The sequence below is a fragment of the Streptomyces sp. NPDC097129 genome (genome assembly GCF_055668065.1).
Window position 1 is genome coordinate 1 of sequence record NZ_JBVOQE010000012.1, and the last position, 55,601, is coordinate 55,601.

At 71.7% G+C, this 55,601-nt stretch carries 51 protein-coding genes, 2 pseudogenes and 2 riboswitches; of the genes and pseudogenes, 32 read left to right on the plus strand and 21 right to left on the minus strand.

What is annotated here, in order from left to right:
- The coding region (locus AC0B9F_RS29695) for a DNRLRE domain-containing protein (RefSeq protein WP_472007750.1) at positions 1–2,130 on the plus strand (2,130 nt) is incomplete at its 5' end.
- A 99-nt stretch (positions 2,131–2,229) separates the two neighbouring features.
- Here AC0B9F_RS29695 and glgX read toward each other — a convergent pair.
- Positions 2,230–4,461, minus strand: a complete 2,232-nt coding sequence (gene glgX / locus AC0B9F_RS29700; protein ID WP_472007752.1) for a glycogen debranching protein GlgX — start codon at positions 4,459–4,461, stop codon at positions 2,230–2,232.
- Between the two features lie 154 nt (positions 4,462–4,615).
- On the opposite strand from glgX, the gene AC0B9F_RS29705 reads away from it, so the two are divergent.
- From AC0B9F_RS29705 to AC0B9F_RS29720, 4 genes are all read left to right on the plus strand, one after another.
- Positions 4,616–5,860 (plus strand): L,D-transpeptidase, encoded by a 1,245-nt coding sequence (locus tag AC0B9F_RS29705; protein WP_472007753.1) that lies wholly within the window; start codon positions 4,616–4,618, stop codon positions 5,858–5,860.
- A 141-nt stretch (positions 5,861–6,001) separates the two neighbouring features.
- The gene (locus AC0B9F_RS29710) at positions 6,002–7,234 is read left to right on the plus strand and encodes a L,D-transpeptidase (RefSeq protein WP_472007754.1); all 1,233 of its coding nucleotides are present in this window, start codon (positions 6,002–6,004) and stop codon (positions 7,232–7,234) included.
- 220 nt (positions 7,235–7,454) lie between these two features.
- Entirely contained in the window at positions 7,455–8,222 is a 768-nt protein-coding gene (locus AC0B9F_RS29715) for an enoyl-CoA hydratase/isomerase family protein (protein WP_472007756.1), read from the plus strand.
- A gap of 274 nt (positions 8,223–8,496) precedes the next feature.
- A complete protein-coding gene (locus AC0B9F_RS29720) occupies positions 8,497–9,000 on the plus strand; it encodes an ATP-binding protein (protein WP_472007757.1) in 504 nt (167 codons plus the stop codon).
- Positions 9,001–9,033: 33 nt separating this feature from the next.
- Here AC0B9F_RS29720 and AC0B9F_RS29725 read toward each other — a convergent pair whose 3' ends face one another.
- The 4 genes and pseudogenes from AC0B9F_RS29725 to AC0B9F_RS29740 form a co-directional block, all read right to left on the minus strand.
- A complete protein-coding gene (locus AC0B9F_RS29725; RefSeq protein WP_472007758.1) occupies positions 9,034–9,495 on the minus strand; it encodes a hypothetical protein in 462 nt (153 codons plus the stop codon).
- A gap of 747 nt (positions 9,496–10,242) precedes the next feature.
- Positions 10,243–10,439, minus strand: a pseudogene (locus tag AC0B9F_RS29730) (RHS repeat domain-containing protein); the annotation flags it as partial.
- On the minus strand, positions 10,382–10,615 hold the full coding sequence (locus AC0B9F_RS29735) for a hypothetical protein (RefSeq protein ID WP_472007759.1): 234 nt from the start codon (positions 10,613–10,615) through the stop codon (positions 10,382–10,384). The pseudogene AC0B9F_RS29730 and the gene AC0B9F_RS29735, both read right to left, overlap by 58 nt.
- Positions 10,616–10,623: 8 nt before the next feature.
- Positions 10,624–10,947: a hypothetical protein gene (locus AC0B9F_RS29740; RefSeq protein WP_472007760.1), complete on the minus strand. Its 324-nt coding sequence runs from the start codon at positions 10,945–10,947 to the stop codon at positions 10,624–10,626.
- A 240-nt stretch (positions 10,948–11,187) separates the two neighbouring features.
- Here AC0B9F_RS29740 and AC0B9F_RS29745 point away from each other — a divergent pair, with 240 nt between their 5' ends.
- Positions 11,188–11,976 (plus strand): polysaccharide deacetylase family protein, encoded by a 789-nt coding sequence (locus AC0B9F_RS29745; protein ID WP_472007761.1) that lies wholly within the window; start codon positions 11,188–11,190, stop codon positions 11,974–11,976.
- Positions 11,976–13,154, plus strand: a complete 1,179-nt coding sequence (locus AC0B9F_RS29750; RefSeq protein WP_472007762.1) for a YncE family protein — start codon at positions 11,976–11,978, stop codon at positions 13,152–13,154. The genes AC0B9F_RS29745 and AC0B9F_RS29750 overlap by 1 nt, the downstream gene beginning before the upstream one ends.
- Positions 13,155–13,161: 7 nt before the next feature.
- Here AC0B9F_RS29750 and AC0B9F_RS29755 read toward each other — a convergent pair whose 3' ends face one another.
- Positions 13,162–13,791 carry a GNAT family N-acetyltransferase gene (locus AC0B9F_RS29755; RefSeq protein ID WP_472007763.1) on the minus strand — a complete coding sequence of 210 codons (630 nt, stop codon included), beginning with the start codon at positions 13,789–13,791 and terminating at the stop codon, positions 13,162–13,164.
- Positions 13,792–13,839: 48 nt separating this feature from the next.
- Between AC0B9F_RS29755 and AC0B9F_RS29760 the strand changes: the two genes are divergently transcribed.
- Both AC0B9F_RS29760 and AC0B9F_RS29765 read left to right on the plus strand, forming a co-directional pair.
- Entirely contained in the window at positions 13,840–14,754 is a 915-nt protein-coding gene (locus AC0B9F_RS29760; RefSeq protein WP_472007764.1) for a MerR family transcriptional regulator, read from the plus strand.
- A gap of 57 nt (positions 14,755–14,811) precedes the next feature.
- Positions 14,812–15,024: an EF-hand domain-containing protein gene (locus AC0B9F_RS29765; protein WP_363262370.1), complete on the plus strand. Its 213-nt coding sequence runs from the start codon at positions 14,812–14,814 to the stop codon at positions 15,022–15,024.
- Between the two features lie 47 nt (positions 15,025–15,071).
- Here the strand turns inward: AC0B9F_RS29765 and AC0B9F_RS29770 are convergent, their stop codons facing one another.
- Complete coding sequence (locus AC0B9F_RS29770; RefSeq protein WP_472007766.1) at positions 15,072–15,860, minus strand: ABC transporter ATP-binding protein; 789 nt, start codon at positions 15,858–15,860, stop codon at positions 15,072–15,074.
- Positions 15,857–17,587, minus strand: a complete 1,731-nt coding sequence (locus AC0B9F_RS29775) for a 2-isopropylmalate synthase (RefSeq protein WP_472007768.1) — start codon at positions 17,585–17,587, stop codon at positions 15,857–15,859. Before AC0B9F_RS29775 ends, AC0B9F_RS29770 begins: the two co-directional genes overlap by 4 nt.
- Before the next feature lie 225 nt (positions 17,588–17,812).
- Between AC0B9F_RS29775 and AC0B9F_RS29780 the strand changes: the two genes are divergently transcribed.
- Positions 17,813–18,514 (plus strand): FadR/GntR family transcriptional regulator, encoded by a 702-nt coding sequence (locus tag AC0B9F_RS29780; protein WP_472007769.1) that lies wholly within the window; start codon positions 17,813–17,815, stop codon positions 18,512–18,514.
- On the opposite strand, the gene AC0B9F_RS29785 is transcribed toward AC0B9F_RS29780, so the two are convergent.
- A complete protein-coding gene (locus AC0B9F_RS29785) occupies positions 18,459–19,436 on the minus strand; it encodes an AraC family transcriptional regulator (protein WP_472007771.1) in 978 nt (325 codons plus the stop codon). The genes AC0B9F_RS29780 and AC0B9F_RS29785 overlap by 56 nt on opposite strands.
- Before the next feature lie 103 nt (positions 19,437–19,539).
- Between AC0B9F_RS29785 and AC0B9F_RS29790 the strand changes: the two genes are divergently transcribed.
- Both AC0B9F_RS29790 and AC0B9F_RS29795 read left to right on the plus strand, forming a co-directional pair.
- Positions 19,540–20,532, plus strand: a complete 993-nt coding sequence (locus AC0B9F_RS29790; protein ID WP_472007772.1) for a zinc-dependent alcohol dehydrogenase family protein — start codon at positions 19,540–19,542, stop codon at positions 20,530–20,532.
- A 114-nt stretch (positions 20,533–20,646) separates the two neighbouring features.
- Positions 20,647–21,309 carry an NADPH-dependent F420 reductase gene (locus AC0B9F_RS29795; protein ID WP_472007773.1) on the plus strand — a complete coding sequence of 221 codons (663 nt, stop codon included), beginning with the start codon at positions 20,647–20,649 and terminating at the stop codon, positions 21,307–21,309.
- An 11-nt stretch (positions 21,310–21,320) separates the two neighbouring features.
- Here the strand turns inward: AC0B9F_RS29795 and AC0B9F_RS29800 are convergent, their stop codons facing one another.
- From AC0B9F_RS29800 to gcvT, 6 genes are all read right to left on the minus strand, one after another.
- A complete protein-coding gene (locus AC0B9F_RS29800; protein ID WP_472007775.1) occupies positions 21,321–21,863 on the minus strand; it encodes an MOSC domain-containing protein in 543 nt (180 codons plus the stop codon).
- A gap of 10 nt (positions 21,864–21,873) precedes the next feature.
- Entirely contained in the window at positions 21,874–22,428 is a 555-nt protein-coding gene (locus AC0B9F_RS29805; RefSeq protein ID WP_472007776.1) for a glycoside hydrolase family 25 protein, read from the minus strand.
- An 86-nt stretch (positions 22,429–22,514) separates the two neighbouring features.
- Complete coding sequence (locus AC0B9F_RS29810; RefSeq protein WP_472007777.1) at positions 22,515–23,882, minus strand: L-serine ammonia-lyase; 1,368 nt, start codon at positions 23,880–23,882, stop codon at positions 22,515–22,517.
- 91 nt (positions 23,883–23,973) lie between these two features.
- A complete protein-coding gene (locus AC0B9F_RS29815; RefSeq protein WP_472007778.1) occupies positions 23,974–25,236 on the minus strand; it encodes a serine hydroxymethyltransferase in 1,263 nt (420 codons plus the stop codon).
- A gap of 17 nt (positions 25,237–25,253) precedes the next feature.
- Complete coding sequence (gene gcvH / locus AC0B9F_RS29820; RefSeq protein ID WP_472007779.1) at positions 25,254–25,631, minus strand: glycine cleavage system protein GcvH; 378 nt, start codon at positions 25,629–25,631, stop codon at positions 25,254–25,256.
- A gap of 109 nt (positions 25,632–25,740) precedes the next feature.
- A complete protein-coding gene (gene gcvT / locus AC0B9F_RS29825; protein ID WP_472007780.1) occupies positions 25,741–26,859 on the minus strand; it encodes a glycine cleavage system aminomethyltransferase GcvT in 1,119 nt (372 codons plus the stop codon).
- A gap of 39 nt (positions 26,860–26,898) precedes the next feature.
- Positions 26,899–27,007, minus strand: a riboswitch (glycine riboswitch).
- A riboswitch (glycine riboswitch) is annotated at positions 27,008–27,102 on the minus strand. It abuts the riboswitch before it with no gap.
- A 169-nt stretch (positions 27,103–27,271) separates the two neighbouring features.
- Here gcvT and AC0B9F_RS29830 point away from each other — a divergent pair.
- The 9 genes from AC0B9F_RS29830 (at position 27,272) to AC0B9F_RS29870 (ending at position 37,386) form a co-directional block, all read left to right on the plus strand.
- A complete protein-coding gene (locus tag AC0B9F_RS29830; protein ID WP_472007782.1) occupies positions 27,272–27,937 on the plus strand; it encodes an AAA family ATPase in 666 nt (221 codons plus the stop codon).
- 183 nt (positions 27,938–28,120) lie between these two features.
- Complete coding sequence (locus tag AC0B9F_RS29835; RefSeq protein ID WP_472007784.1) at positions 28,121–28,915, plus strand: enhanced serine sensitivity protein SseB; 795 nt, start codon at positions 28,121–28,123, stop codon at positions 28,913–28,915.
- A 109-nt stretch (positions 28,916–29,024) separates the two neighbouring features.
- Positions 29,025–29,825: an enhanced serine sensitivity protein SseB C-terminal domain-containing protein gene (locus tag AC0B9F_RS29840; protein WP_472007785.1), complete on the plus strand. Its 801-nt coding sequence runs from the start codon at positions 29,025–29,027 to the stop codon at positions 29,823–29,825.
- A gap of 308 nt (positions 29,826–30,133) precedes the next feature.
- Positions 30,134–31,141 carry an ABC transporter permease gene (locus AC0B9F_RS29845; protein ID WP_472007786.1) on the plus strand — a complete coding sequence of 336 codons (1,008 nt, stop codon included), beginning with the start codon at positions 30,134–30,136 and terminating at the stop codon, positions 31,139–31,141.
- Between the two features lie 73 nt (positions 31,142–31,214).
- The gene (locus AC0B9F_RS29850) at positions 31,215–33,005 is read left to right on the plus strand and encodes an ABC transporter substrate-binding protein (RefSeq protein WP_472007787.1); all 1,791 of its coding nucleotides are present in this window, start codon (positions 31,215–31,217) and stop codon (positions 33,003–33,005) included.
- 110 nt (positions 33,006–33,115) lie between these two features.
- Positions 33,116–34,114, plus strand: coding sequence for an ABC transporter permease (locus tag AC0B9F_RS29855; protein ID WP_472007789.1), 999 nt, complete (start codon positions 33,116–33,118; stop codon positions 34,112–34,114).
- Entirely contained in the window at positions 34,111–35,208 is a 1,098-nt protein-coding gene (locus AC0B9F_RS29860; RefSeq protein ID WP_472007790.1) for an ABC transporter ATP-binding protein, read from the plus strand. Before AC0B9F_RS29855 ends, AC0B9F_RS29860 begins: the two co-directional genes overlap by 4 nt.
- A complete protein-coding gene (locus AC0B9F_RS29865) occupies positions 35,205–36,665 on the plus strand; it encodes an ABC transporter ATP-binding protein (RefSeq protein ID WP_472007792.1) in 1,461 nt (486 codons plus the stop codon). Before AC0B9F_RS29860 ends, AC0B9F_RS29865 begins: the two co-directional genes overlap by 4 nt.
- Before the next feature lie 64 nt (positions 36,666–36,729).
- Complete coding sequence (locus AC0B9F_RS29870; RefSeq protein ID WP_472007794.1) at positions 36,730–37,386, plus strand: trimeric intracellular cation channel family protein; 657 nt, start codon at positions 36,730–36,732, stop codon at positions 37,384–37,386.
- A gap of 794 nt (positions 37,387–38,180) precedes the next feature.
- Here the strand turns inward: AC0B9F_RS29870 and AC0B9F_RS29875 are convergent.
- Positions 38,181–39,415 (minus strand): annotated as a pseudogene (locus tag AC0B9F_RS29875) (alpha/beta hydrolase).
- A gap of 152 nt (positions 39,416–39,567) precedes the next feature.
- On the opposite strand from AC0B9F_RS29875, the gene AC0B9F_RS29880 reads away from it, so the two are divergent.
- Positions 39,568–40,428, plus strand: a complete 861-nt coding sequence (locus tag AC0B9F_RS29880; RefSeq protein WP_472007795.1) for a thioesterase family protein — start codon at positions 39,568–39,570, stop codon at positions 40,426–40,428.
- Here the strand turns inward: AC0B9F_RS29880 and AC0B9F_RS29885 are convergent.
- Positions 40,415–41,008, minus strand: a complete 594-nt coding sequence (locus AC0B9F_RS29885) for a TIGR03086 family metal-binding protein (RefSeq protein WP_472007796.1) — start codon at positions 41,006–41,008, stop codon at positions 40,415–40,417. The two genes, AC0B9F_RS29880 and AC0B9F_RS29885, sit on opposite strands and share 14 nt — an antisense overlap.
- A 105-nt stretch (positions 41,009–41,113) precedes the next feature.
- Between AC0B9F_RS29885 and AC0B9F_RS29890 the strand changes: the two genes are divergently transcribed.
- Positions 41,114–42,118, plus strand: a complete 1,005-nt coding sequence (locus AC0B9F_RS29890) for a helix-turn-helix transcriptional regulator (protein WP_472007798.1) — start codon at positions 41,114–41,116, stop codon at positions 42,116–42,118.
- A gap of 7 nt (positions 42,119–42,125) precedes the next feature.
- Here the strand turns inward: AC0B9F_RS29890 and AC0B9F_RS29895 are convergent, their stop codons facing one another.
- Positions 42,126–42,752: a TetR family transcriptional regulator gene (locus tag AC0B9F_RS29895; RefSeq protein WP_472007799.1), complete on the minus strand. Its 627-nt coding sequence runs from the start codon at positions 42,750–42,752 to the stop codon at positions 42,126–42,128.
- Between the two features lie 133 nt (positions 42,753–42,885).
- Between AC0B9F_RS29895 and AC0B9F_RS29900 the strand changes: the two genes are divergently transcribed.
- The 3 genes from AC0B9F_RS29900 (at position 42,886) to AC0B9F_RS29910 (ending at position 44,710) form a co-directional block, all read left to right on the plus strand.
- Complete coding sequence (locus AC0B9F_RS29900; protein ID WP_472007800.1) at positions 42,886–43,053, plus strand: hypothetical protein; 168 nt, start codon at positions 42,886–42,888, stop codon at positions 43,051–43,053.
- Between the two features lie 47 nt (positions 43,054–43,100).
- Positions 43,101–43,391 carry a DUF4190 domain-containing protein gene (locus AC0B9F_RS29905; protein WP_472007802.1) on the plus strand — a complete coding sequence of 97 codons (291 nt, stop codon included), beginning with the start codon at positions 43,101–43,103 and terminating at the stop codon, positions 43,389–43,391.
- 149 nt (positions 43,392–43,540) lie between these two features.
- Positions 43,541–44,710, plus strand: coding sequence for a cysteine desulfurase family protein (locus tag AC0B9F_RS29910; protein ID WP_472007803.1), 1,170 nt, complete (start codon positions 43,541–43,543; stop codon positions 44,708–44,710).
- 272 nt (positions 44,711–44,982) lie between these two features.
- Here the strand turns inward: AC0B9F_RS29910 and AC0B9F_RS29915 are convergent, their stop codons facing one another.
- Positions 44,983–45,642 (minus strand): N-acetylmuramoyl-L-alanine amidase, encoded by a 660-nt coding sequence (locus tag AC0B9F_RS29915; RefSeq protein WP_472007805.1) that lies wholly within the window; start codon positions 45,640–45,642, stop codon positions 44,983–44,985.
- A 60-nt stretch (positions 45,643–45,702) separates the two neighbouring features.
- Here AC0B9F_RS29915 and mnmA point away from each other — a divergent pair, with 60 nt between their 5' ends.
- Positions 45,703–46,833 (plus strand): tRNA 2-thiouridine(34) synthase MnmA, encoded by a 1,131-nt coding sequence (mnmA, locus tag AC0B9F_RS29920; RefSeq protein ID WP_472007806.1) that lies wholly within the window; start codon positions 45,703–45,705, stop codon positions 46,831–46,833.
- Positions 46,834–46,845: 12 nt separating this feature from the next.
- On the opposite strand, the gene AC0B9F_RS29925 is transcribed toward mnmA, so the two are convergent.
- On the minus strand, positions 46,846–47,658 hold the full coding sequence (locus tag AC0B9F_RS29925) for an alpha/beta fold hydrolase (protein WP_472007808.1): 813 nt from the start codon (positions 47,656–47,658) through the stop codon (positions 46,846–46,848).
- A 37-nt stretch (positions 47,659–47,695) separates the two neighbouring features.
- The gene (locus tag AC0B9F_RS29930) at positions 47,696–48,019 is read right to left on the minus strand and encodes a DUF427 domain-containing protein (protein ID WP_472008112.1); all 324 of its coding nucleotides are present in this window, start codon (positions 48,017–48,019) and stop codon (positions 47,696–47,698) included.
- Positions 48,020–48,071: 52 nt separating this feature from the next.
- Between AC0B9F_RS29930 and AC0B9F_RS29935 the strand changes: the two genes are divergently transcribed.
- From AC0B9F_RS29935 to AC0B9F_RS29955, 5 genes are all read left to right on the plus strand, one after another.
- Entirely contained in the window at positions 48,072–48,611 is a 540-nt protein-coding gene (locus AC0B9F_RS29935; RefSeq protein WP_472007809.1) for an LOG family protein, read from the plus strand.
- An 18-nt stretch (positions 48,612–48,629) separates the two neighbouring features.
- On the plus strand, positions 48,630–49,328 hold the full coding sequence (locus AC0B9F_RS29940) for an SDR family oxidoreductase (protein WP_472007811.1): 699 nt from the start codon (positions 48,630–48,632) through the stop codon (positions 49,326–49,328).
- Between the two features lie 82 nt (positions 49,329–49,410).
- Positions 49,411–50,418 (plus strand): methionine synthase, encoded by a 1,008-nt coding sequence (locus tag AC0B9F_RS29945; RefSeq protein ID WP_472007813.1) that lies wholly within the window; start codon positions 49,411–49,413, stop codon positions 50,416–50,418.
- Between the two features lie 15 nt (positions 50,419–50,433).
- Positions 50,434–52,629 carry an NAD-dependent DNA ligase LigA gene (gene ligA / locus AC0B9F_RS29950; protein ID WP_472007815.1) on the plus strand — a complete coding sequence of 732 codons (2,196 nt, stop codon included), beginning with the start codon at positions 50,434–50,436 and terminating at the stop codon, positions 52,627–52,629.
- Between the two features lie 259 nt (positions 52,630–52,888).
- On the plus strand, positions 52,889–55,273 hold the full coding sequence (locus AC0B9F_RS29955; protein WP_472007817.1) for a putative bifunctional diguanylate cyclase/phosphodiesterase: 2,385 nt from the start codon (positions 52,889–52,891) through the stop codon (positions 55,271–55,273).
- Positions 55,274–55,601: the final 328 nt, after the last annotated feature.

Consider the following 55,601-nt stretch of genomic DNA (forward strand, 5'->3'; position numbering starts at 1 on the left):
GGCCTGTTCACGAAGGCGGACACGCACTACCCGGTCTTCGTCGACCCCACCCTGAACAGCGGCTGGCTGGCCTGGACCGTCGCCTACAAGCCGTACCCGAACTCCAGCTTCTGGAACGGCACCAACTTCTCCTCCGGCACCTCCGACGCCCGCGTCGGACACGAGAGCGACACCGGCGGTACCGCCCGCTCCTTCTGGCGCATGAACTACAGCACCAGCCTCAAGGGCGCGGACATCACCTCCGCCACCTTCAAGGTGCTCAACAACCACTCCTGGTCGTGTACGACGCGTGAGTTCCAGTTCTGGCTGACCGGGGCGATCTCTTCCGGCACCACCTGGAACGCGCAGCCGAGCTGGTCCACGGAGATCCAGCGCAAGTCGTTCGCGCACGGCTGGTCCTCCAGCTCCTGCCCGGACGCCTATGAAGCGTTCAACGTGAAGTCCGCGGCGCAGAAGGCGGCGGACGGCGGCTGGTCGAACATCACCTTCGGTATGCGCGCCACCAGCGAGACCGACACGCAGACCTGGCGTAAGTTCCAGGCCACCGGCGCCACCATGGAGGTCGTCTACAACCGGCCGCCCGCCACGCCGTCCAGCGTCTCCAGCACGCCCGGCGGCACCTGCAACCAGACCACGGCCGGCACGACCGTCGGCAAGACCAACCTGGTCCTGTCGGCCAAGTCCTCCGACCCCGACGGCAACCTCAAGTCGTTGCGGTTCCGCTTCTGGAAGTCCGGTGCCACCACCCCGGCCGGCACGACGGTCACGACGGACAGCACCGGCAAGGCCACTCTGACGATCGCCTCGTCCACCCTGGTCGACAAGGGTGTCTACTACTGGGACGTGCGCGCGGAGGACAGCAACTCGACGCCCGCTGTCTCCGCGTACTACCCGACCAGCGGCAACCGCTGCACCGTCACCGTCGACGGCTCCGCTCCGCCGCCGCCCACCGTGGACAGCACCGTCTTCCCCGAGGCCACCCCGGACGGGCAGACCTGGTCCACGGTCAAGTTCGGGGGCAAGGGCGCCGTCACCTTCACCTCCGAGGGTGCGGCGAAGTTCCGCTGGTCGATCGAGGGCAACAACCCCGTCGACGTGACCGCGACGAACAACACCGTCACCGTCAGCACCCTGGCGCCGGCGCACGCGGGCCCCAACACCATCCAGGTGTACGCCTATGACTCGCTCGGCAACGCCAGCAAGCGCACCGACTACTCGTTCTTCGTGCCGCCCCGGGACAAGGCCGACGGCCCGATGGACGCCACCGGTGACGCCCTGCCCGACCTGATCATCGTCAACGCCGACGGCAACCTGCGCAACTGCGTCGGCGGCCCGGACGGCGACCTCTACAACTGCCTCATCGCCTCCTACGACGCCGACAAGAAGCCCGACTCGGCCGGGCACTGGTTCGACCCCGCCACCGGCAAGGCCGCCCTGATCACCCACTACCAGGACACCTACCCCGGCGACGGCTCCACCGACCTGTTCTCCGTCTCCCCCGACGGCCACTTCTGGCTCTACCCCGGCGACGGCTACGGCAGCTTCGACGTCACCCAGCGCCTCGAAGTCCGCCTCCCCGCCAACGCCCCGGCGCCCTCGACGTGGACGCAGATCAAGGCCGTCGGCGACATCACCGGCGACAAGCTGCCCGACCTCGTCCTGCGCGCCGGAGCCGAATTCTGGACACTGTCCGGCTACACCGGCGCCACCTTCCAGACCGCCACCCAGATGAACGCCGACGCCTGGGCCCGCCGCGAGATCGTCAACGTCGCCGACATCAACGGCGACAACACCCCCGACCTGCTGTGGCGCAACCTCGACACCGGCAGCATGTACGACCGCCAGGGCAAACCCGGCACGGTCGCCGGCAGCGTCGACCTGGAATCCCTCAAACTGGCCGCCAACTCCCTCACCGGCAAGGACGAGACCTACGGCGCCAACTGGAGCGACACCAACGTACCCACCGCCATCGGCATCCCCGACGTCAACAACGACGGCATCCCCGACATCTGGGCCCGCTTCGCCTCCGACGGCTACACCCGGATCTACCACCCCTCCCGCACCGACACGGGCGCAGCCGTACGCATAGTGCTGACCGTCAACTGGAACACGGTCAAGGCCTTCGGCTGACCCAGGCCTGACGCAGGCCCCGCACCACCCGGCCCCGGTCACCCCCCGTCAGGGGGCGGCCGGGGCCCGGTCGTCCAGGGGCGCGAGACGCAGCGCCGCTCAGTGCACCCGCAGCAGCAGCACCGACCGCCCCGGCACCGTGATCGCCGTGCCCGCCGGGTGCGTCACCTCCGGCGCCCGCGTCTGCTCCTCCCGCGCGGTGTCCACGACCACCTCGTACCGCTCCGCCCACGGTGGCCCCGGCAGCACGAACCGCACCGGGTCCTCCCCGGCGTGCAGCACCGCGAGGAAGCTGTCGTCGAGGATCGGCGCGCCCCGCTCGTCGCGGCCGGGGATGTCCCGCCCCGAGAGGTACATGCCGAGGGTCGCGGCGGGCGCGTACCAGTCCCGTTCCGTCATCTCGGAGCCGCGCGCGGTGAACCAGGCCAGGTCGCGCAGCCCGTCCGCCGCCTGCGGCCGGCCGGAGAAGAAGGCCCGGCGGCGCAGCACCGGATGCCGGTGGCGCAGGGCGATCAGCCGGGAGGTCAGGTCGAGCAGCGCCTTCCAGCCGGGCTCGTCCAGCAGCCGCCAGTCCACCCAGCCCAGCTCGTTGTCCTGGCAGTAGGCGTTGTTGTTGCCGCGCTGGGTGCGGCCCATCTCGTCGCCCGCGACCAGCATGGGCACGCCGGTGGACAGCAGCAGGGTGGTGAGCAGGTTGCGCAGCTGCCGTCTGCGCAGGGCGAGAATGCGGGTGTCGTCGCTCTCGCCCTCCGCCCCGCAGTTCCAGGAACGGTTGTCGTCGCTGCCGTCCCGGTTGCCCTCGCCGTTGGCCTCGTTGTGCTTGCGCTCGTAACTGACCAGGTCGCGCAGGGTGAAACCGTCATGCGCGGTGATGTAGTTGACCGAGGCGTACGGCCGTCGCCCGCCCCAGGCGTACAGGTCGCTGGAGCCGGACAGCCGGTAGCCCATCTCGCGCACGTCGGGCAGGGCGTGCCGCCAGAAATCCCGCACGGCGTTGCGGTAGCGGTCGTTCCACTCCGTCCACAGCGGCGGGAATGCGCCCACCTGGTAGCCGCCGGAGCCCACGTCCCACGGCTCGGCGATCAGCTTGACCCGGCGCAGCACCGGGTCCTGGGCGATCACCGCGAGGAACGGGGACAGCATGTCGACGTCGTGCATCGAGCGGGCGAGGGCCGCCGCGAGGTCGAAGCGGAAGCCGTCGACGCCCATCTCGGTGACCCAGTAGCGCAGTGAGTCGGTGATCAGACGCAGCACGTGCGGCTGCACGACGTGCAGGGTGTTGCCGCAGCCCGTGTAGTCGGCGTACCGGCGCGCGTCGGACTGGAGGCGGTAGTAGCCGCGGTTGTCGATGCCCTTCAGTGACAGCGTCGGGCCGTACTCCCCGGCCTCGGCGGTGTGGTTGTAGACGACGTCGAGGATGACCTCGATCCCGGCCTCGTGCAGCGCGCGCACCATCCGTTTGAACTCGCCGACCTGCTGGCCGGCGGTGCCGGAGGCGGCGTAGCCGGCGTGCGGGGCGAAGTAGCCGATGGAGTTGTAGCCCCAGTAGTTGCGCAGGCCCCGCCTGAGCAGATGGTCCTCGTGGGCGAACTGGTGCACCGGCAGCAGTTCCACCGCCGTCACCCCGAGCCGCGTCAGATGCTCGATCGCCGCCGGGTGGGCGAGCCCGGCGTAGGTGCCGCGCAGCTCCTCCGGGATGCCCGGGTGCAGCTTGGTGAAGCCGCGCACGTGCAGCTCGTAGATCACCGAGTCGGCCCACGGCGTCTTCGGGCGCCGGTCGTCCGACCAGTCGTCGTCATCGTGGACGACGACCCCCTTCGGGACGTACGGCGCCGAGTCCCGGTCGTCGCGGACGGTGTCGGCGACGTGCTGGTCCGGCCAGTCGCGGACGTGCCCGTACACCTCGGGCGGCAGCGGGAACTCCCCGTCCACCGCGCGGGCGTACGGGTCGAGCAGCAGCTTCGCCGGGTTCCAGCGGCCACCGGTCCACGGATCCCAGCGGCCGTGCACCCGGAAGCCGTAACGCTGCCCGGGCAGCACGCCCGGCACGAAGCCGTGCCAGATCTCGTGCGTCAGCTCGGTCAGCTTCAGCCGCGTCTCCACGCCGTCCTCGTCGAAGAGACACAGTTCGACGCCCTCCGCGCCGCCCGCCCACAGGGCGAAGTTCGTCCCGGCGACACCGTCCGGGCCGACCCGGAAACGGGCGCCCAGCGGCGTGGGCGCACCCGGCCACACGGGCAGGCGCTGCACCCCGTTCACAGCGGCGGCCGGGCGCCCCTGCTCAGCGGCGCGCCCTGCCGTCACCGCCTCCTGCTCGGCTGCGCTGGACACCGTTCAGCCTCCCGCGGCTCATGGCGAGACCCGTTCAGGGCGTACGGCGTCCCACACCGTGCTCCCCGTCGTGTCGTCGTCCTCCCCACAGTTCTGCCCAGACCGTGGCTCGCACTCACGTTTCCCCGGGGCGGCCCCGCTCGTTGGGCTGCTCGTGAGGCACGTACACGGGCGCGCGCGGCGCGCGGGGGCCGCGCTGGCCGCCGTATTGACATGGGCAGGACTGCTGGCGGGAGTCGCCGGCTGCACGTCGGACGGCTCCGGCGGTCCCGGCGGGATCTTCGGTAAACCCGGCGCGTCGGAGGACGCCATCCGCATCACGCCGGACGACGGCAGCAAGGGCGTACGGCCCGAGCGGAAGCTGCGCGTCACGGTGCCCGACGGCCGGCTGGAGTCGGTCAAGGTGGTCGCCTCCCAGGACGCCCAGGACATCCCGGTGCCCGGCCGCGTCTCCGCCGACGGCCTGACCTGGCGCCCCGACGACGACCGGCTCGCCCTCGCCGCCCGCTACACCGTCGACGCGGTGGCCGTCGACGGCGACGGGGACCGCTCCGCCCGCCACGCCACGTTCACCACCTACGTCCCCGGCGAGCGCTTCATCGGCTACGTCACCCCGGAGAACCGCTCGGTCGTCGGCACCGGGATGATCGTGTCGATCCAGTTCAGCCGGGAGCTGGAGAACCGGGCCGCCGTGGAGCGGGCCATCCGGGTGCGCGCCGAACCGGCCGTCGAGATCCGCCCGCACTGGTTCGGCAAGGACCGTGTCGACTTCCGCCCCGAGCGCTACTGGCGGCCCGGCACCAAGGTCACCGTCGACCTGGGGCTGCGGGACGTGCAGGGCGCGCGCGGGGTGTACGGGCTGCAGTCCAAGTCGTTCTCCTTCACCATCGGCCGCAGCCAGGTGTCCCTGGTGGACGCCGCCGAGCACACCATGGAGGTGCGCCGGGACGGCGAGCTGCTGGCCACCGTGCCGATCACCGCGGGATCGCCGAAGAACACCACCTACAACGGGAAGATGGTGGTGATGGAGATGCTCGAGGTCACCCGGATGAACGGGGCGACGGTCGGCTTCAAGAAGACCGACGGCAAGGGCGAGTACGACATCCCCGACGTGCCGCACGCCATGCGGCTGACCGACTCGGGCACCTTCCTGCACGGCAACTACTGGGCCGACGAGGACGTCTTCGGCCGGACCAACGTCAGTCACGGCTGCGTGGGCCTGCGCGACGCCAAGGGCGGCGGCTCCGACACCCCGGCGGGCTGGTTCTTCGACCGCAGCCTGATCGGGGACGTCGTCGAGGTGGTCAACAGCAAGGACAAGACGGTGGCGCCCGACAACGGCCTCGGCGGCTGGAACCTGGGCTGGACCGAGTGGAAGGCGGGGGGCGCCGTGCGCTGAGGCGAGCCCGGCCGGGAGTTGGGACGGAACGGTGACATTCCGAGGCCGCCGACGCTCCTGACCGGGCAGTTAATATGCGCCGTGTGCGCGCGACGCGCGGGGCGTGTGGGCCTGACAGGGCCCGGGGGAGGGAGAAACAACTTGAACATCGGGCCGATATCGGGGGCATCGGTTGCGGGGCGCGGACGGGGCCGCGCGGGGCTGGCGCTGACCGCCGGCGCGCTGCTGTTCGCCGTCACGGCGTGCGGCGGGGGCGGCGGCTCGGACGCGGAGGACGGCAAGGGGGGTGACGCCTCCGCGGCGACGAGCAAGCAGTCGGAGGCGGTCGTCACCGTCGCGCCGAAGGACGGCGCCACGGCCGTCGACACCAGCGGGGCGCTCAAGGTCAGCGCGGCCAAGGGCAAGCTGACCGAGGTCGTGGTCAAGGACGCCAAGGGGACGGCGGTCGGCGGGGCGATATCCGCCGACGGCTCCTCCTGGGCGCCCGCCGCGCACCTGGCCGCCGCCACCCGCTACCAGGTGCACGCGGTCGCCAAGGACGCCGAGGGCCGTACGGCGGCCGAGGACTCCGCGTTCACCACGCTGACCCCGAAGAACACCTTCACCGGCACCTTCACCCCGGAGGACGGCTCCACCGTGGGTGTCGGCATGCCGTTCTCGCTGCGCTTCTCGCGGGGCATCACGCACCCGCAGGACGTGGAGAAGGCCATCAAGATCAAGACCGTGCCGGCGGTCGACGTGCAGGGCCACTGGTTCGGCAACGACCGCCTGGACTTCCGCCCCGAGCGGTACTGGAAGTCCGGCACCAAGGTCACCGTCACGCTGAACCTGGACGGCGTCGAGGGCCGCCCCGGCGTCTACGGCAAGCAGAAGAAGACGGTGTCCTTCACCATCGGGCGCAACCAGGTGTCCTACGTGGACGCCAAGAAGCACACCATGCAGGTCACCCAGGACGGCAAGGTCGTCAAGACCTTGCCCGTCACCACCGGCAAGCCCGGCTACGACACCTGGAACGGCCAGATGGTCATCAGCGAGAAGCTCGCCGTGACCCGGATGAACGGCGAGACGGTCGGCTACGGCGGCGAGTACGACATCAAGGACGTCCCGCACGCCCTGCGCCTGACCACCTCCGGCACCTTCCTGCACGGCAACTACTGGGGCCGCGACGCCTTCGGCAACTACAACGCCAGCCACGGCTGCGTCGGCCTGCGCGATGTGCGCGGCGGCTACGACAGCTCGGTGCCGGCGGCCTGGTTCTTCAACCACTCGCTGATCGGCGACGTGGTGGTCGTGAAGAACTCCCACGACGCGACGGTCGCCCCGGACAACGGCCTCAACGGCTGGAACATGCCGTGGGCGGAGTGGACGAAGTAGTTCCCCCGCTGTGACGGGCCCGGCGCTGTGCTTTACGGCGCCGGGCCCGCGTGCGTCAGCGCCGCGCTGTACTCTGCCCGGCCGGGTGTGAGCGAGCGCACCCCGTCCGATCCCGTTAGTCCCCGTGCTGTGCTTGCCCGGGGGACAACCCCCGGACCCCCGGCCGGGTGTGAGCGAGCGCACCCCGTCCGATCCCGTTAGTCCCCGTTAACCTGCTGGCATGACCGTACATCTCGAAGTCGCCGAAGGCGTCGGCACGCTGCGCCTCGACCGCCCGCCGATGAACGCCCTGGACGTCGCCACGCAGGACAGGCTCAAGGAACTCGCCGAGGAGGCCGGCCGCCGCGACGACGTGCGCGCGGTCGTCGTGTACGGCGGCGAGAAGGTGTTCGCGGCGGGCGCGGACATCAAGGAGATGCAGGCCATGGACCACGCGGCGATGGTCCTGCGCGCCCGCGCCCTGCAGGACGCCTTCACCGCCGTCGCCCGCATCCCCAAGCCGGTCGTCGCCGCCGTCACCGGCTACGCGCTCGGCGGCGGCTGCGAGCTGGCGCTGTGCGCCGACTACCGGATCGCCGGCGAGAACGCCAAGCTCGGCCAGCCGGAGATCCTGCTCGGCCTGATCCCCGGCGCCGGCGGCACCCAGCGCCTGTCCCGGCTGATCGGCCCGTCCAAGGCCAAGGACCTCATCTTCACCGGCCGGATGGTCAAGGCCGACGAGGCGCTGGCGCTCGGCCTGGTCGACCGGGTGGTGCCGGCCGCCGACGTGTACGCCGAGGCGCACGCGTGGGCGGCGAAGCTGGCGCAGGGCCCGGCGATCGCGCTGCGCGCGGCGAAGGAGTCCATCGACACCGGTCTGGAGACGGACATCGACACCGGACTCGCGGTGGAACGCAACTGGTTCGCGGGCCTGTTCGCCACCGAGGACCGTGAGCGCGGCATGAAGAGCTTCGTGGAGGAGGGGCCGGGCAAGGCGAAGTTCCTCTGAACACACCTCAAGACACTTGCAATTGACGCTGTGTCTGATTCGGGGTCCCTCGATGGGGCGGTTTATGGGAACCTTTGGGCAACCTTAAGCCTGCCTTGTCGAGGGAGCCTGTCTGTTGCCTCCGGTCGAGCCGTCGTCGCAGGTCAGTAGGGTCACGGCGGACCCCGAACTGCCTGACGCATATGCCGGGCGCAAGAGGTGGAACGGGGGCGCCCGGGGGGCGTATTCCAGCAGAACGGCCCCCGGCGCCCCTTCGGGCGGCCATGATGGGGGCATGGCGGGGCTGGAGGGCATCGAACAGCCGCGGGGACACGGCCGTGCTGTGGCGGCGCGCTGGTCGCCTGCGGTGGAGGACGAACGAGCGCTCAAGGCACTGGAGTTGTTCGGCAACCCGGCGGAACAGGATGTGCCGCTGCCGTCCCGCCCCGAGTCCGCGGCCACCGCGCGCCGGCTGACGCAGGTGGTGATCCTGCGTCACTGGGGCCTGAGCCCCAAGCTCGCCGAGGACGCCGTCCTGCTCGTCTCCGAACTCGTCGGCAACGCCGTCCGGCACACCGGCGCCCGCGTCTTCGGTCTGCGCATGCGCCGGCTGCGCGGCCGTATCCGCGTCGAGGTCCGCGACCCCTCCCGCGGCCTGCCCTGCCTGATGCCCGTCCGCGAGACCGACATCAGCGGCCGCGGCCTTTTCCTGGTCGACAAGATCGCCGACCGCTGGGGCGTGGACCTGCTGCCCCGCGGCAAGACGACCTGGTTCGAAATGCGCACCGGGGACCGCTGACCCAGGACGCGACCCGCCGGTGCGCTTGGCCGTTCAGGGAGCGACGGCGGCCTGCCGGTCGGAGGACCGCACCACTGTGGGGCCACGGACGTCCGCGGCGCCCGAGACATAGGCGAGCCAGCGCAGTTCGTCGCATGCGAAGAAGCTCTCGCCCCACGTGTCCACCCAGATCCTGACGTCGTGATCACCGGTTCGCGTCAGATCCCACCAGGCCCAGCCGCGGAATTCGGACTCGGGATCGAACTGGTAGAGCCACTCCTGGAGCTCCCAGGAGCCGCCGCCGACGTGGGCCTCGTAGCGCTCCACGTCCCGTTCGGCGAAGCCGGGGAACGGCAGGGACGAGTCGTGTCCGCAAGCGGTCGCGAACCATTGAGGGATGTCCTCGACGGGCAGGCCCTCTCCGTCGAAATGCCCCGAGACGGCCAGCCGGAGAGCCGGGGCCAGCACGGAGCGCAGCCTGCCGCCGAACTCCGCGGCCGGGCACTCCGTCCGCACGTCGAAGGCGCACAGCTCAGGCGGCGCCTCCCCCGGCTCCGGACTCTTCGAGCATGCCGCTCGGAATTCCGTAGAGATCGTCACCCGTGCGTTCGGAGAATGTCACCGTTCCAGGAGTCAAGCAGCAGTCCGTACAAGCCAGCGCTCCACCGCTTCAAGTGTGGACGGCGTGATGGACCTGTTTTCGAGCAGGCTGGCACCCATCGCTCTGAACGAAGAAATACGGTGGGGGTCCCGTAGTGCGACGACGTCTGTCCATTCCTGCCCTTGTGTGCCCTGAATCACGACATCGCCCGTTCGCGACAGCATCAGGAACTCGGGGTGCCCCCACCCATGCCCCGTCACGTGTGCTGCCGCCCCCGATCCAGCCAGGTCCCATTCGGTGCCCAAGGCCACGCGCGCCCACCAAGAGTCGCCGTGTCGGTCGAGGTCGGGAACCGCCAGAAGGAACTCGGGGCGCCCCGTCTCGAACAGGCCTTGGTGCGCACTCAGCATGTACCACTCGTGGTTCACCCGTTGCTGGAAGTCCTGCGCATTGTTCTCCACACTGACGGCCCACTCGTTTCCATCCGCCGCCGTCGAATTGGCATAGGCTGCAAGGCGGGGCGGCAAAAGGCAAGCATCGCGGTCCGCCGTTCCCAGGTACTCCAGTCCCGCGTTTGCCAATGCCCGGGTCAACTCTGCTTCAGTCATGTCGTGTCCTGTTTCCCTGGTGGAGCGGCGGGTCAACTCACGTCCACCCCATAGAAGCGTGGCGTTGTCCCAGGCGAAGTCCACCCGCTCGACGACCGTTGTTCCGTCATCGGCCAACCGTTCCTTGGCGATCGCCGTCCCAGCGGGTCGTACCGGTAATGCCATTCCGTTCCATCCGGAGTGACGACGGAAGTCAGACGGTCCTCAGCGTCCCAGTTGTAACGCCAGGTCTCGGGCTTACGGGACAAGCGCCCGCCGCCCCGTCCAGGCCGGTCGCCAGGTGCCGCCACTTCTTGGCTATCTCGCGTACGCCGTCCGGGTCCACCGCCGGATCCGTGGTGCCGAGGAACTCCAGGCCGCTGGCGATCGTGTCGCCGAACATGTGGTTGAACTTGTTGATGTAGTGCAGCGGGTTGAGGTCGACCACGGCCCGCCTCAGCCCTTCTTGCCGGACTTGCCGGACTTGCCGGCCGCGGCCAGCAGCACATCCAGCAGATCGAAGGCGTCGGAGACCTCACCCATGAACTTGGCCTCCGCCTCCCACTCCTCCCCGAGCTCCTTCGTCAGCTTCGCGAGAGTGGTCATGCCCTTCTCGATCTCACCCTTCGCCCCGAGGAGCGAACCCAGCGCCCCCAACGCGCTCAGGTCGTGCGCCGCCGCCTCGAACTCCTGCAACGGCTTCGCCGTGTGATGCCCCGTCCCCCGCAGCCCCGACGCCGCCGTGTGCAGCGACGTCGCTTCCTTCTTCAGGTCCGACATGTCCCCCGGCCCCCGACTTTCGCTCTGTGCACATGCCAACCGGGAGACACTAGTCAGGGCAGTTCTGGTGCGGGCAATGCGTGGCCCATCAGTACGTAAAGGGGCTCCTTCGACTGAGGCCAAGGGGGAGCCGCTGCACGGCGCTGGTTCTCGTCTCGCCCTGTCGAGCGCGACCCGCGCCCCGCAAGGCGACCGGGTGAATTGCCTGATTTTCGGTACTTTGCCCCTTTAAATGGTCAGGTGACCGCACCCGACCGCCGTACTGCCCTGCGCGCCGGTACCGGCTTTCTCGCCGGCGCCGCACTCACCTCCGCCTGCGCCGCGCCCGGCGGTGCGGGCGACTCCGTCGCGGCCCGACCGGCGCCGCACTCTCCGCAGTCCCGCTCCTCGCCGCCCGCCACGGCACCGGCGCCCCGCGCCTACCCGGGGCAGCCCGCCCAGATCGACCACGGCCCCCGCACCCGCCCACGCGTCGCCCTCACCTTCCACGGCCAGGGCGATCCCGCGATCGCCCGCGCCCTGCTGACCGAGGCCGAGCGGCACGGGGCCCACCTCACCGTCCTTGCCGTCGGCACCTGGCTCGACGAGCACCCGGAGATGGCCCGCCGCGTCCTCGACGGCGGCCACGACCTCGGCAACCACACCCAGCGCCACCTGGGCATCAACACGATGCCCGAAGCCGAGGCCCGCGCGGAGATCACCGCCTGCGCCGACCGGCTGAAGAAGCTCACCGGCTCCATCGGCACCTGGTTCCGCCCCTCCCGCGCCCCCCGGGCCTCCGCGCTCGTCACCCGCCTGGCCGCCGAGGCCGGCTACCCGCACGTCCTGTCCTACGACGTCGACTCCCTCGACTTCACCGCGCCCGGCGCCGCCGCCGTCACCCGCAAGGTCCTCGGCGAGGTCCGTAACGGATCCGTGGTGAGCCTGCACTTCGGCTACCGGGACACGGTCGCCGCGCTCCCCGCCCTCCTCCAAGAACTCGACCGCCGCGGTCTGCGCGCGGTCACCACCACGGAGCTGATCGGCTGATGCATCTGAAGCGAACCACCCGCACCCTGATCGCCGGCGCCGCGCTCGCCGCGCTCGCCGCCTGCGGCGGCCCGGGCGGCGGCCACGGCGCCGCCGAATCCACCAAGGCGGCCCTGCCCGCCCCGGCGAAGAAGCAGAACACCGTGCCCGGCCTGCCCGGCATGCCGCCCGTCCTCGACCCCAAGGACGTCTACGCCGCCGACCGCCCGAACAAGCTCTCCCCGGTCGTCAAGGACTTCCCGTCGCGGGTGTACGTGCCCAACACCGAGTCCAACACCGTCAGCGTCATCGACCCGAAGACGTACAAGGTGATCGAGACGATCCCGGTCGGCCGCCAGCCGCAGCACGTCGTGCCGTCCTGGGACCTGAAGACGCTGTGGGTCAACAACGACCGGGGCAACACCCTCACGCCCATCGACCCGCGCACCGGCAAGGCCGGCAAGACGGTCGACGTGCACGACCCGTACAACCTCTACTTCACGCCCGACGGCAAGTACGCCGTCGTCATGGCCTCCCTCGACCGCGAACTCGTCTTCCGCGATCCGCACACCATGAAGCGGCTGAAGACCGTCCCCGTCTCCTGCTACGGCGTCAACCACGCCGACTTCTCGCCCGACGGCCGCTACTTCATCGTCTCCTGCGAGTTCAGCGGCGAACTGCTCAAGGTCGACACCGCGTCGATGAAGGTGATCGGCCAGGAGAAGCTGCCGTTCCGCGGCGCCATGCCGCAGGACGTCAAGATCTCGCCCGACGGCAAGAAGTTCTACATCGCGGACATGATGGCCGACGGCCTGTGGGTCCTCGACGGCGACAAGTTCACCAAGCCCACCCTGCTGCCCACCGGCAAGGGCGCCCACGGCCTGTACGTCAGCCGCGACTCCCGCGAGATGTACGTCTCCAACCGCGGCGAGGGCACCATCTCCGTCTTCGACTTCCAGCAGAACAAGCTCACCAAGAAGTGGCGCCTGCCCCAGGGCGGCAGCCCCGACATGGGCGGCGTCTCCGCGGACGGCAAGGTGCTGTGGCTCTCCGGCCGCTACAACGCCGAGGTGTACGCCATCGACACCCGCACCGGCGAGCAGCTCGCCCGCATCAAGGTCGGCAGCGGCCCGCACGGCCTCGCCGTCTACCCGCAGCCCGGCCGCTACTCGCTCGGCCACACCGGCATCTTCCGCTGACCCCCGCTCACCGGGCCCGCAGCAGCGCCTCCGCGCCCACCTGCCGGTAGCCGGCCGCCTGGAACGCCCGCGCGCTGCGGGCGTTCCCCGGCGAGACCTGCGCCCACAGCGGCTCCCCGGCCAGCTGCCTCGCCGCCGTCACCAGGGCCCGGCCCAGCCCCCGGTGCCGTACGTCCTCGTCGATCTCCATCGACACCTCCAGCCGCCCGGCCACCCCGCGGCCCAGCACCAGCACCCCGCCGTCCGCCGCCCAGGCGCGCACGCCGTCGCGGCGCCGGCGGGCGTAGGCGATGCGGGGGTGCTCGCCGGCCATCTCCTTCAGCGCGACCTCCGGCTCGCCCGGCAGCGGGGCGGCGACCAGCAGCGCGTCGACGGTCTCCGTGGTCCGACCCGTGCGGCGCAGGAACGCGGTGAGGAAGAGCGGGTTCAGCGTCGCCGCCAGCCGGTCGCAGTCCGTCGCCTCCAGGGCGGCGTACACCCAGGCCGGGTCCTCGTCGGTGAAGATCACCGAGTGCGCGGTGAAGGACAGCACCCCGGCGTCCCGCGCGCTCTCCTGCGGTACGACCGTGGTGGCGCCGTCCGGCGGCGGGAAGACGCCCCGCGCCGCCGCGTCGAGGATGTCCCGCAGCTCCGCCATGCCGTGCTCCTTGAGTCTCCACCCGCTGGAGGGCCCAGACTCGCAGACATGATCGAAGACGGCACCGGTCTTTTCACCATCGGCGAGCTGGCCCGCGCCAGTGGCCTGACCGTGCGCACCATCCGCTACTGGTCCGACGAGGGCGCCCTGACACCGGTGACCCGGTCGTCCGGCGGCTACCGGCTCTACGACGCCGAGTCCGCCGCCCGCCTGGAGCTGATCCGCACCCTGCGCGAGCTGGGCCTCGGCCTGGACGACGTGCGCAAGGTGCTGGCCGGGGAGCGGACGGTCGCTCAGGTGGCGGCGGCGCACGTGGCGGCGCTGGACGCGCAGATCAGGTCGCTGAAGGTGACGCGGGCGGTGCTGTCGAGCGTGGCACGACGTGGTTCGACGGCAAAGGAGACGACCCTGATGAACCGACTGGCGCGACTGTCGGCGGCCGAACGGAAGCGGATCATCGACGATTTCACGGCGGAGATCTTCGACGGGCTGGACCCGGCCGACCCCGACATCCGGCGGCGGCTGCGCTTCATGACGGCCGACCTGCCCGACGACCCGACGCCCGAGCAGGTGGACGCCTGGGTGGAGCTCGCGGAGCTGATCCAGGACCCGGAGTTCCGGGCGCTGATGCGCGGGATGGTCCGGTTCAACGCCGCCGACCGGGGTCCGGACGTCCCGGCGGGCACGTCGCTGTGGTTCATGAGCCGTCTGGTGCACCTCGCTCAGGAGGCGCGCGGGCGGGGCATCGCTCCCCAGGCGCCGGAGGCGGCGGAGGTGCTGCGTGCGCTGCTCGGCGACGCCGATCCCTCGGCCGTGCTCGACCGGCTGACCGCGGCCTCGAACGCGAGGGTGGCGCGCTACCGCGAGCTGTCGGCGGTCGTGAACGGTCTGGAGCCCCAGCCGTCGCACGCGGAGGACTTCGCCTGGGTGGTCGCCGCACTCCGTGCTCGCGTGGGCCGTTAATCTGACCTGCGGCACTACGCCGGTACGAGTAAGAAACGCGACAAAAGGGGCGGATCGGTGGCTGACATCGAGGAAGCACGCAAGCAGTTCCAGAGGATCGACGCGGACGGTGACGGTTTCATCACCGCCGCCGAGTTCAAGAGCGCCCTCGCCCAGCAGGGTGACTGGAACGTCACCGAGTCGGTCGCCGAGGCCATCATCAAGTCCCGTGACCTCAACGGCGACAAGGTGCTGTCCTTCGACGAGTTCTGGGCGCACCTGAACAAGTGACGTGCGGCACGAGGGGCGCCCGCCGGCCACCGGCGTGCGCCCCTTCGTCATGCCCGGCGGCTGACGCGTACGTTCCACCGGCCGTCGTGCCGCTCCAGCGCGAGCGGCAGGCCGAAGCACTTGCCGAGCCGGTCGCCGGTCAGGACGCCGGCGACCGGCCCCTGAGCGAGAGCGCGCCCGTCGCGCAGCAGCAGGGCGTGCGTGGTGTGCCCGGGCAGCTCCTCCAGGTGGTGGGTGACCAGCACCGTCGCGAGCCGCGGATGCTCCCGGCGCAGGGCGTCCAGCGCCTCGATGAGCAGCTCGCGGCCCGGCAGGTCCAGGCCGGTCGCGGGTTCGTCGAGCAGCAGCAGCCGCGGCTCGGGCATCAGCGCGCGGGCGATCAGGGTCCGGCCGCGCTGCCCCTGCGACAGCGTGGGCCAGCGGGCCTCGCGCAGCTCGCCCAGGCCGAGGGTGCGGATGAGCCGGTCCGCGCGCGCCTGCTGTCCGGTCGTAGGCCGCCAACGGGGCAGCAGCGCCACCGAGTTGGTCAGCCCGGTCAGCACCACGTCCCGTACCCGCAGCGGCTCGGCGAGCGGGTGGCGCGGGTCGACATGGCCGACCCATGCGCGCAGCTCCCGCAGGTCCACCCGGCCTAGGCGACGGCCGAGCACCTCGATCCGTCCCCGGGTCGGGTGGACGCGGGCGCCGAGCAGGCTGAGCAGCGTGGACTTGCCGGCCCCGTTGGCGCCCAGCAGCGCCCAGTGCTCGCCCGCACGGACGGTCAGGGACACCTCCTGCAGGATCGGCCTCCCGTCGCGCACCACGTGGACGTCCTCGGCGCGCAGCACCTCGCTCACGCGGCCAGAGCCCGGTTCACGGCGGACAGCACCGCCCGCACCCGGGCTTCGAGGCCCGAGCCGGCCTGCCCCGCGCCCCAGGCCGTGGTGCCGTTCACCTGGCACGCGGCGTAGGCGGCCGTACCCGCCCCGACGGGGTGGTCGGCGACCTCCAGCACCTCGACGGCGTACCCCGCACCGGCCAGCGCGTCGGCGAAGGCGGTCAGCGGGCCCGGTCCGGTGCCCTCGAGGTCCCAGGTGCGCCCGCCCGTGTGCAGCGTGCACACCAGGCCGTCCGCGCCCCGGGCGGACCAGGCGTCCAGCCGGATCTCGCCCTCGGCGAGATAGGTGGAGCGAAACAGCTCGTACAGTTCCCGCGCCGTCGCCTCGCGGCCGCTGTCGTCGGTGGCCCGCTGCACGACCCGCGAGAAGTCCCGCCGCATGCCCGCCGGCAGGTCCAGCCCGTGGTGGGCGCGCAGCAGATACGCCGTACCTCCCTTGCCGGACTGCGAGTTGACCCGGATGACCGCCTCGTAGGAGCGCCCCACATCGGCCGGGTCGACCGGCAGATACGGCACCTCCCACGGGGCGTCCGCCTCCGGCACCCCCATCTCCTTGGCGCGGCGGGCGTGATGGTCGAGACCCTTGCTGATGGCGTCCTGGTGGGTGCCGGAGAACGCCGTGTACACCAGGTCGCCGGCGTAGGGGTGGCGCGGGTGCACGGGCAGCCGGTTGCAGTGCTCGACGGTCTCCCGTACGGCGTCGATGTCGGTGAAGTCGACCATCGGGTCCACGCCCTGGGCGTACAGGTTCATCGCGAGGGTCACCAGGTCGACGTTGCCGGTGCGCTCGCCGTTGCCGAACAGGCAGCCCTCCACCCGCTGCGCCCCGGCCAGGACGGCGAGTTCGGCGCAGGCGACGCCGGTGCCGCGGTCGTTGTGCGGGTGCACGGAGAGGATCACCGCGTCACGGCGGGCCAGGTTGCGGTGGGCGTACTCGATCTGGTCGGCGTAGACGTTGGGGGTGGCGATCTCCACGGTCGCCGGCAGGTTGTGGGTGACCGGCCGGTCCGGGCTCGCGTCCCACAACTGCGTCAGCCCGTCGCACAGTTCGAGGACGAAGTCGGGCTCGGTGAGGTTGTAGGTCTCGGGGGAGAACTGGAAGCGCACGTGAGGGGTGTCGCCGGCCCGGCGCACCATGTGCTCGGCGGCCTCCCGCAGGATCCGCCACACCTCGCCGCGGTCCCGGCGCAGCACGACGTCCCGCCACACCGGCGAGGTCGCCACGTACAGGTGGACCACCGCCCGCGGCATTGCCTCGATCGCCTCGAAGGTGCGGTCGATCAGCTCCGGCCGGGCCGGGGTGAACACGACGGGCGTCACGTCGTCCGGGACGGCGCCTTCGGTCACCAGGTGACGGACGAAGTCGAAGTCGGCGCGGCTGGCCGACGGGTAGCCGACCTCGATCTCCTTGAACCCCAGCGACACCAGCAGGTCGTAGAAGCGGCGCTTGCGCGGGATGTCCATCGGCTCGGCCAGCGCCTGGTTGCCGTCGCGCAGGTCGACCGGCACCCACAGCGGGGCGCGCTCCAGCCGGGCGGCGGGCCACTCCCGGCCGGTGACGGGGACGGGCACGCGCTCATGGAAGGGGCGGTAGCGGTGGTACGGCATCGCGCTGGGACGCTGCGGATTCCAGCGGTACGGTGCCCCGCCGGACTGCTGCGGATTCGGTACGTCGGTGAGGGTCATCGTCGGCTGCCTCTCGGCTCGGTCGGACGGTGACCGGCAGCACGGCATCCCGCGGCGGGGCGCCGGTCGCGTCAGACCCCGCCGCGGCAGCCGAGGAGAAGGAGACGGCGCAGCAGCATGATCGGTACGCTAGCGACTGCTCAGCTCCTCAGACAAGTGCAATCGGCAAACTCCTCAGACAAGTTGGAGAAACACGGTGACGGCATCCCCCCTGGACGGCACCCGGTGACCCCGGACGGCCCGCTCCGCCCCAGCCCGCTGGTCGAACAGGCCACGCAACGGCTGCGCGCACAGATCGCCGACGGCACCTGGCCCGTCGGCGGCAAACTCCCCGGCGAGACCACCCTCGCCAAGGACCTCGGCGTGGGCCGCTCCACCGTGCGCGAGGCACTGCGCGCGCTGGCCGGCGCCGGGCTGGTACGGCCCCGGCACGGCGCCGGCGTCTTCGTCACCGCCACCGAACCGGCCGAGGACTGGCCCACCCAGCTGCGCCGGGCCGCGGTCACCGACGTCTACGAGGTGCGCACCGCCGTCGAGGTGCACGGCGCCCGGCTGGCCGCGCAGCGCCGCACCGACGAGGACGTCGCCGCGATCCGTGCGGCGCTGGAGGGCCGCCGCGCGGCGGCCGGCGCCGACGACGAGGCCTTCGTCGACGCCGACATCGCCTTCCACGCGGCCGTGGTCGCCGCCGCGCACAACATCGTCCTGTCCGGGCTGTTCGCGCAATTCACCCCCGTCCTGCGCAAGGGCCTGACCGAACTCCTCGCCCTGAGCGGCCTGCGCCACGACGACCCGAACACCGCGGACGACGCCCACGAGGCGATCGCGCGGGCGATCGCCGAGGGGGACGCGGAGACGGCGGTGGCGGTGGTCACCGCGGAACTGCAGAACCCGTTTCCGCCGGCTCAGGACGCCTGCTCCCGGTAGGGCGCCCGCTGCCTGCGTACTGCCCCGGCGCCACCCCGTACTCCCGCTTGAACGCCTTGGCGAAGGCGAACTCCGAGGAGTACCCGGCCCGTTCGGCGACCTGGCGCAGCGGAAGATCCTCCGCCCGCAGCAGCCGGCCCGCCGTCGTCATCCGCCACCACGTCAGATACGCGAGCGGCGGCCTGCCGACCAGCGCCGTGAACCGGCGCGCGAACGCCGCCCGCGACAGGCCGCCCTGCGCGCCCAGTTCCTCCACCGTCCAGGGGCGGCCCGGATCGGCGTGCAGGGCGCGCAGCGCGGCGGAGACGGCCGGGTCGGCCAGCGCCGCAGCCCAGCCGCTGGGATGCCCGGCGTCGTGCGGCTCGCGCTCCCACCAGGCGCGCAGGATGTACAGCAGCAGCGTGTCCAGCAGCGAGGCGACGATGATGTCCGCACCGGGCCGGCACTCCGTCAGCTCCTGCCCCAGCAGCTCCACCGCCGCCCGCAGCGGCCCGTACGCGCCGACCCGGGCGGGCAGATGCACCACCTCCGGCAGCTCGGTGAGCAGGGGGTGGGCGCGGCTGCGGTCCAGAAGATAGGCCCCGCACAGCATCAGGGTGTCCGGCTCGGGCGCGCCCGGCGGGGGAGGCGGCGGTCCGGGCCGGCGGCCGTCCGCGTCCACGGCGAAGTCCTCCAGGGGCGCGTCCGGCGAGCCGGCCAGCGCGTGCCCGTGTCCGTGGGCGAGGAAGACCACGTCCCCGGGGCCGAGCGCGACGGGCTCGCCCCGCGCCGGCAGCAGCCACGCCGACCCGCGCAGCACCACGTGGAACCCGGCCCCGTCCGTGGCCTGGAAGCGGGCCCCCCAGGGGCCGTACTTGTACCGCAGGCCGGAGTGCGGCCGCCCGGTGCGCATCGCGGCGACGGCGTCACTGAGTACGTCCATGCCCCGCACCGTAGCGCCGTGCGGCCGAGGACGAGACGCACGGACAGAAAACCGAGACAGCCGGGCATGGATCGTCTCGCCGCACGGCCATAGCGTCGACGGCATGTCAACTTCCGCACACAGCGTGCTCTTTCACGAGACCGGCGGTCCCGACGTCCTGGTCGTCGAGGAGACCGAACTGCCCGGCCCCGGCCCCGGCGAGGTCCTCGTCCGCGTCGCCGCCGTCGCCCTCAACCGCGCCGAGGCCCTCCTGCGCTCGGGCGGCTACTTCTACCAGCCCACCCTGCCCGCCGCCCGCAACGGCTACGAGGCCGCCGGCACCGTCGAGGCGGTCGGCGAGGGCGTCACGGCCTTCGCACCCGGCGACCCGGTGCTGAGCGCGGCCAACTTCAGGCTCGACACCCACGGCGTCTACGGCGACCGCGTGCTGATGCCGGAGCACACCCTCGTCCCGCGCCCCGACGGCGTCGACGAGGTCACCGCGGCCGCGGCCTGGCTGACGTACACGACGGCGTACGGCGCGCTGATCGAACGGGCCCGCATGGCCCCCGGCGACCACGTGCTGATCACCGGCGCCTCCAGCGGCGTCGGCACGGCCGCCCTCCAGGTCGCCCGGCGGGCCGGTGCGGTGCCCCTCGCCACCACCCGCACCGAGGCCAAGCGGCAGCGGCTGCTCGACCTGGGCGCGGAGCACGTGATCGTCACCGAGGACGAGGACGTGGTGAAGGAGACCCTGCGGCTCACCGGCGGCAAGGGCGCCGGGATCGTCCTCGACGCGATCGGCGGCCCCGGCTTCGCCACGCTCGGCGGGGCGGCCGCCGAGGACGGCTGCCTGATCTGCTACGGCTGGCTTCAGGGGCAGCCCACCGTCCTGCCGATGCGGTGGCCCCTCACCGTCCACGGCTACAGCAACTTCACCCTCACCGGCACCGCCGAAGGCCGCCGCCGCGCCGCCCACTACCTGGGCTCCGGCCTCGCCGACGGCACGCTGCGCCCGGTGATCGGCGAGGTCTTCGACGGCCTGGAACGCATCCCGGACGCCCACCGGCTGATGGAGTCCAACGCACACACCGGCAAGATCGTCGTACGGATCTGACACCGTCACCCGTCCGGCCCCCGCCATCCGGCCGCCGAAGGGGAATAGCCGGACAGACCACCGGGTTTTCCCCCGGCAACCGGACCATGCGCATCGAACCTGAAGGGCTGAGCCATGAAGATCGGCATCATCGGCGCGGGCAACATCGGCGGCAACCTGACCCGGCGGCTCACCGCCCTCGGCCATGACGTCTCCGTCGCCAACTCGCGCGGCCCGCAGACGCTGAGCGAACTGGCCGCGGAGACCGGGGCGACGCCGGTGCGGGTGGAGGAGGCCGCCCGCAACGCCGAGATCGTCATCGTCACCGTGCCCCTCAAGGCGGTACCCGACCTGCCCAAGGGCCTGTTCGACGAGGCCGCCGAGGGCGCCGTGGTCATCGACACCGGCAACTACTACCCGCAGCAGCGCGACGGCCGGATCGCGGCGATCGAGGACGAGGGGCTGACCGAGAGCCGCTGGAGCGAGCAGCACCTCGGCCACCCGGTGATCAAGGCCTTCAACGCCACCTTCGCCCAGGACCTCCTGGAACGCCCGCGGCCCGCCGGCGATCCCGACCGCATGGCGCTGTCCGTCGCCGGGGACGACGAGGCGGCCAAGGCGAAGGTCCGGGACCTGATCGACGAGCTGGGCTTCGACACCGTCGACACCGGCGGCCTCGACGACTCCTGGCGCCAGCAGCCCGGCACCCCGGTCTACGGCATGCGCGGCGACGTCGAGGCGGTGACCAGGGCGCTGGAGGCGGCGACCCCGGAACGCCCGGCGGACTTCCGCGGCTGAGAGCCGTCGCCTCAGACGATCTCCAGGGGCCGGTGCGGCCCGTCCGGCAGCTCGACCCGGACGCTGTCCCCGGGCCGCACCACGCCGCCGGCGAGGACGACGCTCATGATCCCGGACTTGAAGCGGGGCCGCCCGTCGGAGCCCCGCCCGACGACTTCCCTCAGCAACCCCTTGCGGAAGCCGTCGATCTGCGCACACGGGTTGCGCAGCCCGGTCACCTCGACGACGGCCTCGTCCCCGAGCAGCAGCCGCGTCCCCGTGGGCAGGGCGAGCAGATCGATCCCGCGGGTCGTGACGTTCTCCCCGAGCTGCCCGGCCGCCACCTCGAACCCGGCGGCCCGCACCTCCTCGAACAGCTCCTCGTGGATCAGGTGCACCTGCCGCAGATTCGGCTGCGAGGCGTCCCTGGCCATCCGGAACCGGTGCTTCACCGTCGCCCCGCCATGCACGTCACCCTCCACGCCGAACCCGGCGAGCAGCCGGACGCTGTCGCGGTTCGGCTTGCTGAAGGAGTAGACGCCGTTGCTGCTGACCGCGGTGATGGTGCCGTCCATGCAGGTCACCCTAGGGTGTGGCCCAGTCCCGCAGCGCGGCCGTGCTGGTGAAATCGGCCACGTCCTTGTCGTGCGGGTCGTCGGTGTACTGGTGGAAGCGCCACGCCGCCTTGATGCGTGGCTTGCCGGCGGTGACGTAGTCGGCGATCCAGAGGCCGTCGCCGGCGTAGGAGGTCGTGTCGACGTTCAACCAGAAATGACGGTTGCAGTAGAGCACGATCCGGTTGTGCGGGCGCATCTGCTTCAGCGTGCGGAAGAAACGGTCCTTCTCCGCGTTGCTCGCGTGGGTGCCCTCGCCCGTCGTCTCCCAGTCGACGGCCAGGATGTCGCCCGTGCGCTCCGGGGTCCTGCTCAGGAAGTACTCGGCCTGGGCGGTGAGGTTGCCCGGCCACAGGAAGTGGTAGAAGCCGACGACCAGGCCCGCGTCGCGGCCGTGCTTGGTCTGGGCGGCGAGTTTCGGGTTGACGTACGAACGGCCCTCCGTGGCCTTGATGAAGACGAAGGAGAGGCCGTCCGTGGCGTAGGCGGAGGACTGGTAGGCGCTCACGTCGATGCCGCGCAGCATGGGGGCTCCCGACAGGATGTGGGGGGACGGGAGGGGATGATGCCCCGGTTGCGCCCCCGCTCAACCACCTGACCGCAGGCGCCCGTTCAGCACTCGATGATGTTCACCGCGAGACCGCCGCGGGCCGTCTCCTTGTACTTCACGCTCATGTCCGCACCGGTCTCCTTCATGGTCTTGATGACCTTGTCCAGGGACACCTTGTGCGAGCCGTCGCCGCGCAGCGCCATCCGCGCCGCGGTGACCGCCTTGACCGCGGCCATGCCGTTGCGCTCGATGCACGGGATCTGCACCAGGCCGCCGACCGGGTCGCAGGTCAGGCCCAGGTTGTGCTCCATGCCGATCTCGGCGGCGTTCTCCACCTGCTCCGGCGATCCGCCCATGACCTCCGCGAGCGCGCCCGCCGCCATCGAGCAGGCCGAGCCGACCTCGCCCTGGCAGCCGACCTCGGCGCCGGAGATCGAGGCGTTCTCCTTGAAGAGCATGCCGATCGCGCCCGCGGCGAGCAGGAAGCGGACCACGCCGTCCTCGTCGGCGCCCGGCACGAAGTTGATGTAGTAGTGCAGCACCGCCGGGATGATCCCCGCCGCGCCGTTCGTCGGGGCGGTCACCACCCGGCCGCCGGCCGCGTTCTCCTCGTTCACGGCCATCGCGTAGAGCGTGATCCACTCCATCGCCAGGGCCTTCGCGTCGCCCTCGGAGCGCAGCTTGCGCGCGGTGGTCGCGGACCGGCGGCGCACCTTCAGGCCGCCCGGCAGGATGCCCTCGCGGGTCATGCCGCGCTCCACGCACTCCCGCATCACCCGCCAGATCTCCAGCAGCCCGGCGCGGATCTCGTCCTCCGTGCGCCAGGCCCGCTCGTTCTCCAGCATCAGCGAGGAGATCGACAGGCCCGTCTCCTTCGTCAGGCGCAGCAGCTCGTCGCCGGTGCGGAAGGAGTACTTCAGCACCGTGTCGTCCAGCTTGATGCGGTCCGCGCCGACCGCGTCCTCGTCGACGACGAACCCGCCGCCGACCGAGTAGTACGTCTTCGACAGCAGCTCTGTGCCGGCGGCATCGTACGCCCACAGGGTCATGCCGTTGGCGTGGTACGGCAGGGCCTTGCGGCGGTGCAGGACCAGGTCGTCGTCGAAGGAGAAGTCGATCTCGCGCTCGCCCAGCACGTTCAGACGGCCGGCCGACTTGATCGCCTCGATCCGCTCGTCGGCCGTCTCGACGTCCACCGTGCGCGGCGAGTCGCCCTCCAGGCCGAGCAGGACGGCCTTCGGGGTGCCGTGGCCGTGTCCGGTCGCGCCGAGGGAGCCGTACAGCTCACAGCGCACGGAGGCGACCTGGCCGAGCACGTCCTCGTTGCGCAGACGGCGGGCGAACAAGCCTGCCGCGCGCATCGGGCCCACCGTGTGGGAGCTGGACGGGCCGATGCCGATCGAGAACAGGTCGAAGACCGAGATGGCCACGGGCAGACTCCTCAAGACGGGGGTGGTGCGGGGGCGCGGGCACCGCGCACGCCGGTACTCCCAGTGTGCGCGGTGCCCCGCGGAGCGTGACTTACTTGTTCAGACCCGGGTAGAGCGGGTGCTTCTCCACCAGCGCCCGGACCCGGCCCTTCAGCGCCTCGACGTCGTAGGACGGCTTCAGCGTCTCGGCGATCACGTCCGCGACCTCGGCGAAGTCCTCGGCCGTGAAGCCGCGGGTCGCCAGCGCCGGCGTGCCGATGCGCAGACCCGAGGTGACCATCGGCGGGCGAGGGTCGTTCGGGACCGCGTTGCGGTTGACCGTGATGCCCACCTCGTGGAGGCGGTCCTCGGCCTGCCGGCCGTCCAGCTCGCTGTCGCGCAGGTCGACCAGGACCAGGTGCACGTCGGTGCCGCCGGTCAGGACGTTCACCCCGGCCTCACGGGCGTCCGGCGAGGTCAGCCGCTCGGCGAGGATGCGGGCGCCCTCCAGGGTACGACGCTGGCGCTCCTTGAAGTCCTCGGAGGCGGCCAGCTTGAAGGAGACCGCCTTGGCCGCGATCACGTGCTCCAGGGGGCCGCCCTGGAAGCCCGGGAAGACGGAGGAGTTCAGCTTCTTGGCGAAGTCCTGCTTGGCGAGGATGATGCCGCCGCGCGGGCCGCCGAGCGTCTTGTGCGTGGTGGAGGTCACGACGTCCGCGAACGGCACCGGGTTGGGGTGCAGCCCGGCCGCGACCAGCCCGGCGAAGTGCGCCATGTCGACCCACAGGTACGCCTCGACCTCGTCGGCGATCCGGCGGAAGGCGGCGAAGTCCAGCCGGCGCGGGTACGCCGACCAGCCGGCGATGATCACCTTGGGGCGGTGCTCCTTGGCGAGCCGCTCGACCTCGGCCATGTCGACCAGGCCGTCGTCGTCGACGTGGTAGGGGACGACGTCGAACTGCTTGCCGGAGAAGTTCAGCCGCATCCCGTGGGTGAGGTGGCCGCCGTGCGCCAGGTTCAGGCCCAGGATGGTGTCGCCGGGCTGCGCCAGCGCGAACAGCGCGGCCTGGTTGGCGGAGGCGCCCGAGTGGGGCTGCACGTTGGCGTACTCGGCGCCGAACAGCTCCTTGACCCGGTCGATGGCGATCTGCTCGGTGACGTCGACGTGCTCGCAGCCGCCGTAGTAGCGGCGGCCGGGGTAGCCCTCGGCGTACTTGTTGGTAAGCACCGAGCCCTGGGCCTCGAGGACCGCCACGGGGGCGAAGTTCTCCGAGGCGATCATCTCCAGGGTGGACTGCTGGCGGTCCAGCTCGGCGTCGACCGCGGCGGCCACGTCCGGGTCGAGCTCGTGCAGGGGCGTGTTCAGAAGAGACATGGGATTCCTGCGACCTCTCAGCCGGCGATGAAGGCGTCGTACTCGGCGGCGGAGAGCAGGTCGGCCGGCTCGTCGGTGACGCGCACCTTGAACAGCCAGCCACCCTCGAAGGGGGCCGAGTTCACCAGCGACGGGTCGTTGACGACGTCCTCGTTGACGTCGGTGATCTCACCGGTGACGGGGGAGTACAGCTCGGAGACGGACTTGGTCGACTCCAGCTCGCCGCAGGACTCGCCCGCGGTCACCGTGGCGCCGACCTCCGGAAGCTGGACGAACACGACGTCACCGAGCGCGTTGGCCGCGTGCTCCGTGATGCCGACCGTCGAGACGCCGTCCTCGGCGCCCGACAGCCACTCGTGCTCCTTGCTGTAGCGCAGCTGCTGGGGGTTGCTCATGGCCTGAATTCTCCTGTACGCGGGTCGGTGCTGATGAATGGGGGACTGCGAAGGCACGCGTGAGCAGGGGCGATGTGCCCCATGTCACGTCGAACGGCTTACGTCAGTGTCACTTCTGCCGCTTGTAGAACGGCAGCGCCACGACCGCGTACGGCTCGTGCGTGCCGCGGATGTCCACGCCGACGCCCGGCGTGCCCGGCGCCGCGTGCGCCGCGTCCACGTAGGCCATGGCGATCGGCTTGCCCAGCGTGGGGGAGGGGGCGCCCGAGGTCACCTCGCCGATGACCGTGCCGTCCGCGACGACCTGGAACCCGGCGCGCGGGACCCGGCGGCCCTCGGCGACCAGGCCGACCAGGACGCGCGGCGGGTCGGACTCGGCGCGCTGGGCGGCCGCGGCGAGCGCCTCGCGCCCGACGAAGTCGCCCTCCTTCTCGAACTTGACCACCCGGCCGAGCCCGGCGTCGAAGGGGGTCAGAGCGGCGGTCAGCTCGTGCCCGTACAGCGGCATGCCCGCCTCCAGGCGCAGCGTGTCCCGGCAGGACAGGCCGCACGGGACCAGGCCGACGCCCTCGCCGGCCTTGGTCAGCGCCTGCCACAGCTCGACGGCGTGCTCCGGCTTCACGAACAGCTCGAAGCCGTCCTCGCCGGTGTAGCCGGTGCGCGCGATCAGCGCGGGCACCCCGGCCACGGTGCCGGGCAGACCGGCGTAGTACTTCAGGCCGTCCAGGTCGGCGTCGGTGAGGCTCTTGAGGATGCCCGGCGACTCGGGGCCCTGCACGGCGAGCAGCGCGTACGCGTCGCGGTCGTCGCGCACCTCGGCGTCGAAGCCCGCGGCGCGCTCGGTGAGCGCGTCGAGGACGACCTGGGCGTTGGAGGCGTTGGCGACGACCATGTACTCGGTCTCGGCGAGGCGGTAGACGATCAGGTCGTCCAGGATGCCGCCGTCGGCCTGGCAGATCATGGTGTAGCGGGCGCGGCCGGTCCTGACCGCGCCGATGTTGCCGACCAGCGCGTAGTCGAGGAGGGCGGCGGCCTGCGGGCCGGTGACGGTGATCTCACCCATGTGCGAGAGGTCGAAAAGCCCGGCCTGGGTGCGCACGGCGTTGTGCTCGTCGCGCTCGGAGCCGTAGCGCAGCGGCATGTCCCAGCCGGCGAAGTCGGTCATCGTCGCACCCAGCGAGCGATGCACGGCATCGAGGGCGGTGTGACGGAGTTCGGTACTGCTCATCGGTCGGTCGTCTCCCAGGGGAAGGACAGGCGAGGAAGTTCCTCCCCATCTGTCATCGGAACCTGAGAGGTTCGCCATGACCGCGCTCGGTCCTGGCTTGCACCTTGGGTGGGACCGCCGACACGGGCGGCCCGCTTTTCAGATGTGCCTCGCCCGCGCGGTAACGGTGCCTGAGAGATTCAAGGGAGGGACTTGCTCCTTCGGCGCCCCAGCCAGGGCTGGGAACTCTCCCGCGCGGATTCAAACGGCCGGTATGCAGTTGGCGGCCTCATCATTGCACGCCGCGCCGGATCACGGCAGGCCGCATCTGTAACCGGGTTGTGGCGGTACGCACACGAAAACACGAGACAACCCGCATTACCTTCTCTTTACTTGCGTTGGGCAGGTCATCACCTGATCCCAGGGGAGGACGATGACGGTGGACAGGATCACGGCGTACGCGACGACCCCGGGCCTCACGCTGCCCTCGCAGCCGGCGGCGCCCGCCCTGGAGGCCCGGCCCGCTCCCGTCGTGCGGGACCTGCGCGAGCGGGCCGGCGGCGGCCCGCACGTCCTGCTCTTCGGCCCGCGCGACCTGGTCGTCGTCACCGGGCTGCCCGGCAGCGGCAAGTCCACGCTGATGCGCCGCGCGGTCCCCGGCCTCCGCGTCGACTCCCAGGACACCCGCGACCGCTATGACGCCCGTCTGCCCCGCCCGCTCCCCTACGCGCTCTACCGCCCGCTGGTCCGCCTCGCCCACTACGCCGCCCTGCGCCGCGCCCTGGCGAGCGGCGAGGGCGTCGTCGTGCACGACTGCGGGACACAGCCGTGGGTGCGCGGCTGGCTGGCCCGCGCGGCCCGCCGCCGCGGCGGCGCACTGCACCTGCTGATGCTCGACGTAGGCCCGGACACCGCCCTGACCGGCCAGCGCGACCGCGGCCGCGGCGTCTCCCGCTACGCCTTCCACCGCCACCGCCGCGCCACGAGCCGTCTGCTGGCCGCCGTCCAGCGGGGCGAGGTGCCGGCCGGCTGCGACTCGGCCACCCTCCTGGACCGCGACGCGGCGAACAGGCTGAGCAGGATCGCCTTCACGGGCTGAACGGCCCGGTGGCCGAGGGGGGGGGGGACGGCCCGGTGGCCGCGGGGGAGCGACGAATCCCTGAACGGCGGCTCCCGCCGAAGCGGCCCCTTCGGCCACCGCCGTCAGGTCGGCCGAAGGAGCCCGCATCCGCAGCGGTTAGCCTTTCAGCCACAGCAGCGGTTCGAAGCAGATGGTGGAGAGATGGACTTCCCTGCCGACCTTCCGGCGGACTTCCCGGCGCAGGCGCACCCCCATCCGCACAGCGGATGGCCCGGCAACGAGCTGGAGGAGGTGCTGTCGGCCTCCCTCGGCGTGCCGGGAGCCGGCGGCCGGATCGTGGAGGTCCTCGGCCGCAGCTTCCTGTGGATCCCCCTGCCCAACGGCGGCGGCCCGCACAGCGGCCCCCTCGACCTGCCCACCACCGAGATCGACGGCCAGGCCTACGTCCCCGTCTTCAGCTCCGAGGAGCAGATCCGCCGGGTCACCGGCCCCCACATGCCGTACACCGTCGCGCCCGCCGTGGAGTTCGCGCGCGGACTGCCCGCCCAGGTCGGCATCGCGGTGAACCCCGGGGGCGTGGTCGGCGCCCCGCTGCCGCCGGAGGCGGTGGCCGAGCTGTGCCGGGCCGGACGCACCCCGCTGGACGGCCCCGCGAGCGGCGGCCGGGTCCGTCTGTACGAGCCGGACTGGCAGCACGACCCGGTCGGCTTCCTCTCCGCCGCCTCCGCCGAGTTCGAGGCGACCGGCACCGTTCTGACGGCCCGTCGCTGCCTCGCCGTGATCGAGACGGCCGAGCCGGTGATGTTCGTCGGCGTCGAACTCTCCCAATGGGAGGGCGACCTGCGCAACGCCCCCCTGGACGCCCTGGGCCGCGCCCTCGGCACGACGCCGGCCCCCTGGCCGGTCAACCTCATCCTGCTGGACCTGGCGGGCGACGACCCGGTGGCGCTCTGGCTGAGGGAGAAGGTCCGGCCCTTCTACACGAGGGGCGGCTGACCCACCCCCAGGGTCTTTCCCGCGCACCGCTCTCCCCGGTCCTCCCCCCGCACCACTTAACCTGGTTTCATAGCTCGGTCGAGGGTGTTGTAGGAAAGGGCGATTCGAAGTGAGCGCGAGCGGCACCGCAGCGACCGGCCAGGTCGAGCACATGCTGCGCCAGGTGACGCCCGGGCGGTACGACGCCTACGAGGCGCTCCTGCGTGCGCTCGCCACCCCCGCCACCGGCCAGGTCTGGATGCTGCTGTGGCACGGCCAGGCCGGCTCCCCGGACGCCCAGTTCTGCACGATGGAGGTCGGCGGCCAGGGCTACGCCCCCTGCGTCACCTCCGCCCAGGAGCTGAGCGCCAGCGGCTGGAACCGCTCCTACGAGGTGGTCGACGGCCTGGAGGTGGCCCGTGCCCTCTACCCCGGCCACCACGGGCTGTGGCTCAACCCGCACGCCCCCGGCGGCGGCGTCGGCATCCCCTGGCTGGACCTGCGCCGCATCGCCACCGGCCTGGACCGCCAGCCCGCCGGGCCGCTGCGCCTGACGGAACCGGCCGTCGAGGTCCCGCAGTTCTACGCCCTGCTCGCGCAGAACGCGCACCGCACCCCGGCCCTGCGCGCCTTGCGCCGCGCCTGGGTGCAGCCGGCGCTCGGCGCGCCGTACCTCGCCATCGGCCTGGACGTCTACGAGACCTCGCCGGCCGCTGTCGACGCCGTACGCGCGATGATGCAGCAGTCCCTCGGCGCGGTGCCGGACGGGCTGCCGGTGTCGACCGTGGCGATGACCGACGACGACGACCCCATCGTGCTGTGGATGCGCGCCAACGCGCGTCCGTTCTACGACCGTGAGGCCCACGCGGCTGCCGCTCCCCAGGCGCCGGCGGCCGGCTACGGCTATCCGCCGGCCCCTGGACGGTACTGACACCCCGCGCACCAAACCCTCTTCTGCGCGCGTAGATCACGGCGAATGGTCCCGGTTCGCCCGAATCGCCCTCTCTGGTCCCCGTCCGGCCCGCGCCACCCGCTGTCCGGATAACGGAAGTCCCCAGACCGCATCACGTTTACGCATCCTTTCCTCACCAAGTCTGGCAACTGCTCGCCAATGCGTTGAAGACTCCCGCTCCAAGGGGCCCAGTCGCCCCTGTGTACGACTTCGTACGACGGACTGACCATGCCGCCACAGCGGCAAGTGCGGGCCGGCTACCGCCGGTTGAGAGGGGTCCCTGCCAGATGACGGCACCATTGCACGAGCCGACCGCGGAAGCGGCCCCGAGCGCGGCCGAGGAAGCGGCGGTTGCGACCACCGACGCCAAGGCCGTCCAGGGCCGGTCCCTGGGACGGATCGCCTGGGAGCGCCTGAAGCGGGACAAGCTCGCCCTGACGGGCGGCGCCGTCGTGCTGCTTCTCATCATCGTCGCCCTGCTCGCACCCGTGATCGCCAACGCGGTGGGACAGGACCCGGACGCCTATCACGAGAACCTGATCGACCCGCTGTTCGGCACCCCGAAGGGCTCGCTGGGCGGGCTGAGCGGGGAGCACTGGCTGGGCGTCGAACCCGTCAACGGCCGTGACATCTTCGCCCGTATCGTCTACGGCGCCCGGATCTCCCTGCTCGTCGGCTTCCTGTCCGCGATCGTCGCCGTCGTCCTCGGCACGGTCCTCGGCATCCTGGCCGGCTTCTTCGGCGGCTGGGTCGACTCGCTGGTCAGCCGGGTGATGGACGGTCTGCTGGCCTTCCCCCAGCTGCTGTTCACCATCGCGCTGGTCTCCGTCATGCCGAACAACATGCTGGGCCTGTCCGGTACCGGCGTACGCGTGTTCATGATGGTCGTGGTCATCGGCTTCTTCGGCTGGCCCTACATCGGACGCGTGGTGCGCGGCCAGACGCTCTCGCTGCGTGAGCGCGAGTACGTCGAGGCCGCCCGATCGCTGGGCGCCGGGCGGCTGTACATCCTCTTCAAGGAACTGCTGCCCAATCTCGTGGCGCCGATCATCGTCTACACGACGATGATGATCCCCACCAACATCCTCACCGAGGCGGCACTCAGCTTCCTGGGCGTGGGCGTCAAGCCGCCCACGGCCTCCTGGGGCCAGATGCTCTCGAGCGCGATCGACTACTACGACTCGGACCCCATGTACATGGTGGTCCCCGGCGTGGCGATCTTCATCACCGTTCTTGCCTTCAACCTCTTCGGCGACGGCGTGCGCGACGCGCTCGACCCCAAGGGCTCCCGCTGAAGTGCCGTACCCCAAGCGACCCGTGGCAGCACCTGGCACGGGGTCTCTCATCAAATCCGGAGGATCCGAGATCGTGACTACGCAACGCACCTCAGGGCGGCACAAGCGGGCCATGGCCGCCGCCTTCGTGGTCGCCGGGCTGCTGACCACGGCGGCGTGCGGCGGCGGCAGCGGCGACGGGGGCTCGAAGTCCGGTGCCGCCGGCTTCGACGCCGCCAACAACAAGGTCGCCCAGGCCTCGCTGGCCAAGAAGGGCGGCACGCTGAGGTTCGGCGCCGCGCAGGACGCCGACTCGTGGGACACCACGCGCGGCTACTACGGCTTCATGTGGGACTTCTCCCGCTACTACAGCCGCCAGCTCGTCACGAACAAGCCGGCCCCGGGCAAGGAAGGCGCCACCCTCACCCCGGACCTCGCCACCGGTATGGCCAAGGTCAGCGACGACGGCAAGACGTACACGTACACGCTGAGGGACGGGATCACCTGGGAGGACGGCAAGCCGATCACCTCCAAGGACCTCAAGTACGGCATCGAGCGCATCTGGGCGCAGGACGTCCTCTCCGGCGGCCCGACCTACCTGAAGGACGTGCTCGACCCCAAGAGCGAGTACAAGGGCCCCTACAAGGACACCTCCGCGGACAACCTGGGCCTGAAGGCGATCGACACCCCGGACGACAAGACCATCGTCTTCCACCTGCCGAAGGCCAACTCGGACTTCGAGGAGATGCTGGCCCTCACCTCCGCCTCCCCGGTCCGCCAGGACATGGACACCAAGTCCAAGTACGGTCTGAAGCCGTTCTCCTCGGGCCCGTACAAGTTCCAGTCGTACAACCCGGGCAAGGACCTCACCCTCGTCCGCAACACCAACTGGAAGCAGGCCTCGGACCCGGTCCGCAAGGCGTACCCGGACAAGATCACGGTCACGTTCTTCTCCAACGCCAACGAGCTGGACCAGCGCCTGATCAACGGCGACCTGGACCTCGACATCAACCAGACCGGCATGTCGCCGCAGGGCCGCCTGACGGCTCTGAAGCAGCACAAGGCCAACCTGGACAACCCGACGTCCGGTTACATCCGTTACGCGGTGTTCCCGCAGAGCGTGAAGCCGTTCGACAACATCCACTGCCGTATGGCCGTGATCTACGGCGCCGACCACGTCTCCCTGCAGACCGCGCGCGGCGGCCCCCTGGCCGGCGGTGACATCGGCACCAACATGCTCCCGCCGTCCGTCGCGGGTGGCGAGGGCCAGAAGTACGACCCGTACCAGCTCGCCGGCGCCAACAAGAACGGCAACGCCGCCAAGGCCAAGGAAGAGCTGAAGGCCTGCGGTCAGCCGAACGGCTTCAAGACCACCATCGCCGTGCGCAACAACAAGCCGGTCGAGGTGGCCACCGCCCAGTCCCTGCAGGCGTCGCTGAAGAAGGTCGGCATCAACGTCGACATCGACCAGTACGACGGCTCGCAGACCACCGGCATCATCGGCAGCCCCTCGAACGTGCAGAAGAAGGGCTACGGCATCATCATCATGGGCTGGGGTCCGGACTTCCCGTCCGTGCAGGGCTACGGTCTGCCGCTGTGGAACAGCAAGTACATCCAGCAGAGCGGTAACAACAACTACGCCCTGATCAAGGACAAGACGATCGACGGGCTGTTCGACAGTTACGTGAGCACGCTGGACGACGCCGGCAAGGCGAAGATCGCCACGGAGATCAACCACAAGGTGATGGAGGGCGCCTACTACCTGCCCTTCGTCTTCGAGAAGTTCATCAACTGGCGCAGCGACAACCTGGCGAACGTCTACACCACCGACGCCTACAGCGGTACGTACGACTTCGTCAACCTCGGTCTGAAGAACCCGAAGTAAACCCGGCACACCCGCCGTACGGCACGAAAGGCAGGTGAAGGCCGGCGCGGCGTGACCGCGGGCCCCCGGACGACCTCCGGGGCCCGCGGTCCCGCGGCGGGCCGTAAGCTGTGCTCGCTTACCTCATCAGGCGGCTGTTCGCCGCCGCAGTGATGCTCGTGGTCATCATCCTGGCCGTGTTCTGCATCTTCTTCCTGATCCCCAAGTGGGCGGGCGTCGACATCGCCCTGAGCTTCGTGGGCAAGCAGGCCGACCCGGCGGCCGTGGAGGGCGTGCGGGAGAAGCTCGGCCTCGGCGACCCGATCTACCTCCAGGTCTGGGACTTCTTCAAGGGCATCTTCGCCGGCCGCACCTACTCCGGCGGCGGTGACGTGATCCACTGCTCCGCGCCGTGCTTCGGCTACTCGTTCCGCAGCGAGCAGGCCATCTGGCCGGTGCTGACCGACCGTCTGCCGGTCACGCTGGAGCTCGCGCTCGGCGCGGCCGTGCTGTGGCTGGTCTTCGGTGTCGCGGCCGGTGTGCTCTCCGCCCTCAAGCGGGGCAGCGTGTGGGACCGCGGCGCGATGGTCGTCGCCCTGTCCGGTGTCTCCCTGCCGATCTACTTCACCGGCATGCTCAGCCTGGCGATCTTCGTGTTCGGGTTGCACTGGTTCGACGGCAAGTACGTGCCCATCGGGGACAGTTTCACCGGCTGGCTCGGCGGCATGATCCTCCCCTGGATCACCCTGGCCTTCCTCTATGCCGCCATGTACGCCCGCATCACCCGCGCCACCATGCTGGAGGTGCTGGGCGAGGACTACATCCGCACCGCCCGCGCCAAGGGCCTGGGCGAACCGGCCGTCATCGGCAAGCACGCCATGCGCTCCACGATGACGCCCATCCTGACCATGCTCGGCATGGACCTCGGCGCTCTCATCGGCGGCGCGATCCTCACCGAGTCCACGTTCAACCTGCCCGGCCTCGGGCGGGCCGTGCTCGACGCGATCCGCAATGTGGACCTGCCGATCATCCTCGGCGTCGTCCTGATCACTTCCCTCGCGGTGCTGATCGCCAACCTCGTGGTCGACGTCCTGTACGCCGTGATCGACCCCCGAGTGAGGCTCTCATGACCGAACTGAGCAAGACCGGGGCGGCCGTGGGCGAACCCACCCCCGCCTCGATGCCGCCGTCGGCCTTCCTCGAAGTGCGCGACCTGAAGGTGCACTTCCCCACCGACGACGGCCTGGTGAAGTCCGTCGACGGGCTCAGCTTCCAGCTGGAGAAGGGCAAGACCCTCGGCATCGTCGGCGAGTCGGGCTCCGGCAAGTCGGTGACCTCGCTCGGCATCATGGGCCTGCACACCGCCGGCCAGTACGGCAAGCGCAAGGCGCAGATCTCCGGCGAGATCTGGCTCGACGGCACCGAGCTGCTGTCCGCCGACCCCGACCACGTGCGCAAGCTGCGCGGCCGGCAGATGGCGATGATCTTCCAGGACCCGCTGTCCGCACTGCACCCGTACTTCACGATCGGTCAGCAGATCGTGGAGGCGTACCGCATCCACCACGACGTCGACAAGAAGACCGCCAAGAGGCGCGCGGTCGAGATGCTCGACCGGGTCGGCATCCCGCAGCCCGACAAGCGCGTCGACAGCTACCCGCACGAGTTCTCCGGCGGTATGCGCCAGCGCGCGATGATCGCGATGTCGCTGGTCAACAACCCCGAACTGCTCATCGCGGACGAGCCGACCACCGCCCTGGACGTGACCGTTCAGGCGCAGATCCTGGACCTGATCCGCGATCTGCAGACGGAGTTCGGCTCCGCGGTCGTCATCATCACCCACGACCTGGGCGTCGTCGCCGAACTGGCCGACGACATCCTGGTGATGTACGGCGGCCGCTGCGTCGAGCGCGGACCCGCCGAGAAGGTGTTCTACGAGCCCCGCCACCCCTACACCTGGGGCCTGCTCGGCTCGATGCCGCGCCTGGACCGCGAGCAGCAGGAGCGCCTGATCCCGGTCAAGGGCTCCCCGCCCTCCCTCATCAACATCCCGTCCGGCTGCGCCTTCAACCCGCGCTGCCCGTACGCCGACGTCCCCAAGGACAACGTCACCCGCACGGTCCGCCCCGAGCTGGCCGAGGTCGGCAGCCGGCACTGGGCCGCCTGCCACATGAGCGCGGAGCAGCGGGAGCGTATCTGGACCGAAGAGATTGCGCCGAAGCTGTGAGCGAGAACTCCAAGGACACGGACGTGACCCTGCCCGGGCAGAGCGACGGCGCCGAGCCGGAGGCCGCCGGTGCGGCCACCACCCTCACCAAGGACGCCGCGCACGGTGACGTCCTGCTGAAGGTGACCGGGCTGCAGAAGCACTTCCCGATCAAGAAGGGCCTGTTGCAGCGGCAGGTCGGCGCGGTCCACGCGGTCGACGGCATCGACTTCGAGGTGCGCCGCGGCGAAACCCTCGGCGTCGTCGGCGAGTCGGGCTGCGGCAAGTCGACCATGGGCCGGCTGATCACCCGGCTGCTCGAACCGACGGGCGGCACGGTCGAGTTCGAGGGCAAGGACATCACGCACCTCGGGGTGGCGGGCATGCGCCCGATGCGCCGCGACGTGCAGATGATCTTCCAGGACCCGTACTCGTCGCTGAACCCGCGTCACACCATCGGCACCATCGTCGGCGCCCCCTTCAAGCTCCAGGGCGTCACGCCCGAGGGCGGCATCAAGAAGGAGGTCCAGCGGCTGCTGTCGGTGGTCGGGCTCAACCCCGAGCACTACAACCGCTACCCGCACGAGTTCTCCGGCGGTCAGCGCCAGCGCATCGGCATCGCCCGCGCGCTCGCGCTCAGCCCCAAGCTCGTGGTGGCCGACGAACCGGTCTCCGCGCTGGACGTGTCGATCCAGGCGCAGGTGGTGAACCTGCTGGACGACCTCCAGGAGGAGCTGGGCCTGACGTACGTGATCATCGCGCACGACCTGTCGGTGGTCCGGCACGTCTCGGACCGGATCGCGGTCATGTACCTCGGCAAGATCGTGGAGCTGGCCGACCGCGAACAGCTGTACCGGTCGCCGATGCACCCGTACACCAAGGCCCTGATGTCGGCAGTGCCGATCCCGGACCCGCGGCGCAGGAACGCCAAGAGCGAGCGGATCCTGCTCAAGGGTGACGTGCCCTCGCCGATCTCGCCGCCGAGCGGCTGCCGCTTCCACACGCGGTGCTGGAAGGCGACGCAGATCTGCGCGACGACCGAGCCGCCGCTGGCCGAGCTGCGGCCGGGCCAGCGGGTCGCCTGTCACCACCCGGAGAACTTCGAGGACCAGCAGCCGCAGGACACGGTCCTGCTGACCATCGCCAAGGAGGCGGCGGAGCTGGTGGCCGACGAGGTCCTCGCGGAGTCGGCGGAGACGTCGGCGGCGGTGGCGGCGGAGGTGGCCGCGGCGAGCGGCGGGACGTCGGCGGAGGTCACGGCGGGGGAGGTCACGGCGGGGGAGGGGCCGGCGGAGGCCGAGCCGGAGGGCGTTTCGGACTCCGGCTCCGACTCCGCGCCCGAGGCCGGGTCGGAGACCGCGCCCGAGGCAACCCCCGGCGACGCCGAGGCGTCGGAGGCCCCTGCGGCCCCTGCGGCCGAGGAGCCCGAAGCCCCGGCCGTCGGCGAGCGGGGGGCCACCGGGAAGTCGGACAAGTAGTCGCACAGGGGGCGTGGGCCTGGCTTTGCCAGGTGCACGCCCCCTGAGACGTCAGAATGTTCGGGTGATCCCCCAGCTCTTCAGTCCCTCCGTCCAGCACACGCTGGACCTGGTCGGCATCTTCGTCTTCGCCATCTCCGGCGCACTGCTGGCCGTGCGCAAGAACTTCGACGTCTTCGGCATCGCCGTCCTCGCCGAGGTCACCGCGCTGGGCGGGGGGCTGTTCCGGGACCTGATCATCGGCGCGGTACCGCCGGCCGCCTTCACGGACCTCGGCTACTTCGTCACGCCGCTGCTCGCCACGCTCGTGGTGTTCTTCATGCATCCGCACGTCGAGCGGATCCAGGCGGCGGTCCTCGTCTTCGACGCCGCCGGCCTCGGCCTGTTCTGCGTCGCCGGGACGATGAAGGCGTACGCCTACGGGCTCGGCCTGACCGCGTCGGCGACCCTGGGCCTGGCGACGGCGGTCGGCGGCGGCGTCCTGCGCGACGTACTCGCCAACGAGGTGCCGTCGCTGCTGCGCTGGGACCGCGACCTGTACGCGGTCCCGGCGATCGTCGGCTCCACCATGGTCGCGCTGTGCATCCGCTACGACACCCTCACCCCGCTGACCAGCGGCCTCGCCGCGGCGACGGCCTTCGTCCTGCGGCTGCTCGCGATGCGGTTCCACTGGCGGGCCCCCCGGGCATGGAACCGCCGCTCGACGGTGCGGGAGGAGTAACACCCGGGGCGCCCCTTGTCCGTGCTGCCGCCGAACGATTGGCTGCGGACCGGGGGCCCGGAGGCTCACCACCTCCCGGCCCGCGGCGCTCCCGGCACCCCCACCCTGGCCGACAGCCTCGCGGTGGCGCCGGCCGTCGTCCTGCGGCTGCTCGCGACGCGGTCCCACTGGCGGGCCCCAGGGGCCGGGAACCAGCGCTCGGGGCGGGCCCCACGGGCCGGGAACCGGCGCTCGACGGTGCGGGGGAGGGGGGAGGCGGAGTAACGCCCTCGGCAGCGTCCGGCGCCTACTCGGCGCGCTACCGGCGCCTTAGCAGCGCCCTCGGTCCCTGCCGCCCCTGAGACGATCCGCTGCGAGTCAGGCCCCCGGAGGCTTCGCTGCTTGGGGCCCGCGGCGGCTCCTTGACGCCCTGAGCCCGCTGACCGGCGGCGGGCGGCCTCGCGGCGATGACGGTCTTCGTCCAAGTCAGGGCCCCGGACGGCCTCGCTGATGCGGTTCCACCGGCGGGCCCCCGGGCATGGAACCGCCGCTCGACGGTGCGGGAGGAGAAACGCCCCCGGCGCGCACCCGGTACCTGCCCGGCCGCCGCCCAGGGGCTCACTCTGGCCGCAGCCCTCGGCGGGTCCTGGCGGCGCGGCGCTGGGTCCGGCTCCGCGGGCGGTGAAGCGGCGTTCCGCGGTGTGGGGGAGCGGTGCCTTCCGTGGGCTGCCGGGTCGCCGGCCGCCGCGTGTCGGTGCGGAAACGATCCGCTGTGCGCCGAGCCCGCGGGCTGTGCGGTCAGGGCCGCCGCAGGATCACTGCTTGCGGCCCGCGGTGGTTCCCGACGGGGCGCCGCTGGCCAGGTCCGCGCGGGTGGAACCCGCCTTCCGGGTGGCCGGAGGCGCGCCCGCGGCGGGGTCCTTGACGCCGTGTTGCCCATCTGCACCGACAGCCAGCGGAAGATCGTGTCGACCTGCGGCTTCCACAGGGCCATCGTGTGGCCGCCCGCGGTGCGCGGCAGATAGACCACGTGGACGGTGGTGGGCGCCTTGGCCGCCTGCTTCAGGGCCATGGCCGCCTCGTAGCCGTCGCGCGGCTGGCCGGAGAGGTAGAGGGCGATCTGCGGCGGCACCTTGGCCTTGCGCAGCAGCATGTACGGGTTGTTCGCGGCGCGCAGCGCGGGCGTCTGCGCCGCGAGGGAGTTGCTCTCGCCGATCGGGTCGTTGTACCCGGACAGGCTCACGGCCGCCCGGTAGCGGTCGGGGTGGGCGACGGCGAGCTTGGCCGCGCAGTGCGCGCCCGCGGAGTAGCCGGCGACCGCCCAGCCGCCCGGCGCGGGCTGGGTGCGGAAGTTGTCCATGACCATCTTCGGCACGTCGACGCTCAGCCAGGTGTCGGCGTTGACCGTCCCGGGGATGTTGGCGCAGCCCGTGTCCACGCCGGCCAGCAGGTTGGTGCGCGGCGCGACCAGGATGAACGGCGCGACCTCGCCGGAGCGCATCAGCGGCAGCAGCTGCTCGTGGGCCTTCATCGACCCGAACCAGGCCTTCGCCGAGCCGGGGTAGCCCGGCAGCACCTCGACGACCGGGAACTTGTAGTTCCGCCAGCCGGGCAGGTGGTACTGCGGCGGCAGCCAGACGTAGACCTCGGCGTCCACCCCGGACACCTGCCCCTTGAGCTGGGTGACCTGCACGCCGCCGGCGGCGCGCATGCCGGGCCCGGTCGCCGGGCTGAACGTCTGCTTGACCTTGGGCAACTTGTCCAGCGCGATGGTGCCGGTGCCGTTCGCACCGAGGTCGGCGGCCTGGTGGACGTGGTCGCCGGTGCCGAGCAGGTCGTCCCAGTTGTCGTACAGATTGTTGGCGTTGTTGACCAGGACGAACACCAGGGCGACGGCGGTGCCCTGGGCGAACATCAGCATCAGCAGCCGGGCCGCGGCGCGCACGGCCTTCGGTCCGCGCAGCCGTGACCACAGGACCAGAGGAACGAGCACGGCCACGACGGCCAGCACGATCAAGAGGTAGAGGAACGGAGTCCCGGTGAGGCTCATATCCCTAGAGAGGGCGATAACGCCCACAAGGTTTACGGACCGATGCGGACACTTACCGTTTAATTGCCGAAGCCTCACCTGGGCGGCGGTGCGGGAGGGGTCACAGAGGCGAAAAGCTACCGCTTAGTAGTTACCTGTTGTACCGTTCATCCATGCCAGAAGCAGCTTCCGCAGCGGCCCGCCGGGCCATGATCGGCGACAGCGAGTTCGACCGCGACACCGCCGTCACCCGCCGCGCCCCCGGTGTCTACGACATCGACCTCTCGGCCGGCTGGACGATCATCAGCGCCGTCAACGGCGGCTACCTGCTGGCCGTCCTCGGCCGCGCCCTGGCGGACGCCCTGCCGCACCCCGACCCGTTCACCGTCTCGGCGCACTACCTCACCGCCTCCCAGTCGGGCCCCGCGGTCATCCGCACCGAGGTCGTCCGCACCGGCCGCACCCTCTCCACCGGCCAGGCGTCCCTCTTCCAGTACGACGACGAGGGCCGCGAGGTCGAGCGGATCCGCGTCCTCGCCTCATACGGCGACCTGGCCGCGCTCCCCGACGACGTGCGCACCACGGCGAAGCCGCCGGCCGTCCCGCCCATCGAACAGTGCTTCGGTGCGCAGGACTCACCCGCCCCCGTCCCGGGCAGCTCCGCCATCACCGACCGGCTGATGCTGAAGCTGGATCCGGCCACCCTCGGCTGGGCGCTCGGGCAGCCCTCCGGCAAGGGCGAGATGCGGGCCTGGTTCGGCCTCGCCGACGGCCGCGACCCCGACCCGCTCTCCCTCCTGCTCGCCGTGGACGCCCTGCCGCCCACCGCCTTCGAGATGGGACTGAGCGGCTGGGTGCCCACCGTCGAGCTGACCGTCCACGTCCGGGCCCGCCCGGCCGCCGGCCCGCTGCGCGTGGCCATCACCACGCGCAACCTCGCCGGCGGCTTCCTGGAGGAGGACGCCGAGGTCTGGGACAGCGCCGACCGGCTGGTCGCCCAGTCCCGGCAGCTGGCCCGCGTCAGGCTCGGCTGAAGGGTTCCCGGCCCAGCCAGGCGGCGAGCTGCTCGTGGACGCCGGCGCCCTCGGGTGCCGGCTGGACCGATGCGAAGGCGCTGCCCGGGGCCCGCTCGGGCTCCGGCAGCACGCGGCGCGCGGTGGCCAGCGCGAACCCGGCCGGCTCCGGGTCGAGCTCCAGCGGGCGGCCGAGCGCCTCGTTCAGGTCCCAGGTGTGGGTGACGATCTCCATGACGTACCCGGACAGCGCGGCGTGCCCCGGCACCTCGCCCCACGGCACGCGCACCATCGCCGCCAACCGCTCGTCGGCCGACCAGGCCCGCAGCGCGCGCTCGCGCACCTCGTCGTACGCCGCCGCCCACCCGTCGTCCCCGACGCCCTCGGCGACCGGCGCCACGGCGAGCCCGTCGCCGCCCTCGCCGACGACGGCGATGCGCCGGGTGCCGCCCACGACATGGCTCAGCAGCGCGCGCACGTCGAACTCCGTACACGGTGTCGGCCCGGCCAGCTGCTCGGGCCGTACCGTCTTGATGAGCGCCGCCGCCTGCTCGGTGGCGCGGGCGTAGACGGGGCGGGGGTCGGTTCCGGTGACGGTCATGGTCGTCCTCCTGAAGGCTGTTCGGTGAGAGGAAGCATCGCCGGATAACCTGACAGCGGCCGTCAACATTTGCCTCGCGGTCGGGAATGGCCTGAAGCTGACGCCGTGAAGTCCGACCGTCTCCTGTCCATCCTGCTGCTGTTGCAGACCCGTGGCCGCGTCCCCGCGCACGAACTCGCCGAGCGGCTGGAGGTGTCGGTGCGCACCATCTACCGCGACATCGAGGCCCTGTCCGCCTCCGGCGTCCCCGTCTACGCCGAGCGCGGCCGGCACGGCGGCATCCAGCTCCTCGCCGGTTTCCGCACGGACGTGACGGGCCTGACCGCCGACGAGTCCCGGGCGCTGTTCATCCTGGCCGCCCAGGGCGCGCACGCCGCGCTCGGGCTGGACGCCGCGCTGGGCTCGGCGCTGCGCAAGGTGATGGCCGCGCTGCCCGCCCCGCACCGCCCGGCCGCCGAGGTGACCAGCCGGCGCATCCTGGTCGACGCCACCCGCTGGCGCGGCGGCCCCCCGCGCGCCGTCGACCTGGACGTGCTGCAGGACGCCGTCTTCGCCGACCGCCGCCTGACACTGCGCTACCGGCACAGCGGCGAGCGCGAGCCGCGCACCTACACCGTCGACCCCTACGGCCTGGTGTCCAAGGCGGGCGTCTGGTACCTCGTCGCCGACCGGCGCGGCCGGCCCCGGCTCTTCCGCGCCGACCGGGTGCGCTCGGCGAAGCTGCTCGACGACCCGGTGCGGCGCCGGCCCGGCGTCGAACTCGCCGACGCCTGGGAGGTGCTGCGCCGCCAGGTGGAGGAGCGGCCGGGCGGTCTGGAGGTGGTGGTGCGGGTGCGGCGCGACCGGCTCGACATGTTCCGGCGCATGATGGCGTCCACGCTCGCCGCGCTCCCCGACGACGACGGTCACGGCGACTGGGTGACCGCCCACCTGTCGTACGGCGTCGTCGCCGAGGCCCGTCAGCTGCTCGCGTTCTCCGACCGGGTCGAGGTGCTCTCGCCGCCCGAGGTGAGGGAGGAACTGGCCCGCGCGGCCGCCGCCGTCACGGAGCTGTACGCGTCCTCCGCGCGGTCGCCCGCGTCCTCCGCGAAGCCGCACGCGTCTGGCTGAGGGTCGCTCAGTCGAGCCAGTGACGGCGGCCGATGGTGATCAGCCGCATCTGGCGGGTCGCCATCTGAGTGACCCGCTCCCGCTCCGCCTCGGGCGCATCCAGGGACTCCAGGAAGAGCGAGGCGGTGATGAGCATCTGGTCGACGTAGAGCGTGGCGAGCATCAGCAGGTCGTCGTCGCCCCAGCCCGCGGAGACCGGGTCGTTGGCCAGCTCGGCCTTCACCTCGTCACCGAACCGGGCCAGTTGCTCGCGGATCGCCTCCCGTACCGGCTGGACTCCGCCATGTCGCTCCCGGGCGATAAAACGGACATGTGCCGGGTACGCGTCCACATGACGGGCGATCAGTTCGACGGCGCGCGTGATGCGTTCCTCGTGGTCGCCCGCCGTGGACACCGTCGTCCTGATCATCGGGTGCAGGCTGCCCAGCGCCTCCTCGACCAGTGCCACGCCCAGATCCTCGATGGAGCGGAAGTGGCGGTAGAAGGCGGTCGGGGCGACGCCGACGGCGCGCGTGACCTCGCGCAGGCCCAGGCTGCTCAGGCTCTGCCCCTCCAGCAGGCCGAGCGCCGCGGTCAGGAGAGCCTGGCGGGTCTTCAGTTTCTGGGCCTGCCGGACGCCGAGGGTGTGACTCATACCATGCAGTTAACAACTGTTCTCCGGAATTGAAAAGCCATGGAGCGCGCTAGACTGGGAAGTCAGTGAACAACTGTAACTACAACCGTTCACCGGAACTTCACGAGAGCGTCTCGTCAGGGGGCTTCATCCCATGCTCTTCCTCGTCGCCGCACTTCTCCTCCTCGGTGTCGCCATGGGCACCGTGGCTCACGCGCCGCTGTCCTTCACCGCCGTCGCGGCCATCGTCATCGCCGTCTGGCTGGCCGTCTTCGCCGTCCGCGAGCGCCACGCCCGCCGGCGCGGCACGCCGGCCCGGTGACCGTCCGCACGTCCCGTCACGACGTAGACCGCAGGGAGCTGACCACCATGCAATTGACCGCACCGGCCAACCAGCGCACCGGCACGAGCGGCAAGCGCCGCACCGGCACGCGCGACTCCGACGGCATGGCCGTCGCCTCGTTCATCCTGGGCCTGCTGGGCCTGCTCGTCCTCAACCTCTTCCTCGGCCCCATCTCCATCGCCCTGGCCGCCATCGCCCTGTGGCGCGGCACGGCCCGCCGCGGCCGCGCGTACCTGGGTCTGGCGCTGGGCGTGGCCGACCTGGTCGTCCTGCTCGCGTTCATGCAGGCGGACCACTCGGTGTCCTGGAGCTTCTAGGGACAGCTGCGGTCGCGTCCTGGGGCTCGCAGCGGTACGCCCGCGTCCGGGGCTTTCGCAGGCGTGGCCACCGCCGTGGACGCACGTCGGGCAACCGGGCCGCCCTGGAGCCGGGGGCGCCCACCCGTGCCCCGTAGAATCGGCACACCATGGCTTACCTCGACCACGCCGCGACCACCCCGATGCTCCCGGAGGCGGCAGAGGCCCTGACCGCCCAGCTGAGCATCACGGGCAACGCCTCGTCCCTCCACGCATCCGGCCGCAGGGCACGCCGTACCGTCGAGGAGGCCCGCGAGACCCTCGCCGAAGCGCTCGGCGCCCGCCCCAGCGAGGTGGTCCTCACCTCCGGCGGCACCGAGGCCGACAACCTCGCGGTCAAGGGCCTGTACTGGTCCCGCCGCGACGCCGACCCCGCCCGCACCCGGGTCCTCGCCAGCCCCGTCGAGCACCACGCCGTCCTGGACGCCGTCCACTGGCTCGGCGAGCACGAGGGCGCCACCGTCGAGTACCTCCCGGTGGACGGCCACGGGCGGGTCCACCCCGACGCCCTGCGCGAGGCGATCGCCCGCGACCCCGGCGGCGTCGCGCTGGCCACCGTGATGTGGGCGAACAACGAGATCGGCACACTGGAGCCGGTCCGCGAACTCGCCGACGTCGCCGCCGAGTTCGGCATCCCGCTGCACTCCGACGCCGTCCAGGCCTTCGGGCAGGTCCCCCTCGACTTCGCCGCCTCCGGCCTCGCCGCGATGACCGTCTCCGGCCACAAGATCGGCGGCCCGTACGGCATCGGCGCCCTGCTCCTCGGCCGCGAGTACAGCCCCGTGCCCGTGCTGCACGGCGGCGGCCAGGAGCGCCACGTGCGCTCCGGCACCCTCGACGTCCCCGCGATCGCCTCCTTCGCCGTCGCCGGCCGTCTCGCCGCCGAGCAGCGCGAGTGGTTCGCCCGCGAGATCGGCGCCCTGCGCGACCAGCTGATCGACGCGGTCCGTACGGCCGTGCCGGACGCGATCCTCGGCGGCGACCCGGCGCCGGAGGGCCGGCTGCCGGCCAACGCCCACTTCACCTTCCCCGGCTGCGAGGGCGACTCCCTGCTGCTCCTGCTGGACGCCCAGGGCATCGAATGCTCCACCGGCTCCGCCTGCACCGCGGGCGTCGCCCAACCCAGCCACGTCCTGCTCGCCACCGGCGCGGATCCCGACCTGGCCCGCGGCACCCTGCGCTTCTCCCTCGGCCACACCTCCACCGAGGCCGACGTCGAGGCCCTGGGCAAGGCCATCGGCCCGGCGGTCGAACGGGCCCGCGCGGCGGGACTGACGTAGGGCAGGTAGGGCAGACGGGCCGCGGGCACACAAAGGGACCTACGAAGCGGGTTCCCTTCGCCGGCATGGTCCGGATCAGGTGCTGGGGGTCGCCTTCCGGTCGTGAAACCGTCCGGCCTCTCAGCCCGACCGTCGACGTCGGCCTCAGCGGAAGCCTGCGCCTCTCGCTCAAGTCGGCTACTCCGGTCGAACTCCCTCACTCGCCCCGTAGGCCTATAACCAGGATAGAACGCGCTGTCCTGGATGGAAGGGGGCAAACCTTGATTTTTGCCTCACGCCGGCGCCGTGCGCGCCCGCCGCACCAGGCCCAGATAGCGGTCCCAGTCCCAGTGCGGTCCCGGATCGGTGTGGTCCGTGCCCGGCACCTCGACATGGCCGATGATGTGCTCCCGGTCGACGGGTATGCCGTACCTCCGGCAGATCCCGGCCGTCAGCCGCGCCGAGGCGGCGTACATCGCGGCGGTGAAGTCGCGCGGCCGGTCCACGAACCCCTCGTGCTCGATGCCGACACTGCGCTCGTTGTAGTCCCGGTTGCCCGCGTGGAAGGCCACGTCCAGCTCACGGATCATCTGCGTGACGTGCCCGTCCCGGCGGACGACGTAGTGCGCCGCCGCCTTGTGGCCCGGGTCCTGGAACACCTTCACCGCACTGCGGTAGCTGCCCTGCGTGACATGGACGACCACCCGGTCGATCACGTAGTCGTCGGGCCGGTCGGCCCGCCGGTAGTTCGCCGCCGAGGCCGCCACCCACTGCGCGCCCCGGAAGTCGACCGCGCCCGCCACGCGATCCTTCTCCACTCCCGGCAGCCGCCACCACAGGTGCCCCAGCTCGTCCCGGGCCAGCACCGCCGTGCCCGCGGCGGCCGCCGCGCCGCCGAGCAGCAGGGCGCGGCGCCCGATCCGCCGGTCCGTGTCGCTCTTCGCATCCCCCATGTCGTCGTCAACGCATATCCGGCGGTCCCGGTTCCCGCGCCCCCGTACCCTGGAAGGGCTATGACTGACACCCCGCAGCGCTCCCGCCCCCTCCGCGTCCTCGCCGCCATGTCGGGCGGCGTCGACTCCGCCGTCGCCGCGGCCCGCGCCGCCGAGGCGGGCCACGACGTGACCGGCGTCCACCTCGCGCTCTCCGCGAACCCGCAGTCCTTCCGCACGGGCGCGCGGGGCTGTTGCACCATCGAGGACTCCCGGGACGCCCGCCGCGCCGCGGACGTCATCGGCATCCCCTTCTACGTGTGGGACCTCGCCGACCGCTTCCGCGAGGACGTCGTCGAGGACTTCGTCGCCGAGTACGAGGCCGGGCGCACCCCGAACCCGTGCCTGCGCTGCAACGAGAAGATCAAGTTCGCGGCGCTGCTCGACAAGGCGCTCGCCCTCGGCTTCGACGCGGTGTGCACCGGCCACTACGCCCAGGTGATCGTGCGGGAGGACGGCTCCCGCGAGCTGCACCGCGCCTCCGACATGGCCAAGGACCAGTCGTACGTGCTCGGCGTGCTGGACGAGAAGCAGCTCGCGCACGCGATGTTCCCGCTCGGTGACACGGTCACCACCAAGGAGGAGATCCGCGCGGAGGCCGAGCGGCGCGGTCTCGCCGTCGCCAAGAAGCCCGACTCGCACGACATCTGCTTCATCGCCGACGGCGACACCCAGGGCTTCCTCGCCCGGCGCCTCGGCAAGGCGGAGGGCGACATCGTCGACGAGGCCGGCAACCGGATCGGCACGCACGAGGGCGCGTACGGCTTCACCATCGGCCAGCGCAAGGGCCTGCGGATCGGCACCCCGGCCCCCGACGGCAAGCCGCGCTACGTCCTGGACATCTCGCCGGTGAGCAACACCGTCACCGTCGGCCCCGCCGCCGCCCTCGACGTCACCGCCCTCACCGCGATCAAGCCGCGGTGGTGCGGCACGGCACCGGCGGGCCCCGGCACCTACACCGCCCAGCTGCGCGCCCACGGCGACGAGACCGAGGTCACCGCCGAACTGACCGACGGCGAACTGCGCGTCGCCTTCACCGAACCGGTCCGCGGCGTCGCCCCCGGCCAGGCAATCGTCCTGTACGACGGCACGCGCGTGGTGGGCTCGGCAACGATCGCGGCGACCACGCGCGCGACGGCCGGCGTGGCCTGACCCGAGCCGGCCTCACCCGCAGAACACGTCCGTCAGCACCGGGCCCAGCACGTCCGGCTCCACCATGTGGGTCTGGCCCTCCAGGAGACGGTGGTCACTGTGGGGTGCCGTCTCGGCGAGCCTCCGGTTCGCGTCGCGCATCCACTCCGGGCTCGCCCCGCCCGCCACCACCAGCAGCGGTACGGAGAGCGCGGCGATCCGCTCGCGGGGCAGCAGGCCGTCGCCCATCACCGCGGCGTCGTACGCCAGGCTGGGGGCGACCGCCTCCATGCCGGCCCACATGGGGGACTGGCGGGCGCCCCGGATCATCTCCTCGCCGAGCCCGGTCAGGCGCAGGAACAACTCCACCGCGTCCCCGCGCCGGTCGTCGGCGAGCGCCGCGGTCAGGTCCCGCACGTACGCGGCGTGCCACTCCGCGCCGCCCGCCAGGAAGTCCAAGTACGGCACCTCGTACACGCCGGCCCGACGCACCGGAAGCCCGCTCGCCACCGCCTCCAGCACCAGCGCGCCGCCCGAGGAGACGCCGAACAGGGCCGCCTCACCGCCCACCGCGTCGATCAGCGCGGCCAGGTCCTCGACCTCCCGCTCCACCGCGTACGGCACCGTGTCACCGCTCTCGCCACGGCCCCGGCGGTCGTACACCACGGCCGTGCAGCGCCCGGCGAGCCGCTCGGCCAGCGGGGCCAGCGTGCCCCCGGTGGACATCGCGCCGCTGACCAGGATCACGGCCGGGCCGTCCCCGTGGCGTGTGCCGGCGATGCGGGTGCCGTCGCGCGACACCACCGTCAGCCTGTCGTTGCCGTCCTGCTTCTCCTGCTTCTCCATGGCAGAGCAGACTGCCGCAGAACGCGCGTCCCGTCGATCACGACACTTCGACGTCGTAGAAGCACAGATGGCCCTTGATCTCGGCCACCTCGGGCTTGGGGTCCGGGTAGGACCACACCAGGTCCGGGGCGCCGGGCAGCGACCAGTAGGACGCCGTGCCCTTGAACGGGCAGTGGGTGTGGGTGTCGGAAGGGGTGAGCAGGTCGAGCCGGACGTCCTCGGCGGGCAGGTAGTAGCGCGGCGGACAGCCGGTCTCGCGCAGCACGAGCGGGCGCTCGCTCTCGGCCAGAATCCGGCCGTCGCGCACCACGCGCACGTGCCGGTCGCTTCGCTCGACGGTGATGCTGTGTCCTCGGGTCATGTTGTCGAACAGCGCTTTCCGGGCACCGGTTCTTCCCGCGTACGGTGGCTCCATGCGTATCTGTGTCTTCCTCTCCGCCGCCGACCTCGACGACCGCTACACCCGCCCCGCGCGCGAGTTCGCCGAACTGCTGGGCAAGGGCGGCCACACGCTCGTGTGGGGCGGCTCGGACGTCGGCCTGATGAAGGTCGTCGCCGACGGCGTGCAGGAGGCCGGCGGGCGGCTGTGCGGGGTCTCGGTGGACTTCCTGGCGGCCAAGGTCCGGCCGGGCGTCGACGACATGGTGATCGCCAAGGACCTCGCCGAGCGCAAGCGGCTGCTGCTGGAGAGGGCCGACGCGGTGGTGATCATGGTGGGCGGCACGGGCACGCTCGACGAGGCCACCGAGATCCTGGAGCTGAAGAAGCACGGCCACACCGACAAGCCGGTGGTGCTGCTGAACACCGCGGGCTTCTACGACGGCCTCAAGGAGCAGTTCCGGCGCATGGACGACGAGGGCTTCCTGCCCCGCCCGCTCACCGACCTGGTGTTCTTCGCCGAGGAGCCGGTGGGTGCGCTGGCCTACCTGGAGGAGAGCCAGGGCATCGCCTGAGCCGGCGGTGATGCGAGCATGGCGGGCATGGCTACACATGTGATCACCGGAGCCGGTTCCGGCATCGGCGCGGCCGTCGCCCGCCGCCTGCACGCGCGCGGGGACGACCTCGTGCTGCACGCGCGTGACGCGGGCCGCGCGAAGGAGCTGGCCGCCGCGTTCCCCGGCGCGCGGACCCTGGTCGGCGACCTCGCGGACCCCGACAAGCTGTCCTGGGCGCTGTCGCACCAGTCGCTGCCGGAGCGCGTGGACTCGCTGCTGCACATCGCGGGCGTCGTCGACCTCGGCCCGGTCGGCGACCTGACCCCGAAGTCCTGGCGCCACCAGCTCAACGTCAACCTGATCGCGCCCGCCGAGCTGACCCGCCTGCTGCTGCCCCAGCTCCGCGTCGCCCGCGGCCACGTGCTGTTCGTCAACTCCGGCGCCGGCCTGAACGCGCACGCCGAGTGGTCGGCGTACGCCGCCTCCAAGCACGGCCTGAAGGCCCTCGCCGACTCCCTGCGTCAGGAGGAGCACGGCAGCGGCGTCCGCGTCACCTCCGTCTACCCCGGCCGTACGGCCAGCCCCATGCAGGCCAAGGTCCACCAGCAGGAGGGCAGGGAGTACGACCCGTCCCGCTTCATCGACCCCGAGTCGGTCGCCACGACGATCCTGATGGCGCTCGACCTGCCCGACGACGCGGAGGTCAACGACCTCACGGTGCGGCCGGGACGCTGATCCCGCGCGGGAGCGGCGCCGGGGCGCCCGGCCACCGGCAGCCGGGGAAGGATCCGCGGCCACGCTTACGTAGGCTTCGGGAGTGAGCGAAAACAGCCAGTTCAGGTTCGGTGGCGCCACCGGGGTCGGGTCGATGCCCGGGGGTGATGCCCGGGAGGCCGTCAAGACCGTCACCGGGTCCTTCGAGGACTTCCCGTTTCTGCCGGAGCTGCCCGCCCGCGGCCCCGGCGCCGACATGATCGGCCGGACCGCGGGGATGCTCGTCGAGCTGTACGCGCGCGTGGAGCCCAGCGGCTGGCGGCTCGGCGACCGGCCGGGCCGCGACACCAAACGGGCCCGGTCCTGGCTCGGCGAGGACCTCGACGCGCTGGAGGAGTTCACACAGGGCTACACCGGGCCGCTGAAGGTGCAGGCGGTCGGCCCGTGGACACTCGCCGCCGGCCTGGAGCTGAGGAACGGCGAGGCCGCCCTCTCCGACCCGGGCGCCTGCCGCGACCTCGCCGCCTCCCTCACCGAGGGGCTGCGGCTCCACCTCGCCGAGGTCCAGCGGCGCGTCCCCGGCGCGCAGCTCGTCCTCCAGCTCGACGAGCCGTCCCTCACCGCCGTCCTGCGCGGCCACGTGAGGAGCGCCAGCGGCTACCGCACCCACCGCGCCGTCGACCGGCAGGTCGTCGAGGCCACCCTCCGCGACACCGTCGCCGTGCAGGCCGGCGGTCCCGTCGTGGTCCACTCCTGCGCCCCCGACGTGCCCTTCGCCCTGCTGCGCCGGGCCGGCGCGGCGGCCGTCTCCTTCGACTTCTCGCTGCTCACCGAGCGTGACGACGACACGCTCGGCGAGGCGGTCGAGAGCGGCACCCGGCTGTTCGCCGGTGTCGTCCCGGGCACGGACGGCCCGTTGTCAGACCCTGCCGGTAGCGTCATGGGTGTCAGGACGTTGTGGCGCAGGCTGGGCCTGCATCCGGGACTGCTCGCTCAGGCGGTCACGGTGACGCCGGCGTGCGGGCTCGCGGGCGCCTCTCCGGCGTACGCGCGCCAGGCGCTCGCGCACTGCGCCCGGGCGGCGAGATCCCTCGCGGACAACCCAGAGTAACGGGAGGACAACACGGTGGCCGGCGACAAGCAGCAGGCGGAGACGGCAGTGCCCGCCGAGGCACGCGAGAAGCACGGGCAGCTCGCTGAGCAGATCGAGGAGCACCGCTTCCGGTACTACGTGAACGACGCTCCCGTCATCAGCGACGCCGAGTTCGACAAGCTCCTGAAGACTCTGGAGGCGCTGGAGGAGCAGTATCCGGAGCTGCGCACGCCGGACTCGCCGACCCAGAAGGTCGCGGGTGCGTACGCGACGGAGTTCACCTCCGTCGAGCACCGCTCCCGCATGCTCTCCCTCGACAACACCTTCAACGACGACGAACTCGCCCTGTGGGCCGACCGCATCGCGCGCGAACTGGGCGACCAGAAGTACCACTTCCTGTGCGAGCTGAAGGTCGACGGCCTCGCCGTGAACCTCACCTACGAGCGCGGCCGCCTCGTCCGCGCGGCGACCCGCGGCGACGGCCGCACCGGCGAGGACATCACCCCCAACGTCCGCACGATCGCCGAGATCCCGGACCGCCTCGACGGCGACAAGGTCCCCGACCTCGTGGAGATCCGCGGCGAGGTCTACTTCCCCGGAGAGAAGTTCGAGGAGCTGAACGCCCGGCTGGTCGAGGCGGGCGACAAGCCCTTCGCCAACCCGCGCAACGCCGCCGCGGGTTCACTGCGCCAGAAGGACCCGCGCGTCACCGCCACCCGCCCGCTGCACATGGTGGTCCACGGCATCGGCGTCCTGGAGGGCTACGAGGGCCTCACCCGTCTCTCCCAGGCCTACGACCTGCTGAAGACGTGGGGCCTGCCCACCTCCCGGCACAACAAGGTGGTCGACGACCTCGACGGAGTGCGGGAGTTCATCGCCTACTTCGGCGAGAACCGGCACTCCGTGGAGCACGAGATCGACGGCGTGGTCGTCAAGCTCGACGAGATCCGGCTCCAGGGCCGCCTCGGCTCCACCGCGCGGGCGCCGCGCTGGGCCATCGCGTACAAGTACGCGCCCGAGGAGGTCAACACCAAGCTCGTCAACATCCGCGTCGGGGTCGGCCGCACGGGCCGTGTCACGCCGTACGCGCAGGTCGAACCGGTGACGGTGGCCGGTTCGGAGGTCGAGTTCGCCACCCTGCACAACCAGGACGTGGTCAAGGCCAAGGGCGTCCTCATCGGCGACACGGTGGTGCTGCGCAAGGCCGGCGACGTCATCCCCGAGATCCTCGGGCCGGTGGTCGACCTGCGCGACGGCAGCGAGCGCGAGTTCGTGATGCCCAGCGAGTGCCCCGAGTGCGGCACGCCGCTGCGGCCCATGAAGGAGGGCGACGTCGACCTGCGCTGCCCCAACGCCCGCACCTGCCCCGCCCAGCTGCGTGAGCGCCTGTTCTACCTCGCCGGCCGCAAGGCGCTGGACATCGAGCACTTCGGGTACGTCGCCGCGGCCGCGCTCACCAAGCCGCTGGAGCCGGCGGACCCGCCCCTGAAGGACGAGGGCGACCTGTTCGACCTGACCGTGGAGCAGTTGCTGCCCATCAAGGCGTACATCCTCGACCAGGACAGCGGTCTGCCCAAGCGGGACCCGAAGACCGGCGAGGAGAAGATCGCCACCGTCTTCGCCAACCAGCAGGGCGAACCGAAGAAGAACGCCCTGGCCATGCTGGAGAACATCGCCGCGGCCAAGCAGCGCCCGCTGGCCCGCGTCCTCACCGGGCTGTCGATCCGGCACGTCGGCCCGGTCGCCGCCGAGGCGCTCGCGCGGGAGTTCCGCTCCATCGACCGCATCGAACAGGCCGACGAGCTGGAGCTGGCGAACACCGACGGCGTGGGAGCGATCATCGCCGCCTCCCTCAAGGAGTGGTTCGCCGAGGAGTGGCACCAGGAGATCCTGCGCAAGTGGAAGGCCGCCGGCGTCCGCATGGAGGAGGAGAGCACCGGCGAGGACGAGGGACCCCGTCCACTGGAAGGGCTTACCGTCGTCGTCACCGGCACCCTGGAGCGCTACACCCGGGACGGGGCCAAGGAGGCGCTGCAGAGCCGCGGGGCCAAGGTGACCGGTTCGGTGTCGAAGAAGACCTCGTTCGTCGTTGTGGGTGACAACCCGGGATCGAAATACGACAAGGCGATGCAGCTCAAGGTGCCCGTGCTGAACGAAGAGGGCTTCGACGTCCTGCTCGGGCAGGGACCGGAGGCGGCGGCCGAGGTCGCTCTTTCGGCCGAGGAGTAGCGGTTGAAGGCCACCCGATCGGCGCATATCAGATGCATAGGGGTGGCCGGGGCGCATTCGGGCAACCGTCGGCGACCGCTGCCCGAGGAAGGCGTCCGCGGCCTACTGTTGAGATGTGCGCCTGCCGTGCCCAGCTGCGGTCGGGGCATTCTCGTGCTCTTGATGAGCAGGAGGAAGGGTTTTCCACCGCGGAGCCGTTGAGGGAAGTCGGGCATCGGGCCGCGAGGCGTGGGCACCGCCGGCTGTGAGAGGGACGGGAATGGAACCGACCGAGAGCACCGCCCCCGGCTCCCGGCTGCGCCTGCGCCGTGTCGCGGGCGCGTGGCGGGGGAGCCGGTGGGTGTCACGCGCGCGGGCGCGGGCCGGGGCACGCGAGCGCGCCGCCCCCGGATACCCGGCCGCCGACACTCTGGACGCAGCCCCGCTCGGCACCGGTCCGACGGGCGCCGACGGCCTCGACGCCGCTCGCCGCGCCGTCGGCCCGAGCGGCGCCGACGGGCTCGATCCCTCCCGCTCCGCCGCGGCCCTGTCCGGCGCCGGCCACGAGCGCCGGCCGTCCTGGCCCGCGCTGCCCGGCGCCGACCACGAACGCCACCCCTCCTGGCCCCCGTTGCCCGCAGCGGTCGTCGCGGCCGCCGGGTTCGTGCTGGGCGCCGGCTTCTACCGCGCGTTCACCGGCGGCCACGCCCTCTTCCCCTCCGGCGCGGTCGGCTGGTCGCTGGCGCTGCTGACCGGCATCATCGTCGGCCACCTGGTCATGCTGGGCCGCGCCCGCTGGTGGGGAGGCACCGGATCCGGCGCCGCCCTGACCCTCGCGGTCCTGCTGCTCTACGGCTGGGTGCCGGCCGGCATGGTCAGCCTCACCGTCGTCGTCCTGGTCGGCATAGCCCGCCGCCACCGCTGGCGTCAGGGGGTGCTGCACGGCGCGGTGGACCTGCTCGGCATCGGCGCCGGCGCCCTGGTGCTGGCCGTCTTCGGCGCCGTACCGACCGTAGAGGCGCCCTGGGACCCCGACACCTGGACCTTCTACACCGCCCCCGAGGTGGTGCTGGTCGCGGTCGCCTACCTCGCCGTGACCCGGACCCTGCTGTGGTACCTGCACGCGCCGCGCTCCGGCGGGCTCCCCACGGTCGCGCGCACCGCGCTGGTCAGGCAGGGCCTGGTGGCCGTGGCCCTGCTCGGCATAGCGCCGCTGGTGTGCGTGGTGGCCGCCGCGAAGCCGGTGCTGCTGCCGCTGTTCTCCATCCCGCTGATCGCCCTGGACTCCACCCTGTGGATGGCCCGGGCCCGGGCGGAGGAGCAGCTGCGCGACCCGCTCACCGGACTGCCCAACCGCCAGTGGCTGCTGGAACGGATATGGACCGCGCTGGACGACGCGGAGCGCATCGACGCCCGCGCCGCCCTCGTGCTGATCGACCTGGACCGCTTTCGATCGGTCAACGACACCCTCGGTCATCTCGCCGGTGACCGGCTGCTGCTCCAGATAGCCGACCGGCTGCGGCTCGCCCTGCCGCGCGGCGCGGAGGTCGCGCGACTGGGCGGCGACGAGTTCGCCGTGTTACTGCCGGTCGCCGACTCCACGACCTCCGCGATGCGCGTCGCCCGCGGCCTGGTCGCCGACCTCAGCTCCCCGCTCGGCCTCGACGGACTCACGCTCGTGCTGGAGGCCAGCGCCGGCGTCGCCGTCTTCCCCGACCACGCGCTGGAAGCCGAGGGCCTGCTGCGCCGCGCCGACGTGGCGATGTACCAGGCGAAGCGGGACCGCACCGGCGTCGAGGTCTACGAGTCCAAGCGCGACTCCAACACCCCCGACCGGCTCGGACTCCTCGGCGATCTGCGCAGGGCGCTGGACGCCCACGAGGTCCAGCTGCACTACCAGCCCAAGGTCCGCTTCGACGGCCAGGTGGCCGGCCTGGAGGCCCTGGTGCGCTGGGTGCACCCCGAGCGCGGGAAGGTGCCGCCGGACGAGTTCATAGCGATCGCCGAGTCCTCCGGTCTGATGCCGCACCTCACCGAGTACGTCCTGGACACCGCGCTCGCCCAGGTCGCCGAGTGGCGCTCGCAGGGCCTGTTCGTCCCGGTCGCCGTCAACGTCTCCCCGCGCGACGTGCACACCCCCGGCTTCGCCGGCTCCGTCGCCGCCCGGCTGGCCCGGCACGGGGTCCCGGCCGGGTCGCTGCAACTGGAGATAACGGAACACGTCCTGCTGGAGGACCCGCAGCGCGCCGCCGACACCCTCGCCGGGCTCACCGGCCACGGCGTGAAGATGTCCCTGGACGACTTCGGCACCGGGTACTCCTCCCTGGTGCACCTGCGCCGCCTGCCGGTCAGCGAGCTGAAGATCGACCGCTCCTTCGTGGCCCGGCTCGCCGTGGACGCCGAGGACGCCGCGATCGTGCGCTGCACCGTCGACCTCGCCCACTCGCTGGGCCTGCTGGTCGTCGCCGAGGGCGTCGAGGACGACGAGACCTGGGAGCGCCTGCGCGACCTGGGCTGCGACGCCGTCCAGGGCTGGTTGGTCGCCGCCGCGATGCCGCCGGAGGAGACGACGGCCTGGCTGCGCGCCCGCGGCTCCCGCGGCTGGCAACGCCCCGCGGCGGCCCTCCCCGCCGCCACGCTGGACGACCCGGGCCGGGTCAGCTAGGCGAGGCGAGACCTTCGGGGCCCCCACCCCGCGGCGGCCCCTCCCCGCCGCCACGCTGGACGACCCGGGCCGGGTCAGCTAGACGAGGCGAGACCTCCGGGGCCCCCACCCCGCGGCGGCCCCTCCCCGCCGCCACGCTGGACGACCCGGGCCGGGTCAGCCAGGACGAGCCCCCGAGGGGCCCGGGCCCTCACCCCGGCGAAGTGACCGAGGTTCTTGCAGACCCCGCGGCGAAGTGACCGAGGTTTTCGCGTCCCACGGCGAAGTGACCGAGGCTCCCGCACCCCGCGGCGAAAGCCCTCGCGCCCGCCGCGTGCACGGCCGAGGC

What these genes read in the sequence shown, in the direction of transcription:
- AC0B9F_RS29750 (WP_472007762.1), top strand. Translation starts at nt 11,976, where the DNA reads ATGCATCTGAAGCGAACCACCCGCACCCTGATCGCCGGCGCCGCGCTC.
- AC0B9F_RS29880 (WP_472007795.1), top strand. Translation starts at nt 39,568, where the DNA reads ATGCCAGAAGCAGCTTCCGCAGCGGCCCGCCGGGCCATGATCGGCGAC.
- AC0B9F_RS29830 (WP_472007782.1), top strand. Translation starts at nt 27,272, where the DNA reads ATGACGGTGGACAGGATCACGGCGTACGCGACGACCCCGGGCCTCACG.
- AC0B9F_RS29900 (WP_472007800.1), top strand. Translation starts at nt 42,886, where the DNA reads ATGCTCTTCCTCGTCGCCGCACTTCTCCTCCTCGGTGTCGCCATGGGC.
- AC0B9F_RS29905 (WP_472007802.1), top strand. Translation starts at nt 43,101, where the DNA reads ATGCAATTGACCGCACCGGCCAACCAGCGCACCGGCACGAGCGGCAAG.
- AC0B9F_RS29720 (WP_472007757.1), top strand. Translation starts at nt 8,497, where the DNA reads ATGGCGGGGCTGGAGGGCATCGAACAGCCGCGGGGACACGGCCGTGCT.
- mnmA (WP_472007806.1), top strand. Translation starts at nt 45,703, where the DNA reads ATGACTGACACCCCGCAGCGCTCCCGCCCCCTCCGCGTCCTCGCCGCC.
- AC0B9F_RS29845 (WP_472007786.1), top strand. Translation starts at nt 30,134, where the DNA reads ATGACGGCACCATTGCACGAGCCGACCGCGGAAGCGGCCCCGAGCGCG.
- gcvT (WP_472007780.1), bottom strand. Translation starts at nt 26,859, where the DNA reads ATGAGCAGTACCGAACTCCGTCACACCGCCCTCGATGCCGTGCATCGC.
- AC0B9F_RS29925 (WP_472007808.1), bottom strand. Translation starts at nt 47,658, where the DNA reads ATGGAGAAGCAGGAGAAGCAGGACGGCAACGACAGGCTGACGGTGGTG.
- AC0B9F_RS29835 (WP_472007784.1), top strand. Translation starts at nt 28,121, where the DNA reads ATGGACTTCCCTGCCGACCTTCCGGCGGACTTCCCGGCGCAGGCGCAC.
- AC0B9F_RS29940 (WP_472007811.1), top strand. Translation starts at nt 48,630, where the DNA reads ATGGCGGGCATGGCTACACATGTGATCACCGGAGCCGGTTCCGGCATC.
- AC0B9F_RS29815 (WP_472007778.1), bottom strand. Translation starts at nt 25,236, where the DNA reads ATGTCTCTTCTGAACACGCCCCTGCACGAGCTCGACCCGGACGTGGCC.
- AC0B9F_RS29955 (WP_472007817.1), top strand. Translation starts at nt 52,889, where the DNA reads ATGGAACCGACCGAGAGCACCGCCCCCGGCTCCCGGCTGCGCCTGCGC.
- AC0B9F_RS29930 (WP_472008112.1), bottom strand. Translation starts at nt 48,019, where the DNA reads ATGACCCGAGGACACAGCATCACCGTCGAGCGAAGCGACCGGCACGTG.
- AC0B9F_RS29715 (WP_472007756.1), top strand. Translation starts at nt 7,455, where the DNA reads ATGACCGTACATCTCGAAGTCGCCGAAGGCGTCGGCACGCTGCGCCTC.
- AC0B9F_RS29755 (WP_472007763.1), bottom strand. Translation starts at nt 13,791, where the DNA reads ATGGCGGAGCTGCGGGACATCCTCGACGCGGCGGCGCGGGGCGTCTTC.
- AC0B9F_RS29885 (WP_472007796.1), bottom strand. Translation starts at nt 41,008, where the DNA reads ATGACCGTCACCGGAACCGACCCCCGCCCCGTCTACGCCCGCGCCACC.
- AC0B9F_RS29740 (WP_472007760.1), bottom strand. Translation starts at nt 10,947, where the DNA reads ATGTCGGACCTGAAGAAGGAAGCGACGTCGCTGCACACGGCGGCGTCG.
- AC0B9F_RS29775 (WP_472007768.1), bottom strand. Translation starts at nt 17,587, where the DNA reads ATGACCCTCACCGACGTACCGAATCCGCAGCAGTCCGGCGGGGCACCG.
- AC0B9F_RS29795 (WP_472007773.1), top strand. Translation starts at nt 20,647, where the DNA reads ATGAAGATCGGCATCATCGGCGCGGGCAACATCGGCGGCAACCTGACC.
- AC0B9F_RS29910 (WP_472007803.1), top strand. Translation starts at nt 43,541, where the DNA reads ATGGCTTACCTCGACCACGCCGCGACCACCCCGATGCTCCCGGAGGCG.
- AC0B9F_RS29915 (WP_472007805.1), bottom strand. Translation starts at nt 45,642, where the DNA reads ATGGGGGATGCGAAGAGCGACACGGACCGGCGGATCGGGCGCCGCGCC.
- AC0B9F_RS29805 (WP_472007776.1), bottom strand. Translation starts at nt 22,428, where the DNA reads ATGCTGCGCGGCATCGACGTGAGCGCCTACCAGTCCTCCGCCTACGCC.
- AC0B9F_RS29760 (WP_472007764.1), top strand. Translation starts at nt 13,840, where the DNA reads ATGATCGAAGACGGCACCGGTCTTTTCACCATCGGCGAGCTGGCCCGC.
- AC0B9F_RS29800 (WP_472007775.1), bottom strand. Translation starts at nt 21,863, where the DNA reads ATGGACGGCACCATCACCGCGGTCAGCAGCAACGGCGTCTACTCCTTC.
- AC0B9F_RS29895 (WP_472007799.1), bottom strand. Translation starts at nt 42,752, where the DNA reads ATGAGTCACACCCTCGGCGTCCGGCAGGCCCAGAAACTGAAGACCCGC.
- AC0B9F_RS29860 (WP_472007790.1), top strand. Translation starts at nt 34,111, where the DNA reads ATGACCGAACTGAGCAAGACCGGGGCGGCCGTGGGCGAACCCACCCCC.
- AC0B9F_RS29785 (WP_472007771.1), bottom strand. Translation starts at nt 19,436, where the DNA reads ATGGACGTACTCAGTGACGCCGTCGCCGCGATGCGCACCGGGCGGCCG.
- AC0B9F_RS29935 (WP_472007809.1), top strand. Translation starts at nt 48,072, where the DNA reads ATGCGTATCTGTGTCTTCCTCTCCGCCGCCGACCTCGACGACCGCTAC.
- gcvH (WP_472007779.1), bottom strand. Translation starts at nt 25,631, where the DNA reads ATGAGCAACCCCCAGCAGCTGCGCTACAGCAAGGAGCACGAGTGGCTG.
- AC0B9F_RS29790 (WP_472007772.1), top strand. Translation starts at nt 19,540, where the DNA reads ATGTCAACTTCCGCACACAGCGTGCTCTTTCACGAGACCGGCGGTCCC.